General features: G+C 67.4%; 57 protein-coding genes (2 of these 57 only partly in view). 22 read left to right on the forward strand and 35 right to left on the reverse strand.

The features are described from left to right. The 4 genes from G011_RS0113425 to G011_RS31130 all read right to left on the reverse strand — a co-directional run. Positions 1-399, reverse strand: the start of a protein-coding gene (locus tag G011_RS0113425) for a hypothetical protein (protein WP_231391450.1). It extends 1869 nt beyond the left edge of the window; the window shows 399 of its 2268 coding nt (coding positions 1-399); it begins with the start codon at positions 397-399; its stop codon lies off the left edge, out of view. 412 nt (positions 400-811) lie between these two features. Continuing rightward, positions 812-1069: a hypothetical protein gene (locus G011_RS0113430; protein ID WP_019608916.1), complete on the reverse strand. Its 258-nt coding sequence runs from the start codon at positions 1067-1069 to the stop codon at positions 812-814. 93 nt (positions 1070-1162) lie between these two features. Continuing rightward, positions 1163-1753: a hypothetical protein gene (locus G011_RS0113435; RefSeq protein WP_231391451.1), complete on the reverse strand. Its 591-nt coding sequence runs from the start codon at positions 1751-1753 to the stop codon at positions 1163-1165. An 892-nt stretch (positions 1754-2645) separates the two neighbouring features. After that, positions 2646-3686, reverse strand: a complete 1041-nt coding sequence (locus G011_RS31130; protein WP_026338276.1) for a DNA cytosine methyltransferase — start codon at positions 3684-3686, stop codon at positions 2646-2648. A gap of 275 nt (positions 3687-3961) precedes the next feature. On the opposite strand from G011_RS31130, the gene G011_RS0113450 reads away from it, so the two are divergent. Next, positions 3962-4327 carry a hypothetical protein gene (locus tag G011_RS0113450; protein WP_019608920.1) on the forward strand — a complete coding sequence of 122 codons (366 nt, stop codon included), beginning with the start codon at positions 3962-3964 and terminating at the stop codon, positions 4325-4327. A 107-nt stretch (positions 4328-4434) separates the two neighbouring features. Here G011_RS0113450 and G011_RS29825 read toward each other — a convergent pair whose 3' ends face one another. The 15 genes from G011_RS29825 to G011_RS0113530 all read right to left on the reverse strand — a co-directional run bounded on the left by G011_RS29825 (position 4435) and on the right by G011_RS0113530 (position 19023). After that, complete coding sequence (locus G011_RS29825; RefSeq protein WP_019608921.1) at positions 4435-5532, reverse strand: C40 family peptidase; 1098 nt, start codon at positions 5530-5532, stop codon at positions 4435-4437. After that, positions 5532-7529, reverse strand: coding sequence for a type IV secretion system protein (locus G011_RS0113460; RefSeq protein WP_026338277.1), 1998 nt, complete (start codon positions 7527-7529; stop codon positions 5532-5534). Before G011_RS0113460 ends, G011_RS29825 begins: the two co-directional genes overlap by 1 nt. A 9-nt stretch (positions 7530-7538) precedes the next feature. Continuing rightward, positions 7539-10037 (reverse strand): ATP-binding protein, encoded by a 2499-nt coding sequence (locus G011_RS0113465; protein WP_019608922.1) that lies wholly within the window; start codon positions 10035-10037, stop codon positions 7539-7541. Then, positions 10037-10576, reverse strand: coding sequence for a TcpE family conjugal transfer membrane protein (locus G011_RS0113470; RefSeq protein ID WP_019608923.1), 540 nt, complete (start codon positions 10574-10576; stop codon positions 10037-10039). The genes G011_RS0113465 and G011_RS0113470 overlap by 1 nt, the downstream gene beginning before the upstream one ends. Beyond that, positions 10573-10848, reverse strand: a complete 276-nt coding sequence (locus G011_RS0113475) for a hypothetical protein (RefSeq protein ID WP_019608924.1) — start codon at positions 10846-10848, stop codon at positions 10573-10575. The genes G011_RS0113470 and G011_RS0113475 overlap by 4 nt, the downstream gene beginning before the upstream one ends. 52 nt (positions 10849-10900) lie before the next feature. Then, positions 10901-11809 (reverse strand): conjugal transfer protein, encoded by a 909-nt coding sequence (locus G011_RS0113480; RefSeq protein WP_231391452.1) that lies wholly within the window; start codon positions 11807-11809, stop codon positions 10901-10903. Then, positions 11806-12096 (reverse strand): hypothetical protein, encoded by a 291-nt coding sequence (locus tag G011_RS0113485; RefSeq protein ID WP_017562668.1) that lies wholly within the window; start codon positions 12094-12096, stop codon positions 11806-11808. The genes G011_RS0113480 and G011_RS0113485 overlap by 4 nt, the downstream gene beginning before the upstream one ends. A 71-nt stretch (positions 12097-12167) precedes the next feature. Next, the gene (locus tag G011_RS0113490; protein WP_019608926.1) at positions 12168-12962 is read right to left on the reverse strand and encodes a hypothetical protein; all 795 of its coding nucleotides are present in this window, start codon (positions 12960-12962) and stop codon (positions 12168-12170) included. A 681-nt stretch (positions 12963-13643) separates the two neighbouring features. Beyond that, positions 13644-14630, reverse strand: coding sequence for a zinc-binding dehydrogenase (locus tag G011_RS0113500; protein ID WP_026338278.1), 987 nt, complete (start codon positions 14628-14630; stop codon positions 13644-13646). A 107-nt stretch (positions 14631-14737) separates the two neighbouring features. Beyond that, positions 14738-15673 carry an alpha/beta hydrolase gene (locus G011_RS0113505; RefSeq protein WP_019608929.1) on the reverse strand — a complete coding sequence of 312 codons (936 nt, stop codon included), beginning with the start codon at positions 15671-15673 and terminating at the stop codon, positions 14738-14740. Positions 15674-15765: 92 nt separating this feature from the next. Next, on the reverse strand, positions 15766-16089 hold the full coding sequence (locus tag G011_RS0113510; RefSeq protein ID WP_019608930.1) for a carboxymuconolactone decarboxylase family protein: 324 nt from the start codon (positions 16087-16089) through the stop codon (positions 15766-15768). A 14-nt stretch (positions 16090-16103) separates the two neighbouring features. Further along, positions 16104-16961 carry an aldo/keto reductase gene (locus tag G011_RS0113515; protein ID WP_019608931.1) on the reverse strand — a complete coding sequence of 286 codons (858 nt, stop codon included), beginning with the start codon at positions 16959-16961 and terminating at the stop codon, positions 16104-16106. After that, a complete protein-coding gene (locus G011_RS0113520; RefSeq protein ID WP_019608932.1) occupies positions 16958-17395 on the reverse strand; it encodes a cupin domain-containing protein in 438 nt (145 codons plus the stop codon). The genes G011_RS0113515 and G011_RS0113520 overlap by 4 nt, the downstream gene beginning before the upstream one ends. 9 nt (positions 17396-17404) lie before the next feature. Next, complete coding sequence (locus G011_RS0113525) at positions 17405-18133, reverse strand: dihydrofolate reductase family protein (RefSeq protein ID WP_026338279.1); 729 nt, start codon at positions 18131-18133, stop codon at positions 17405-17407. A gap of 56 nt (positions 18134-18189) precedes the next feature. Next, the gene (locus G011_RS0113530; protein ID WP_019608934.1) at positions 18190-19023 is read right to left on the reverse strand and encodes an SDR family NAD(P)-dependent oxidoreductase; all 834 of its coding nucleotides are present in this window, start codon (positions 19021-19023) and stop codon (positions 18190-18192) included. Positions 19024-19170: 147 nt separating this feature from the next. Here G011_RS0113530 and G011_RS0113535 point away from each other — a divergent pair, with 147 nt between their 5' ends. Continuing rightward, entirely contained in the window at positions 19171-20052 is an 882-nt protein-coding gene (locus tag G011_RS0113535; RefSeq protein ID WP_019608935.1) for a helix-turn-helix domain-containing protein, read from the forward strand. Positions 20053-20714: 662 nt separating this feature from the next. Here the strand turns inward: G011_RS0113535 and G011_RS0113540 are convergent. The 6 genes from G011_RS0113540 to G011_RS0113560 all read right to left on the reverse strand — a co-directional run bounded on the left by G011_RS0113540 (position 20715) and on the right by G011_RS0113560 (position 25313). Then, positions 20715-21212, reverse strand: a complete 498-nt coding sequence (locus tag G011_RS0113540; protein WP_019608936.1) for a helix-turn-helix transcriptional regulator — start codon at positions 21210-21212, stop codon at positions 20715-20717. Between the two features lie 133 nt (positions 21213-21345). After that, positions 21346-21663 (reverse strand): hypothetical protein, encoded by a 318-nt coding sequence (locus G011_RS31740; protein ID WP_155979768.1) that lies wholly within the window; start codon positions 21661-21663, stop codon positions 21346-21348. Positions 21664-21931: 268 nt separating this feature from the next. Further along, the gene (locus tag G011_RS31745; RefSeq protein ID WP_155979769.1) at positions 21932-22702 is read right to left on the reverse strand and encodes a hypothetical protein; all 771 of its coding nucleotides are present in this window, start codon (positions 22700-22702) and stop codon (positions 21932-21934) included. A 519-nt stretch (positions 22703-23221) separates the two neighbouring features. After that, positions 23222-23998: an RNA ligase family protein gene (locus G011_RS0113550; protein ID WP_019608938.1), complete on the reverse strand. Its 777-nt coding sequence runs from the start codon at positions 23996-23998 to the stop codon at positions 23222-23224. A gap of 38 nt (positions 23999-24036) precedes the next feature. Then, positions 24037-24759 (reverse strand): hypothetical protein, encoded by a 723-nt coding sequence (locus tag G011_RS0113555; RefSeq protein ID WP_019608939.1) that lies wholly within the window; start codon positions 24757-24759, stop codon positions 24037-24039. Beyond that, the gene (locus G011_RS0113560) at positions 24756-25313 is read right to left on the reverse strand and encodes a hypothetical protein (protein WP_019608940.1); all 558 of its coding nucleotides are present in this window, start codon (positions 25311-25313) and stop codon (positions 24756-24758) included. The genes G011_RS0113555 and G011_RS0113560 overlap by 4 nt, the downstream gene beginning before the upstream one ends. Before the next feature lie 105 nt (positions 25314-25418). On the opposite strand from G011_RS0113560, the gene G011_RS0113565 reads away from it, so the two are divergent. The 17 genes from G011_RS0113565 to G011_RS31135 all read left to right on the forward strand — a co-directional run bounded on the left by G011_RS0113565 (position 25419) and on the right by G011_RS31135 (position 40772). After that, on the forward strand, positions 25419-26171 hold the full coding sequence (locus G011_RS0113565; RefSeq protein ID WP_019608941.1) for a hypothetical protein: 753 nt from the start codon (positions 25419-25421) through the stop codon (positions 26169-26171). Further along, on the forward strand, positions 26168-27013 hold the full coding sequence (locus tag G011_RS0113570) for a hypothetical protein (RefSeq protein WP_019608942.1): 846 nt from the start codon (positions 26168-26170) through the stop codon (positions 27011-27013). The genes G011_RS0113565 and G011_RS0113570 overlap by 4 nt, the downstream gene beginning before the upstream one ends. A gap of 383 nt (positions 27014-27396) precedes the next feature. Then, a complete protein-coding gene (locus G011_RS0113575) occupies positions 27397-27903 on the forward strand; it encodes a hypothetical protein (protein ID WP_019608943.1) in 507 nt (168 codons plus the stop codon). Between the two features lie 224 nt (positions 27904-28127). Further along, positions 28128-28613, forward strand: coding sequence for a hypothetical protein (locus G011_RS0113580; RefSeq protein WP_231391453.1), 486 nt, complete (start codon positions 28128-28130; stop codon positions 28611-28613). 174 nt (positions 28614-28787) lie between these two features. Further along, entirely contained in the window at positions 28788-29363 is a 576-nt protein-coding gene (locus tag G011_RS0113585) for an SAF domain-containing protein (RefSeq protein ID WP_019608945.1), read from the forward strand. Next, on the forward strand, positions 29363-30130 hold the full coding sequence (locus G011_RS29830; protein ID WP_019608946.1) for a hypothetical protein: 768 nt from the start codon (positions 29363-29365) through the stop codon (positions 30128-30130). Before G011_RS0113585 ends, G011_RS29830 begins: the two co-directional genes overlap by 1 nt. Then, positions 30123-31478: a CpaF family protein gene (locus G011_RS0113595; protein WP_019608947.1), complete on the forward strand. Its 1356-nt coding sequence runs from the start codon at positions 30123-30125 to the stop codon at positions 31476-31478. The genes G011_RS29830 and G011_RS0113595 overlap by 8 nt, the downstream gene beginning before the upstream one ends. Next, positions 31475-32323: a type II secretion system F family protein gene (locus G011_RS0113600; protein ID WP_231391454.1), complete on the forward strand. Its 849-nt coding sequence runs from the start codon at positions 31475-31477 to the stop codon at positions 32321-32323. The genes G011_RS0113595 and G011_RS0113600 overlap by 4 nt, the downstream gene beginning before the upstream one ends. Further along, complete coding sequence (locus G011_RS0113605; protein WP_231391455.1) at positions 32323-33201, forward strand: type II secretion system F family protein; 879 nt, start codon at positions 32323-32325, stop codon at positions 33199-33201. Before G011_RS0113600 ends, G011_RS0113605 begins: the two co-directional genes overlap by 1 nt. Positions 33202-33214: 13 nt before the next feature. Continuing rightward, positions 33215-33412: a hypothetical protein gene (locus tag G011_RS0113610; RefSeq protein ID WP_019608950.1), complete on the forward strand. Its 198-nt coding sequence runs from the start codon at positions 33215-33217 to the stop codon at positions 33410-33412. Positions 33413-33468: 56 nt separating this feature from the next. Continuing rightward, positions 33469-33816: a TadE family protein gene (locus tag G011_RS0113615; RefSeq protein WP_051104365.1), complete on the forward strand. Its 348-nt coding sequence runs from the start codon at positions 33469-33471 to the stop codon at positions 33814-33816. Then, complete coding sequence (locus tag G011_RS0113620; RefSeq protein WP_019608952.1) at positions 33813-34247, forward strand: TadE/TadG family type IV pilus assembly protein; 435 nt, start codon at positions 33813-33815, stop codon at positions 34245-34247. The genes G011_RS0113615 and G011_RS0113620 overlap by 4 nt, the downstream gene beginning before the upstream one ends. Before the next feature lie 8 nt (positions 34248-34255). Further along, a complete protein-coding gene (locus G011_RS0113625) occupies positions 34256-34660 on the forward strand; it encodes a pilus assembly protein TadG-related protein (RefSeq protein WP_019608953.1) in 405 nt (134 codons plus the stop codon). Next, positions 34657-37788: a LysM peptidoglycan-binding domain-containing protein gene (locus G011_RS0113630; RefSeq protein ID WP_019608954.1), complete on the forward strand. Its 3132-nt coding sequence runs from the start codon at positions 34657-34659 to the stop codon at positions 37786-37788. The genes G011_RS0113625 and G011_RS0113630 overlap by 4 nt, the downstream gene beginning before the upstream one ends. 136 nt (positions 37789-37924) lie before the next feature. After that, complete coding sequence (locus tag G011_RS0113635) at positions 37925-38263, forward strand: Lsr2 family protein (RefSeq protein ID WP_019608955.1); 339 nt, start codon at positions 37925-37927, stop codon at positions 38261-38263. A gap of 118 nt (positions 38264-38381) precedes the next feature. Further along, on the forward strand, positions 38382-39050 hold the full coding sequence (locus tag G011_RS0113640) for a hypothetical protein (RefSeq protein ID WP_231391456.1): 669 nt from the start codon (positions 38382-38384) through the stop codon (positions 39048-39050). Between the two features lie 222 nt (positions 39051-39272). Then, positions 39273-40772 carry an RNA-guided endonuclease TnpB family protein gene (locus G011_RS31135; protein WP_196808514.1) on the forward strand — a complete coding sequence of 500 codons (1500 nt, stop codon included), beginning with the start codon at positions 39273-39275 and terminating at the stop codon, positions 40770-40772. A gap of 603 nt (positions 40773-41375) precedes the next feature. Here G011_RS31135 and G011_RS0113645 read toward each other — a convergent pair. The 3 genes from G011_RS0113645 to G011_RS32465 all read right to left on the reverse strand — a co-directional run bounded on the left by G011_RS0113645 (position 41376) and on the right by G011_RS32465 (position 43803). Further along, positions 41376-42551 (reverse strand): ImmA/IrrE family metallo-endopeptidase, encoded by a 1176-nt coding sequence (locus G011_RS0113645; protein ID WP_026338281.1) that lies wholly within the window; start codon positions 42549-42551, stop codon positions 41376-41378. Next, positions 42538-43377: a hypothetical protein gene (locus tag G011_RS0113650; RefSeq protein ID WP_019608958.1), complete on the reverse strand. Its 840-nt coding sequence runs from the start codon at positions 43375-43377 to the stop codon at positions 42538-42540. The genes G011_RS0113645 and G011_RS0113650 overlap by 14 nt, the downstream gene beginning before the upstream one ends. Before the next feature lie 213 nt (positions 43378-43590). Next, the gene (locus G011_RS32465; protein WP_019608959.1) at positions 43591-43803 is read right to left on the reverse strand and encodes a hypothetical protein; all 213 of its coding nucleotides are present in this window, start codon (positions 43801-43803) and stop codon (positions 43591-43593) included. A gap of 126 nt (positions 43804-43929) precedes the next feature. On the opposite strand from G011_RS32465, the gene G011_RS0113660 reads away from it, so the two are divergent. Continuing rightward, the gene (locus G011_RS0113660; RefSeq protein WP_196808516.1) at positions 43930-46917 is read left to right on the forward strand and encodes a helix-turn-helix domain-containing protein; all 2988 of its coding nucleotides are present in this window, start codon (positions 43930-43932) and stop codon (positions 46915-46917) included. 292 nt (positions 46918-47209) lie between these two features. Here the strand turns inward: G011_RS0113660 and G011_RS0113665 are convergent, their stop codons facing one another. Both G011_RS0113665 and G011_RS0113670 read right to left on the reverse strand, forming a co-directional pair. Then, entirely contained in the window at positions 47210-47743 is a 534-nt protein-coding gene (locus G011_RS0113665) for a DUF2637 domain-containing protein (protein WP_019608961.1), read from the reverse strand. Positions 47744-48535: 792 nt separating this feature from the next. Further along, complete coding sequence (locus G011_RS0113670) at positions 48536-49237, reverse strand: GntR family transcriptional regulator (protein WP_019608962.1); 702 nt, start codon at positions 49235-49237, stop codon at positions 48536-48538. 115 nt (positions 49238-49352) lie between these two features. Between G011_RS0113670 and G011_RS0113675 the strand changes: the two genes are divergently transcribed. Together G011_RS0113675 and G011_RS0113680 are read left to right on the forward strand one after the other, a co-directional pair. After that, a complete protein-coding gene (locus G011_RS0113675) occupies positions 49353-50519 on the forward strand; it encodes an enolase C-terminal domain-like protein (protein WP_026338282.1) in 1167 nt (388 codons plus the stop codon). Positions 50520-50771: 252 nt separating this feature from the next. Then, positions 50772-52445 carry a DASS family sodium-coupled anion symporter gene (locus G011_RS0113680; protein ID WP_026338283.1) on the forward strand — a complete coding sequence of 558 codons (1674 nt, stop codon included), beginning with the start codon at positions 50772-50774 and terminating at the stop codon, positions 52443-52445. A 66-nt stretch (positions 52446-52511) separates the two neighbouring features. Here G011_RS0113680 and G011_RS0113685 read toward each other — a convergent pair whose 3' ends face one another. From G011_RS0113685 to G011_RS0113705, 5 genes are all read right to left on the reverse strand, one after another. Next, the gene (locus G011_RS0113685) at positions 52512-53558 is read right to left on the reverse strand and encodes a HEAT repeat domain-containing protein (RefSeq protein WP_019608966.1); all 1047 of its coding nucleotides are present in this window, start codon (positions 53556-53558) and stop codon (positions 52512-52514) included. Beyond that, on the reverse strand, positions 53552-54334 hold the full coding sequence (locus G011_RS0113690; protein ID WP_019608967.1) for a hypothetical protein: 783 nt from the start codon (positions 54332-54334) through the stop codon (positions 53552-53554). Before G011_RS0113690 ends, G011_RS0113685 begins: the two co-directional genes overlap by 7 nt. Before the next feature lie 209 nt (positions 54335-54543). After that, entirely contained in the window at positions 54544-55203 is a 660-nt protein-coding gene (locus G011_RS0113695) for a response regulator transcription factor (protein ID WP_013155645.1), read from the reverse strand. Further along, a complete protein-coding gene (locus tag G011_RS0113700; RefSeq protein WP_019608968.1) occupies positions 55200-56357 on the reverse strand; it encodes a sensor histidine kinase in 1158 nt (385 codons plus the stop codon). Before G011_RS0113700 ends, G011_RS0113695 begins: the two co-directional genes overlap by 4 nt. Further along, positions 56354-56883, reverse strand: partial view of a CPBP family intramembrane glutamic endopeptidase gene (locus tag G011_RS0113705; RefSeq protein ID WP_019608969.1) — the 3' portion only. Its footprint extends 307 nt past the window's final position; only the last 530 of its 837 coding nucleotides appear in the window; the start codon falls outside the window, past its right edge — the gene reads right to left on this strand; its stop codon occupies positions 56354-56356. The genes G011_RS0113700 and G011_RS0113705 overlap by 4 nt, the downstream gene beginning before the upstream one ends.

Genomic DNA, 56883 nt, shown 5'->3' on the forward strand with positions numbered 1-56883 from the left:
CTCACCGAAGGCGAACTTGGTGCTCCTGCCCGCAGGAACGGGCTGGTCCGCCCTCACGTGAGGAGCGGGGGCGTGGGGCGCGGTCGCACCGGGCACGACCTCATCGACCAACTCCGCCGTCAGGGAGGCCAGTGCGCGGCCTGCGGAGGACACAGCCCGCCCCAACCAGCCGCCTGCACCACCAGGGTGCGTGGCCTCGCCGATCAGGTGGGCCACCCGGGCAGGTGTCACCGGGGACAAGTCCAGGCAGATCTCGGCGTGCTCGCCCAGATCATGGCGCACCGCGGCCACAGCCGAAACGATGCTCTGCAACGGGTCGGGGCGCAACGGCACCTCCCGCAAGGGCAGATGCGCGTCACGGGCAAGCACGAGCTCGGCGCGCGCCACATGCGACTTCACCCCGGACATGCGGGACGTGGGAGGTGGGGTGTGTTGTTCCTCAAAGGGTGTCACGAAGGATGTCCTCGGCTCGAAAGAAACGTTCACCCCGAACAAGCCCTCCCGCGGCCAGCATGTGACAACCCCGCACGGCACATGACCCGGCGCCCTCTCCCGTGCGGCTCTCGCTCCGGTGGGGAGCACTCTCCCCTTTCCCGGGCGGATGTGCTCCCCTCGCAGAACCTCCGGCCGCATGTCTGGGCGGCCGATAGACTGGTGGTGTTGCCGCGATTCTCGGCCAACACCGCGGTGCGTGTCTCTCCCAAACGGCACGCACCGCTCTACAGCAAAAGCCCTTGGCCCGCTTTTGAGCAGGCCAAGGGCTTCTTTCGTGGGCGCGGGCCGCCGCAACGTCTCATCGGCCCGGGACTGGTCAGGTGCAGGGGACTTCTTCGAGGGCTGCCAGGATGCATTCCTCCACCTGATCGAGGGTGGGCGTGTCCTCCAGGTCGGGCGCCCCCACCACGGTGGCGTCAGCGGGAATCCAGAGGTAGGGCGTGATCTGGCTGTTGACGCGCCGGATGACGCGGACCGTCGTCGCGGGGCTGACGGCGCCCTGAAGATCGTGCAGGCTGGTCGCCAGCGCTTCACTGCTGAGACTGGTGGCGGTGAGATAAGGAATGCGGCTCATGCGTTTGTTCCCTTCGTTGACATCGCACCCGTGACGTGCCAGCGGCGGGGGCGGGTAGGCACCGGCGCCTACCCGCCCCCGCCGCTATGGCGCTCAGATGCCCAGAGACGACACCGAGAACGTCTTGCGTGTGATGACGGTCAGGTTCAGCGCGGACCAGTTCTCGATGACCTCATCGCCGTGGAAGTCCAATTCCATGAGGATGGTCTGTGCGAGCGACGCCCGGGCTTCCTCGAAGCTGTCCGCCGTCGTCTGGCAGGGGGGCGTCGCCGACGCGCCGAGCATCCCCATGAGTAGTTCCGCCTCACGCTCCTGCGGGGTGGCGCAGATGCGCCCGCCCAGCGTGCTCAGCACCCACCCCTCCGTGCCCCGGTCCGCCGCAGCCGCGATGGCGAACTCACCGCCCTTGTGCTCCCCGTCGCGCTCGTGGCGGGTGATGACGCGGGAGTACAGACGCACCTTCTCGATCTCGGACAGGGCCACACCAATGTCGTTCGCCTGTGCGTACTCCCACACCTTCGTCGCCAGGTGAGTGCGGATCTCACTCACCTTGTCGGTGGCGATTCCGGGCTGCAATCCCTTTCCGTCCAGCCTTCCCAGCCAGCCATCTTCCACCTGCCTGATGATGGCGTGTGCTTCCAGCACACCAGGAGCGACGATCTTCCAGGGGTTTTCCTGAGTCATGTTGCCTCCAAAATACGATTCTCAGCTTTGCCCGAATCTCCCTTTCGGACAAGACCAATACTACCGCATTTGCGCGAGGAAGACAAAGCATCCCACGGGAGAATTTGGCGCCACGGAGAATCCTCCCTTGCCATTTCGATAGGAGCTGTCGGGGAGACATCTCCTGGGCTCTCATTCCTCCCCTGGGGCGTTTTCCCTGTCCGTTTCGACGTGCGGGTAGGCCGGGCTGCTGAGGATCGACTCAGCGCTTCTGGGTCCGCTCCAGGAGTAGACCAGGCGCCCATCCTCGCCGGTGGCGAGCCTCACCCGGACGCTGCTACCTGCGCGAGGATGGAGCGACCAGGTGGCGGGGCGCGTGCGGGTGAGCTGGTGTGCCACCCGCCCCACCTCCTCGGCCGAAGGCTCGAAGAAAGGACTGGGAAGAAGACGAAAAGACACACGGGTACTCAGGTTCTTAGCGATGAGCTTTCGGCGAAGGACACAGATCGCGATCAGGAGGGACACGCACAGGAGGGTTGCTGTCAGCGCGGTCCACAGGACTTCAGGTGGCATAAAGGGGAGCGCCTTCGGCGCACTGTACTCACTGGGAACACCGTGGCTGATCGTGCGGTGCATAAATTACCTTTCAGACGGGCTGAGGTTGTTTAAAGAGTAAGATGTCGGCGCTTGCCGATCGACGACAAGCCCGTACCAGTAGGGCTTGTGGGCCTCTCCGGCGGATGCTTGTGTCAAGTCGCGTGTCTAGTGTCGGGTCTAGTGCGGGGTCTAGTGTCGGGTCTAGTGCGGGGTCTAGCGCGGGGTCTACCACGGGGCGCCTTTTTTGAGACGCCCCGTGGATGAAATCCAGGACTCAGGATGCGTGATTCAGGTTGCCTTTACTCCCCGCCCCACATCACATCACAGAATGACGGACATGGCGTTTCGCAAGTGTCCTGAATGCCGTTCCTGCCTGCAGCGGAACGACGCCGTTGCCCAGCATCTGGAGCTGTCTCGGCTGAGGAATTCCACACCCGGTCACCCACCCCTCGGGCAAGCCCATGAGCCATTCGACCCACGCCGGAGAGAGCCGCGACCCCCCGCGCTGGCCTCGCTGCGTGGGCCAAGGGGCAGCCCGACCGAGCACGTGTTCCCACCGCTGGATCGCTGGCGCATACACGCCCCAGGGCATGGTGTGGGCCGTGCAGGCACGACGTGCTGGGACCTTGGAGTGGTCTAGCTCTGTTCGGGCGGGGTGTGCGGTGTTCTGAGCGAGGCTGGTACGGCGCAGCAGCCGTCGGTGCCGCTCAGACAGGGTGTTGGCCACTGGGAGACGACGTCGGTGAGGTTGACCTGGCGTCCGGCGCGTCGTCGGCGGGCAGGGTCGGTGCCGCCGCGGTCGCTGTCCCTGGCCTGGGGCGTGGGCAGCAACGGCACCTGCTCGTGCTCGGGGATGGGCGAGCAGAAAGAGCCTCTCCCTGCTGTGGGGCGCTCCCACGTCTGCTGCTCGTAGGCACAGCCAGCGTGCGTCATACCCGATCGCGGCCAGGTCTGCGAGTACGCGGTCGAGTCCCCCTCCTCTCCATCGCAGAGCCGCCACGTTCTCCACGAACAGGAGTCGGGGTTCCAGCGTGCGAGTCGCTTCCACGACGTAGGACCAGATGCCACTGCGCGTTCCTTCGGTGATTCCTCGCCGCCGTCCTGCGGCGGAGATGTCCTGGCAGGGGAAGCCAGCCGTGATGATGTCGGGGCGCTCCAGCGCGACGAAGTCGGCTGTGGTGATGTCGCCGATGTTGGCCACCTCGGGAAGGCGGTGGTGCAGCACCGTGCTGACGTGGGGGTCGGGGTCAGCGCACCAGAGGGTGCGTGTGTGCCCCAAAGCCGCAGAGACCCCCAGATCGAGTCCGGCGTAGCCGGTACACAGTGACCCGAGAGTCCATTCCTGTCGGTTAGTCATCTTCCCCTTGCGGTATGTTTTCGCAGAATCCGTGCAATGAGAAGAAGCCCAAAGAGAGGCAACTTGTGACCCGGAATCAGGGCCAAATCACGCATCAACGGAAAAACAGCAGCACTCGACCGATAGAGATCCTGTTGGTGTCTGGACACGCACCTAAGATCTCTAGCGGGTTGCATGCCCTCGCAGAGCGCTGGCGGGTACCGGGAGTGAACCTCAGCGTCGAGGCACCGACGCCTGTGGCAGACCTTCCTGGACGGTTGAGGCAGGATGTGGATGTGCTGATCCTCGACGGCCACGGTTACGACGAGGACCTGCCCCGGGTCGGTCGTCTGCGGCTCACCCCTGAGGTCTTGCGGGATGAGACGGGAAGCGGCATCAGCGCGTCTGTGTTCGTCTTGGGAGCTTGCTTTGGCGCATCCCCTCACTTCCTCCAGAGCCTGGAGAAGTGTGTGGACGGGCCAACCGTTTTTCTCGGCTGCACGGGCATCGCCCGATACGAGGACGTGCACCTCTTCGACGGCGTCATCGATCTCGCCACCAGACTCGGCCCCAACCCTGTGACCAGCGCCCTGTATGCGGGCATGGCCGAGATGTTCCCGCAACAGGGCGCGTCGGGCTGGCGCCCCAAGCTCCTGCTGTAGAAGTCGACGTTGCTTCTTCAGCAGGAGGTGAGGGACTGAACGTCAGCTCGCTCCCCAGGCGCAGGAGCCGAACGCTCCTTCTCGTAAGGGCCCTGGCCAGGATGGTCTCAGCGAAGTCCCACCGCGCCGTAGTAGGTGGTCCGCTGCTGCCATCCCTCGGCGATGCGCACGTCCAGGCCGGTGCGGGGGGCTTCGAGCATGCGGTTCTGGTCGATGTACAGGCCCACGTGGGTGATGCCCCAGGGCGGGGCGGAGCCGAAGAAGAGCATGTCCCCGGGCCGCAGGTCTTCGACGCGGTCGATGCGCACAAAGTCCTCGGGACGGGTGTCGGGGAGTTGGACCTGGTCGTAGGTGGTGCGGGGGATGTCGATTCCGGCGCCGTGGTCGTAGGCGTAGCGGGTGAGGCTGGAGCAGTCACACCGATCCGTGGCCAGGTTGCGGCAGGCGCCGCCCCACAGGTAGGGGGTGCCCAGCCAGTCCTCGGCCGCGGTGATGATGGCCTCCTGACTGCCGCTGCGGGCCACGGTCTGGTCGGGTTCGCTCATCTGGGCGTAGGTATCGATCCACCCGGTGACATCGGCGGCATAGACCTCGGACTGGTTGTAGCGCCATAGAGCGCCGGTGAGAGCCTCTTCGTCGGACAGGTCGGTGGGCTGGTCCCCGCACAAGTAGACCGCAGCCGTCAGGGCGGCGTCGTAGGCGTTGTGCGGGTCGGGCTCCGCTCCCGCACGAGCGGTGATGCCGACCGACTCCCACGTGGCGGGGATGAACTGCATCGGTCCCACCGCGGCGTCGAACTCGGTGTCGCCGTCCCATTCACCACCGTCGGTGTCGGTGTGGGGTGTGGTGTTGCCGCCCGCGCCGGAGCCGTCCAGGGTGGGGCCGATGATGGGCGGGGTGATGGTCCCGTCCTCGGCGATGGTTGAGCCTGCGGCGTGGTGGGATTCGATCTTGCCCACGCCCGCCAGGACGGCCCAGGTCATCCCCTCACAATCGGGGGCGTGTTCGTCGAGGTCGTCCACCGCCTGTTGGTAGGCGTCGAGCATGACCGCGGGAATGCCCTCCACCTCTTCTGGAGCGGCCTGTCCGCTGTGGGTGGTGGCGGTCATGGCGATAAGCGCGATCATCGGCACCAGCCCTGCGCCGCCCAGGAGCAGGAAGAGCACGGCGGCGATGATCCAGACCTTCTTGCTGTCCACACTCATCACTCCCCGTCTCGTCCGTTGGGGCCGCGTCGGCGCATGTGGGCGCGGATCTGACCGCGCAGGCGGGCCGAGGGCCCGGGCAGGGGCACCAGGTCGCCTTCCGGAGAACCGGCAAACTCCTGCGGCGGGTCCGCGTCGGGGCTTGCCGGGGTTGCCGATTCGGGTTTGCCGACGTGCCGGGCGGTGTTGCCGACGTCGTACTTGAGTGCGTCGTTGTGGCGTCGCTGGATGTGGGCCCGGGTACGGGTGGCATCAGCGTCGGCGGCCAGGGAGGAGCGCACCGCGCGCACAGGCGGGGTCTGGTGCCAGGCGTCGGCAAGGGCCTTGCCGGTGCGGGCTGCCGAGGTGACTTTGCCGGCCAGTTTGGCCTTGGTGTAGGCCGAGCGGGCGGTGGCGGCGGCCTTGACCGCGCGGGTGGCCTTGGGCAGGGCGATGGGGGCGCCCACGGTGCTGCCCACGGCGACCTTGCCGACCAGGGCTGCGGCCTTGCCGGCTCGCCAGGCGATGCGCCCGCCCCGGGTCTGGTTCATGCGTTGTTGGAGCCTGCCCGCCCCGGGGGGTGCGGGCTTGCCGGGTCTGCTGCCCTTCCAGGCGCGGGTGGCGATGGCCGCGGTGCGCTGGACTGGGGCGGTGACTCGGCGTACTTCGGAGCGGGCATCGCGCGTCATGCTCGCCAGGGTGGGCGCGGAGCCGCCGGGGCCGAGCCAGCCGCGTCCGCGCGCGCCGCCCATGCGGGCGGTTTCCAGGCGGCGGGACAGGCGCTGACTGGCACGGTTGCCTGCCGACAACAGTTTGCGGTGGTAGATGAGCCCGCCCAGGGCGACGATGTCGAGCAGGGCGAAGCGTGCCACCAGCGGCATGTGTTCGCCCGCGCTCATCAGGCCGCTGATGAGCAGGGTGAAGATGGCGATGAACACGCACACCGCCAAGATGCTGAGCAGGCTTTTGACGACGCCGCCGATCCAGCGCCAGAGGAGTTGTCGGCCGCCGCCGGGCAGGAGTGCGGCGACCAGGGCGAGGGGGCACAGCACCACGTGCAGGCCCATGGCCAGGACCGCGATGAGCAGGGCGCACACCAGCAGCAGGATGAGCAGGCTGACGATGAAGGTCGCGCCCAGCAGAAGGAGTGCGCCGAAGAGGCGGTCGACGGTGGGGTCGGCGTTGTACTCGGCCAGGTCTTGGCATCCGGCGTCGTTCATCAGCTCGCGCGGGGTCTCCTCGTCCCCCCAGGGGCCGGTCTGAACGATCTCGCGGTAGGCCTCCCAGCATGTGTGGCCTTCGTCGAGGACCATCCCGTAGTTCAGGGCTTGGTGGGGTTGGACGATGAGCACGTCGACCAGCGCGGTGGTCAAAGGTTCGGCGGCCTGGGCGGGGTCGGTGGAGGTTGATGCGCCGTGGGTGAGGGTGACCGAGGTCAGGGCCATGGCGGTGTCGCGGGTGTGCATGAGCAGCCCGTCCTCGCCCAGCAGCAGGTCGGCGGGGCGGGCCAGCACCGTGGCGGCCAGCGCGCTGATGATGAGGGTGACGGCGAGTTCTCCGGCGCCCAGGGACACGCGTCCGCGCATCATCTGTACGCCGCACCAGGCCGCTCCCAGTAGCAGGAGCACACCGCCCAGGTCCAGGCGGTCGATGATGGCGCTCTGGTAGGTCTGGCCGATCTCGCGCATGGGCTCGGTGATCAGCTGAGCTAGCTGGAACTCGAAGGCCCAGTTGAGCAGCCAGCTACAGGCGCCGATGATGAGCCGGTTCATCGTCATCAGGCCGTTGGTCAGCCAGAGCTGGAGTTTGAGGTCCCAGTCGGACATGCCGCCGGTGTCGGCGGTGATGTCGTAGTGGTCCAGCGGGACGCCGTGCGGGTCGGTGAAGGTGAAGGGGGCGAGCAGGCCCTCGGGGGGTTCGGGGGTGGGTTCGGCTGCCGCGGCGCTGGGGGTGAGCACCACCAGCACGGCGGCCAGCACCAGGACGGCGGCCCGCCCCCAGCGGCGGAGCGTGAACATGGCCGGTTCCTAGGTGGGTGTGGTCAGGATCGAGGTCTGGATGCGCTCCACGGGCGGGATGAGGACCTGGATGCGGCCGATCCGCCTTCGGGTGTCGGCCAGCAGGGCTTCGCCCTTGCGAGTGGGATCTCCCGTGGGTGACAGGTCGGTGGTGACCAGGTCGACCATCGCTTGGTCGTCGGGGTCCAGGCCCAGGAAGGACAGGGCTTTGCGGGCCAGGGTCACGTCGCGGTGGCGCAGGACGACCTTGGTGGACAGCAGTCCTTGGACGATCTCGTCGCCGAAATCCGTGGGGTCGTGGGAGCCGAGCATCGCGCCCGCGGCGTGCTTGCGCCCATCACGCACCAACTCCAGGACCAAGTCGGTGCCCTCTGTGCTGCTGGTGAGCCAGTGGCATTCGTCCAGCGCGATGGCGGTGAAGCGCGAGTCGGTGAAAGCCATCTCCCGGGCCACGGCCGCCACCAGATAGAGCACCGCCCGCCCGATGAGCGTCTCCAACGGCTGGCGCTGCATGTGCCACTCGGAGGTGAAGACCTCGCGTGTGGGCAGAGTCAGACCGCTGGTGTGGAAAACGGTGAAGGCCGCGGAGTCGTCGTCGAGCCGTAGAGGCGGAAGGTCGCCAAAGACCAGTCGGCCGAGCCGGTCCTGGGCGACTGCAGCGAGGAGGCCAGCCAGTTCTCGCGCTTTCTCGGCGCGGTCGGTGTGTCCTTCTTCCTCATCGGCGATCCTTTCCAGTTCGGTGATCACGGCGCCCATGTGCGGGTGTGGGCTGGCGGCCACGGCGTCCACGGCCTGGGCCAGGGCCAGGCCGCCGGTGGACATGGCGGGCACGCCCAGCTGCAAGGTCAGGTAGCTCTTGGCGTAGCGGGCTCCAACGGCTCCGTCGAAGACCCGCAGCGGGTCCAGGCAGATGCTCGCCTCAGCGTCGGCCCGGATGATCTGGTGCCGGTCCGGGGCGGCTTCGGCAGCGAACTTCGCCCATTCGCCCAGGGGGGTGCGGTCGATGGCGATGACGCGGTCCCCGCGGTCGACCAGCCCGATCTGGAGGGCCTTGAGCAGAACGGACTTGCCGGCGCCGAGCTCACCGACCACGCCCAGGGAGGCGCTGGCGTCCTGGCGTGGGGCGCGGGCCAGGTCCACCAGAACCGGCCGTGCGGTGCCGCCGTCCAGGGAGATGCCCAGCAGGGAACCGGTGGGGTCGCCGACCTCGGTCGAGGCCCAGGGCATGGCCATGGCGTAGTCGCTGGCCAGCTGGAACTGGGTGCACTCGGCCAGCACGCTGGGGACGGGGGCGCCGGGGAGCATGCTGGCCCACAACGCGCGCTGGCCGCCCACGGGACGCATCAGCTGGTACTCGGCTGCCGACAGGGAGTGGTGCAGCAGCTCGGCGTAGCGGTCCACCTCCTCCGGGGTCTCACCCCATACGCACAACACCGTGGCGGACTGGATCTCCACCTCGGTGCGTGACCCTTGCAGGCGGGTGCGCTCATCGTCCAGGTCCGCGGCGGCGTCGAAGAGGGTCTGCGGTGGGCCGGAGGTGTCACCGTCGTACTCCTCCACCTGCGCGGACAGCTCACGGGCCTTGCGTTTGGTCTTGGCGTCGGCCTCGGCGTTGGACACGATCCGCAGCCGCGAGCACCAGTCCACCGGCATCGGGAAGCGGTCGATGGAGGCCAGCCACTCACTGCCGGGGAAGACAAAGGTCGTCGGCATCTCCACCAACCCGAGGAAGGCCTGGTAAGCGACGCCTTGAGCGGTTTCCACCTGCAGCCACCGGCGGCGCAGCGACACCCGTCGCGTGCCGTCGGGTTTACCGCCCTCGACCAGCCGTACTTCCCCCAGCCCGGCCAGAGAAGGTCCGCGCAACCGCCCGTTCCACAGGCGTGAGGCGCCCAGGTGGCGGTCGGCGTGGACGGTGTCGGCCAGCAGGGGTTCGGCGATCCCGCGCCGGACCGAGTGGGCCAGCACCCACATGATCTCCGCCGGGGTGGCGGGGCGGATGACGGGCTGACCGGTCATCTGCCTGTTGAGCCGCTCAGCTTTGGTCAGATAGGAGCGCACCTGCGCCGACGACGGCGCCTGGGGACGCACCCCCAGCAGGGCAGCCAGGGTGGAAGCGGCGGCGGTGGCCAGGGAGCGCAGTTCCAGCGCGGGACGATCCGCGGGCAGGGGCAGGGCCAACCAGTGGGTGCGCTCAGTCAGCGCGATGTCGTCGAGCCAGTCCAGGGTGGCTTCGGTGACCTCGGCCCACTCCGGGTGGGCGTCCAGGTCCACACCCTCCACCATCGCCTCGGCCACGTCAGCCGCGGCGGTCTGGGCGCACAGCGACAGCAGCATCGGCTCACCGCTCAAGCGCTTGAGCAAGTTGGTGGTCTGGGCGTGCAGCTCCGCACGGGCGCGCGGGCTGGCATGCAGGTAGGGACTCGGCGTCACCCGCCACAGCCCCCACACCTGGCCGCTGGTGGTCCAGGCGAGGTTGCCGATGATGTGCTGGATGGGGATCTGCATCAGCCCTCCTTCTCAGGTTCCTCGGTGGGTGTGGGAGCGGCGAGTAGGTCGCGCAGGGTGGTGGCGCGGGGGCGGGTCGCCCACCGCGGAGCCTCTTCGCTCTCCCGATCAGTGCCGGCGGTGTGGTGCTCGGGTGTGGGCGCGATGGTGATCACTCCGCTCAGTCGGATGAGGTCGGGTGTGGGGACGGGGCGGCCGTGCAGGGTGCCGCGCCGGGGGGCGGTGTACAGGGCCAGGTAGCCGCCCAGGGCACGCAGTGGGGTGCGGCCTTCGATCTGTGCGTGGCGCACCGCCCAGGTCGCGGCGAACGGCACAGCGATGGGCACCACTGCGAGGGGGCCGAGCCGGGTCCACAGGGGTGCGGTCTGGATGAGCAGCCACAGCGAGAGGACCAGGACGCCGAGCTGTGTGGCGCTGAAAGGTCCCAACGGCAGGGTCCAGCCCTGGATGCGGCCGATGACCCAGGGGTGGCGGCGGGCCCGGGTGTAGGAGCGCCCCACCAGCGTGTGCTGGTCGGGCGCCCCTTCCTGGTGGGTCACGCCAGCGTGTGCTCAACGGTGGCGGGCGCGGCGGCTTCGACTTCGCCCTCGAACAGGCCGGCGATGCCCTCGACGTTGTTGACCAGGGCGATGATGATCGCCATGCCCAGCGCGGCGATGGCGGCCCGTTTCCAGGACCGGTACATGACGTAGGCGGCCAGGACGACGAAGACGCCGATGATCCACAGGGTCGGGGTGACCAGGGCGGTGACCTCGGCGAGCTTGGTGTCGTACCAGTCCAGGACGCCTGCCTGGAGGGTGGTTTCGGGCATGGGTGACCTCCACGTGTCGGTGGTGGGCAAACCGTGATGAGTGGTGTGGTGTCTAGGTCAGGGGTGGGGTGGCTACGGCGCTGATCTCCCAGCGCTGGCTGCGCGAGGTCAGTTCCAGGGCGTAGCTCATCGGCCAGGTCTGTCCGCCTGTGGTGGTGACCGACAAGTCCACCAGGACGGAGACGGTGTCTCCATCGCCCGGGGGTGCACTCGCGGTGTCCTCGTCCTCCTGGGCCGGGTAGACGCCGTCGACCTCGACCGCGGTGTGCGCCATGGTGATCGGCGCAATGGTCGTCTGCGGTGCCAGGTAGCGGTCCAGCTCTCCATCTGCGACCAGGTAGGCCGCAGCCCAGCCCCGCACCGCCTCGGTGAGCGCTGAATCAGCCAGTCGGCGTGAGGCATAGGCCAGCTCAGGCAGGTCGCCAGGCCCCCAGGCGCCCACTTCCGTGGGCAGGGTCAGGGCCGCCCAAGCGGTGTCGGCGCCGTGGACCGTTAGCTGTAGGTGGCGTACTGCCGGAGCGGCGGGGTCTTCCCGGCGGGGGTAGACGGCCACTGTGACAGCCCACTCCTGTTCAGCGGTCTGCTCGACGGCCACGGTGCTGGCGCGGGTGGGCGCGGCGGCCGGGGCGGGCAGGGCTTCGAGCTGGCGGTCGCTGATGGTGGGAAAAGCCAGCCGTACGGTGTCGAGGTCTCCTTCCACGTAGGCGGTGATGACGCGCTCAGCCCACCCCGCCACCGCCAGGGCTGAGAAGTCCGTGTCCTGGGCGGACCGTTCTGGTCCGACCTCTGGTACAGCTGGTCCGCCCCGGGTGACCTGTACAAACAGGGCCGCCGGGCCGCTGAGGACGGCAAGCCAGACAACGATCTGGACCAGGATGGTCCGGGCGGTCCGGGACACGTGCGGGGTGAACCACGGCTCCCGTGTTGATGGTGTCGGCTCTGCGGGGGGCGTCTGCTTCACCCTTCCTCCTCTACCTCCGCGTGCAGTTCGGCAAGGCGGTTGGACAGGTGGACGGGGCCGAGATCGCACAGACGGGTGAAGGCGCCAAGGGCCTCATCAGCCTGAAAGTCCAGATACTCGCGTAGTTCCGCGATGGCGCGGGCGTTGAAGGGGTTGTCCTGGAGGGTCTGCAGGATCGGCATCAGGGTCAGATGTGCAAGCCCAACGATGCGCTCGTCGTCGGTCAGCAGGTTCAGACCGTCGGTGAACAGGAAGTCGGGCTCGGGGTCGGCTTCGAAGTCATGCATGCAGATCCTCGTCAGGTCGGTGGGATGGCGTCACAAGTACAAGCCGCTGAAAGCGAGGCCTGTGACAGAGTTCAGCGGATCTGTTGTGCGAGGTAGCGACCCGAGACACGAGCGATCTTGCGGGTGGCGCGGCTGCATCGCTGGCGCATGGCACCCAGGCTGATGCCCGCCTGGTCGGCAACGGTGTGGGAGTCAGCCAGGCTGGCCCAGGCCTCGCGGCCCGGAGACTCCTCGCCGTACCGGCGGGCAAGCAGCGCGGCATCACCCGCGCTGATGACGCCTTCGGCGACCGACCAGGCCAGGACCTGCACCAGCTCCTCGCTCGGGTGCAGTTGCTCCTCGGTGTGCAGCGGCACGGTCTCCACGCCAAACGCGCCGATCGGAATCTCCGTGACCCCGACCTGAGCCAGGGACAGTGCGCGCTTGTGCGCCGTCCACGCCAGGTGCGGAGGCAGGTAGCGCGCCTTGTCCCTGGGGCAGGTGCGGATGACTTCGTACAGAGCCACCGTGGCAAGCTGGGTGCGCTCTTCGATGTCACTGATGAGGTTGACCATGGCCCGTGATGTGTGGATGACGCGGCCGATCATCAGCTGCAGCAGGACACGTGCGGCCAGGTCTCCCTCGGGACCGGACTCCGAGGCGTAGTCGAGCAGCGCTCGGAAGAACAGATCGGTCTCAGGCGTGATGGGACCGGATGCACGGTCCTGAAGGTCGCGCAGACTGTTGGCCCCGCGCAGGCGCATGTCGCAGGCCGACCACGTCTGCACCTGGGCCTGTGCCTGTTCATCGGCGCACAGCTGATCCCACTCCTGCTGGAGGCCGTCGACGATGGTGATGGTGCGGTTCGCGTTGCTGGCAATACCCACGTGCTCTCCCTGGATAGGGCGGTTGCTGTGGGTGCCACTTCAGGGAAGAGGGTTTGCCGACTCGGGCTGCCGATTGTCACGCCGACATAACGATCAATGTGGGAGCTCGCCAAGCCCCGCATGTGTCCGGCGTCAGTGCGTTTGATCTGTCGGTAGGTAGTTGATCTGCCGCGTCAGTCGTTTTGGCCCCCTGACCACGCCTGCGCCGATAGGGTTGATCCACGCTGGCAGTGAGCACCTGAAAGCGGTACGGATGCAGCCTGGGCACGGGGTGCGGGAGGCCGAGGCACCGATGAGGTTCGAGGTCGTCTTCCTCGCCCCTGATGGCACCGAGGAACGTCTGCCTCTGGAGCAGGGCCCAATACCCCTTTGAGTGCGTGCCGCCGGTCCGTTTTCACGGCCCCTGATTCCGGGTCGAACACCGCGCAGAGCGAGACCGATGTCCGGGCACCGTTGACGACCGACCGCCGCCACAACGAGCGGGACCACAGGGACGGGGGCAGCGGCACGAGACCCCGAGCGGGCCGAGCACCGGTTTCCGTCGGTCAGGGGCCGCTCGCAGCGGACGCTCACCACCAGGGGCGTCCGGTGTACGTGGCTGTCATCGGACGCCCCTTCTCCTGCCCCTGCCGTATCCCCATCCTGCGAACGGCCCCGTCCGCTCGCCTGTACACGGGCTTCCTAGGTGAAGGACAGCACGATCTTGCCCACGGCCTCACCACTCCGGAGCCGCTGTGCGGCTCGGGCAAAGTCGGTGATATCCACCGTGCGGTCGATAATCGGGTGGATCTGCCCGCGTGCGACGGCGGGCAGCACCTCGGGCAGCAGCCCTTGGAGAATGGGGACCGTCTCCCAATCGCGGGAGAACCCGTAGGAGACACCGTGAACGGTGAGGTGGCGGTAGGACAGTGCGTCGAGGTCGATTCCGGACTCGGGGCCGGCCAGACGACCGATGTTGACGACATGGCCGTCCTCAGCCGTCGCGGGCAGGCAACGGGCGAAGGTTTGGCCCGCGACGTGGTCGAGCACCACATCCGCGCCGACGCCCTGTGTCGCGGCCAGCACGGCCTCGGTGAGTTCTTCGTTCTCACTCAGGAGGACCGTGTCCGCCCCCAGGGAGGTGAGCAGATCGCGCTTGTCGGCGCTGCGGGTGGTCGCGATGACCTGCGACGCACCGAGTACTCGCGCGATCTGGACCCCGATCAGGCCGATACCCGCCGAGGCACCGGTGATGAGCACGCTCTGCCCGGCCTGGAACCCCGCCACGGTGAGCGCGCCGAACTCGGTCAGCAGCGCCGTCGGCAGGGCGCACGCCACCTCCGGCTCGAGGCCTTCGGGCCGGGGCAGCACGAAGCGGTGGTCCGCGACGAGGTAGTCGGCGAACGAGGACGGGTAGGTGCCCATGACGGGGTCGCCCACCCTCCAGTCGCCGGCGTCAATGCCGAGGGCGGCGATCTCCCCGGCGTACTCGAAGCCGGCGACGAACTCCTCGCCGGTGCCGCCGCTGGTGGGATCAGCTCCGGCGAGCATGGACAGGTCGGCGTTGTTGGTCGCCGACGCCCGGTTGCGGACCAGCACCTGGCCTGGGCCGGGCTCCGGGATCGACACCTCGGCCAGGACCCAGTCGGGTCCGCGCCCTGAGACCAGGGCGCGCATCGTGTCAGTCATTCGCGGATCTCTCTGCTCGTCTCTCGTGTGCTATCGGTTCCCGCGCCCCCGACTGATTCCGAGGCCGCATCGCAGGGACGGCGCGGCCTCGGAGGGGACAGGACGGCTCAGAGGTTCTCGGTGAAGAACGTCGTGAGCTTGTCGAAGGGGATCAGGTCGGTCTTGTCGTACAGATCGACGTGGTTCGCGCCCGGCACGGTCAGCAGCTCCTTGGGCTGCGCCGCGGCGGCGTAGGCGTCCTCGCTGAAGTACAGCGAATGCGCCTGGTCGCCGGCGATGAACAGGATCGGACGGGGGGAGATCCACTCGATGTGCTCCAGCAGCGGGAAGTTCACGAACGACGGTGTGCTCGTGACGGTGAACTGGCTGAGCGCGTTGTGGTGGTAGCCGCGCGGGGTGGAGTAGAACTCGCCGAACTCGCGGGCGACCGGGTGGGTGTTCTCGTCGAAGCCGATCGCGGCACCCCGGCCGGTGAGCACCGGAGCAGCCGCTTCGAAGTCGGCGTAGCGCTGCTCGGCGATCGCCGCGAGGGCCTGCGTGCGGGCCTCGTCGGAGCCGGTGATGCTCTCCAGCTGCATGCGGGAGATGTCATACATCGACACCGTCGCGATCGCCTTGATCCGCGGGTCGACCTGGGCGGCGCTGAGCGCGAAGCCTCCCGATCCGCAGAGGCCGATCGTGCCGATCCTCTCCCGGTCGATGAAGGCCCGGGTACCGAGGTAGTCGACGCCGGCGTGGAAGTCCTCGACGAAGATCTCCGGGGAGGACACGTGCCGGGGCTCGCCGCCGCTGTACCCGTTGAAGGACGGGTCGAACGTGAGGGCGACGAAGCCGCGCTGGGCGAGGATCTGTGCGTACAGGCCCGCGCTCTGCTCCTTCACGCCGCCGTAGGGTGCGCCGATGATCAGCGCCGGGTGCTCGATGTTCTCGTCGAACTCCTTGGGCGTGTACAGGTCTGCGGCGATCCGGATGCCGTACCGGTTGTGGTAGGTCACCGGGGTGCGGGTGACGTTCTCGTCGAGATCGAAGATGTAGTTGTCCATCGGTGTACGTCTTCCTTGGTCCTCGTGGATGATCGGTTCGGCCGGTCCGCGGGCCCGCGCCGTGCCCAAGAGTCGGGGCTTCGCGGCCGGTGTCAGTCGGTGTAGACGCCCTGGGCCATGCTCATCGCGGTCCAGGCCTTGGGCCAGCCGGCGTAGAACGCCGCGTGGGTGAGGATCTCGGCCATCTCCTCGGCCGTGACCCCGTTGGCCTTGGCGCGTTCGATGTGGCCCTGCAGGGCAGGGGTGAGCACGCCGCCGGCCATGATCGCGGTCACGGTGACGATGCTGCGATCCCGTGCTGAGAGCTGCTCCTGGCGAGACCAGACCTGTCCGAACAGGACGTCGTCGTTGAGCTCGGCGAACGTCGGTGCGAAATCCCCGAAGGTGTCGCGGCCCGCCGTCACGTTCTCAGCCATGGTCGTTTCTCCTCTCATTTGCCCGAGTAGACGGGGAAGGCGCTGTGCTCGCCGTAGTCGCGCGCGTCCATCCCACGGAGCGCGGACATGTCCGCCTCGGAGATGACGAAGTCGACCTGCGCGTTGGAGCGCATGTGGTCGGGGTTGGCGGTCTTCGGCAGCGACACCGTGCCCAGCTGCAGGGTGTAGCGGATGCACAGCTGCGGGACGGTCACGCCGTACTTCTCCGCCATCGCCGCGACCTCGGCGTTCTTCAGCATCTCGCCGTGCGCGATCGGCGAGTAGGCCTCGACGAGGATGCCCTGGGCCCGGCAGTAGGCGATCAGCTCGGCGGGCGTGTTGCCGACATGGGCGAGCAGCTGGTTCACGTGCGGTGCCACGGTGGCGGAGTCGAGGATGTTCTCCAGGTCTTCCTGCAGGAAGTTGGAGACGCCGATCGACCGCAGCTTGCCCGCCTTGTGCGCGTCCTCCAGGGCCCGCCAGGCCTCGCGGTTGCCCTGGGCGTAGTCGCCTCCGCGGAAGTCGTCCCACGGCTGCGGGGCGTGGATGAGCATCAGGTCGATGTGGTCCAGGCCCATGAGCTCGAGCGACTGGTCGATCGCGGCGACCGCGCCGTCGTAGTCCTTGATCTCGGCGGCGAGCTTGGTGGACACGAACAGCTCCGAGCGGGCCACGCCCGCGGTGCGGACGCCCTCGCCGACCCCTTGCTCGTTACCGTAGGCCTGGGCGGTGTCGATGTTGCGGTAGCCGATGGCGACCGCGTCGCGGACCGCCTGGGCCGCCTTGTCGTCGTCGATGAACCAGGTGCCGAGCCCCAGCTTGGGGATCTCGACGCCGCCTGCCAGGGTGTAGGTCTCGTTCAGGATGGTCATGCTTCACTTCCGTTCTTCGTGGGCAGCTGTCCGTACACCTCATCGGCGACCGGCTCCAGCCATTCGTTGCTGACGTCCCCGCCGGGGGTGACGAAAGCGAGGTGGGAGAACCACGAGTCCGCCTTCGCCCCGTGCCAGTGCTTCGTGCCGGCCGGGACCCGGACCACCGTTCCGGGCTCCATGCTGACCGGCTCCTCGCCGTCGGCCTGGTACCAGCCCGAGCCGGCCGTGCACAACAGGATCTGGTCACCGCCGCCCGCGGTTCCGTGGTGGATGTGCCAGTTGTTGCGACAACCCGGCTCGAAGGACACGTTGCTCACCGGCACGCTCCCTGAGGTGAGCGGGGCCAGGTAGGACTGCCCGGTGAAGTACTGGGCGTAGGCGTCGTTGGGCTCCCCGAGCGGGAAGATCTGCTCGAATGCGTTCTCGTTCATGGCCTCTCCTCAGCTCTGATCGCTGTTGACCGTGTACCGCAGCCACACGCTGCCGCCGTCCCGGGTCTGGACCGACTGCAGCTCGAAACCCCGCGGCTCATCCGAGGCGCGGCCGGCCGTCTCGAACAGGGCCGGGCTGTCGGAGTCGCCGTCGGCGACCGGCGCGATGACGACGCTGATCTCGTCGCACAGGCCCGCCTGGATGAACGACCAGTTCAGGACCCCTCCGCCACCGAGCATGAGCGTCTCGATCCCGAACAGGGCGGCGAGCTTGTCGAGCAGGAGGTCGAAGTCCACCTCCGCGTCTCCGACGATGACGTAGGAGATGCCCAGCTCGCGCAGGAACGCCTTATACGCGTTCGACGCCTTACCGGTGAGGACCTCGAGCACGTGCGCCGTGGTGGTCTGATAGGTCAGGTCAGGGCTGTCCCAGCCGAGCCTGCCGGACGGGTCGATGGAGACGTAGTACTTCTCCGCGTCGGCCACGGCGACGAAGTCGCCCTCGGGCACCTGCGGCACACCCTCGTCCAGAACCGGCTCGCGGTAGTGGGTGAAGTTGTCATCGGTCGTGATGCGCCCCGACAGCCACCCCTGGTGCCGGTAGTGCGGGTCCTCGCCGAACGCGAGCTCGTAGAACACCTTCCCCGCGTCGGCGGCCTGCGGTGTGCGCATGTAGTTGCCGATGATCTTCCCGTCGAGAGAGGTCATCATGTGGCAGAACACGTAAGGTTTCGTCAAGTCTGCTCCTTGCCGTTCGCTGTGGTCGTTGCTGTGCGGCCGCTCGGCCAGCCGGATCACTCCTGGATGTCGAGGCCGAAACCGAGTTCCCGGGATGCTTCGGCCTGCGCGGTGATCTGCCGGCCCTTGTCGGCCACGGCGGGGATCGCGTCGTTGCCGGCCACGAACCGCAGCGGCGGCTCCGCCAGCTCGGCGACGGCGATGAGGGCCTTGGCGAGCTTGACCGGGTCGCCGGCCTGCTGGCCGTTCATCGACTGCCAGCCCGCCTTCGTCTCAGCGGTGCGCTGCGCATAGTCCTCGATGGACAGGTCGGCCCACTGCGTCGAGGCCTCCTCGAGCAGCTCGGTGCGGAAGAAGCCCGGCTCCACGATCGTCGTCCTGATACCAAAGGGCTCCAGGTCGAAGCGCAGCGACTCCATCCAGCCCTCGAGCCCGAACTTCGTGGTCGCGTAGGCGACGCAGAACTCCTGACCGATGATCCCGGCCAGCGACGTGATGGTCATGATGTGCCCGGAGCGCTGCCTGCGCATCACCGGAAGCACGGCGCGGGTGACGTTCATCGGGCCGAACAGGTTCGTCTCCACCTGAGCGCGCATCGCGGCATCTGAGATCTCCTCGAAATACCCCGCCTGGAAGGCGGCGGCGTTGTTCAGCAGCACGTCGATGCGGCCGAACCGCTCCACCGCCGCGTGGAAGACCGCCTCGGCGTCGTCGGGCTCGGTGATGTCCAGTGACGCGGCCAGCAGGTTCTCGTGCTCGCCGAGCAGCTGGGTGACCTTGTCGGCGTTACGGGCGGTGGCGACGACCCGGTGGCCAGCAGCGAGAGCTTCGCGGGCGATCTGGGTGCCGAGGCCGCGGCCCGCACCGGTCAGCACAATGACCTTGCTCATCGTGTTTCGTCTCCTTCTCTACGGCGCTCAACGCGATGTCCTTGGTTCCATGCTGGGACGCCGCCTCGCCCGTGTGCAGAGGAAGGAATCATCCCGGGAGGAATTCCTCCCCCTCACGGAAGGGTGCTGTGCGGGGAGAATGGATGCATGACACGCCATGCGAACCAGAACGAGCTCGGCATTTTCCTCAAGGCCCGCCGCGCCGAGCTGACCCCGCGCGAGGCTGGCCTGCCCGACAGCGCCGGCCCCCGTCGCGTCGCCGGACTCCGCCGCGAAGAGGTCGCGCAGCTGGCGTCGATCAGCACCGACTACTACACCCGCATCGAGCAGGGACGCATCCAGGTCTCGGCACCGGTCCTGGGCACCCTCGCTGAGGTGCTCAAGCTGGACGAGGACCAGCGCCAGTACATGTTCAGCCTGGCCGGGAAGCTCTCGACCCGTGCCCCGCGGCAGACGGTGCAGAAGGTCAAGCCTCAGCTCCAGCGGCTCCTGGACGACCTCGCCGCGACGCCGGCGATCGTGCTCGGACGACGCATGGACATCCTGGCCTGGAACCGACTCGCCGCGGCGATGATCACCGACTTCGGCCAGGTGTCGCCCAAACACCGCAACTACGTGCGGATCCTGTTCACCGATCCCGCCATGCGCACCCTCTACAGGGACTGGGAGCCGGTCGCGAGGACCGCCGTCGCCCAGCTGCGGATGGAAGCGGCCAAGTACCCCGACGACCCCCGACTCACGGCGCTGGTCGGAGAGCTGTCGGTGACCGACGCCCAGTTCGCCCAGTGGTGGGCCGCCCGCAACGTTGCCAGCCTGACCACCGGCACCAAAACTCTCCACCACAGGGTGGCCGGAGAACTCGTTCTTGACTGGGACACCCTCGTCGAAGCCCATGATTCCGAACAGCAGCTCGTGATCTGGACGGCGCCGCCAGGCAGCCCCACCCACGAAGCTCTCCGCATCCTCTCCTCATGGGCGCAGAACACCGAGACCGCAGAAGGGGGCCGCGGTGAGTCGACCCACACCTGAGCACCGCCCCCAGGTGGCGTGCAGGACTCCCGGTCCTTTCAACAGGCAACGGGGTGCCGGGAACGACCCTGGCGCGCGGGCGCAGGCAGCTCCGGCCGTCGAGGGCAATGGAACGGTCTGCGGGTAGGCGAGGGCACAGCAGGCACACCAAGACGGGCCGGAGCGCTGTGCCCGTGGCTCGGGCTCGGCTCCTGGGCTCGGTCGGCGCTCAGGAACCACCGACCGAGCAGAGCGGAACGACGAAGAGGTTGCCACCCGCTCACCGGGGTGGCCGTCAGGGTCCAAGGCCGCGGAACCTCTCCTCTTGCTGTGGCCAGGTCGAGCAGAGCTTTCAACGAATCAGCGTTCTCCGAGCCCTGTGGCGGACCGAGGTCGGAGACGGCCTGGGGCCTTCAGAATCCCGGGTATGGGCCCACAGCCGATGAGAAGGCCCGATCAGGGCCCGGGTGACGAAAAAGAGCAGATCGATTGGCGGACCCCTGCGCATGACCAAGCTGGGATAGATGATCCGCTGCTGGCCAAGGAATCCTGTCGGATCAAGTCCACTGACGCCGGACAGCATGGGACTCAGGGTGGTTTGCGCAGGTCAAAGCCCGAATGCGCGCGACTACAGCCATGGCGATCTCAACTGCACATGTCAGTCGAACACTGCCGGTGTGAACTCAGATCTGGGTAGCAGCGGTATCCCTGGCGAGGCTTTGCGGAGCCGTAGCGTTCTGGCGTATACGGGCCAGATCGTGCTCGTGGGCGGCCCGAACGACCTCTGCTGTGACGCCGAAGACCTCGGCCAGGGCCTGGGCATCGATGGACCGCAGACGAGCGACACGCCCGGATTCGACCCCGCGGTAAGCCTGCAAGGGCAGCTCGGTGCTTAGCTGCTCGGCCACCTGCTGTTGAGAAAGCCCTACACGAGCACGTAGGACAGCCATGCCCTGCGCTTGGGGGTCGATGAAAGCGGAGGGCGCAGTGCCCAGTTCCTTGGCGAGCGGACGCAGTTTCTCCGCTGCAGGCGCTGCGCCGCCCTCAGTCTCGTAGCGCACGATCATCTGGCGGCTGATCTTCAGCCGCTTGGCCAGGTCAGTCTGGGAGATCCCTGCAGCCTTGCGAGCTTGAGTGAGGGCGCGGGGAAGCCATCCTTGTGCCCCGTTCCTGCTGCCCACGCTCGCTCCGCTCGTCTGCACCCATCCCGATTACCAGGCATCTGCGCAAGACGCATTCTATCGAGGGCACAGGAGGACCACGCAGCCACAGGATCTCAGGGCCTCATACAAGCTGGTCGGTGAGGCCGCCGCCTCAGCCCAGTGCGGGGTGCGGCTCTGCTAGGCCGCAGGCGAGTTCAGCTCCCCTCCAGGTGAGCTTGTCCGCGTAGTCGATGTGTCCCAGCGCAGTTGACTCCAGGTCACGCACCGCTGCGGGAGTGATCTCGCTCAGCCCGCGATGGCCACGTTCGGTGTTGATGGCTTGGGCCAGCAGGGCGCGCTCGTCGAACACCCATGCCGGGTGTGTTTCCCCATCTCGGCTGAGCAGACTGGAGCGTCGTTGGCGTTGAGGATGCGCTTGGACGAGCACGTCCCGAAGATGCTTTTGGACCAGCTTCAACTCGGTGTGCATGCCATCCCTTATCTTCTTGGCCTCTGGAGTGGAGCTCGCTCGCATCGGCCAAGATACCCTACAAGGCACATCGACAGGCGTCTCGCTTTGATTTTCCTGAGCCTTGCCCACAGCCCACCAGAAGACCTTTCCTCGACCCCGGCTACCATGAGCAGAAGCGCACCGCTTTAATTACTGGGGAGCATAGAATTCAAGGCTCTCTACTTCCGCGCATCAAAAGCAATTTCCTTGCGTTGAGATTTTTGACAGCCACATCCCTCACGAATAATCAAGACTGGCTGCGCAACTTCTCAGACAGATGAACGATGGCAGGCTTCAGTGCGGCCGAGGTGACCAACTGCCGCTCCACGAATTCAGCAAAAGCCGAAGATGGATCATTCGAAGTCATACGCACTACCCAGGGCGCGTAGCAACTGTGAGATCCCGCTGGAATAAACCTCACTTTTCCCACCAAAGGCACGGCCCCGCCCATGGTGAACCAGACATCACTGGGCCAGGCGCTCGCTTGCGGCATTAGCTTGGCGTCAGGAATTTGTTGAAGCAGAAGTTGCACGTGCGCGAACGTGATCTGGGCGCACTGCTGCCGCAATCCCCTCCCTGGATGGGGCTCTGACACCAAGTCTTGGGCGGCCCGGTGGTAGTACTCGAACACCTCATCCTGCAGAGTGGTTGAGCTCGAAACTTGGGGTGCCTGCGACAGGCGCCTTTGGAGTTCAGAAAAAAGCACCGGAGCCTCTCGAAAACGTTGATAGAAATTCCCGAAGCACAAGTATTCATTGAGGATACAGGCAGCCCTCCATTGAGCCACTCCCAGATCCCTCCCCACACAGCCCATGCGACAACTCGCACGGAACTCATCGGGCAGCAGCAACGAGGGAGCGCGGTACAGGAACCACAGGTCCTCTTTTTCCCGAGCCAGGTGAAAGGTCTCCCCCCACCAGGAACACTGCCACGCCTGGCCGACTCTGATCCACTCGGGAGCATAGAGAGGCTTGTTAGACTCATCCTTGTTCGAGCTCTTTGCTTCGATCGAGTTCATATGAAATCACCCCACTGTTAGCGATACATTTCCGTCATTCAACCAAGGGTGGTGGATGAGCCATTCCACCACGACGTTATTATAGAGTCGGATCATTCTGCGTACATCGCGAAGACTGACCCCCTTCGCTTCCGTCGTGAGCGAATCTCTCAGAATGGACCCATAACACGCACCGTCAACACTTACGGCCTGCAGGAACACTTAACTCGTCGCAGTGTTTTTGGGCGAAACCCTGACCATACATCACCGGAATGGCTAGTCCGCTTCCGGGCGCTTGTTCAATCGCCCCTTCGAGAGTGAGCTGTTGCGCAAAAATCGCGCTCAGATCTAGACGGCCGCGTTCGGCGTTAAGTTCCTGGTGGGTAGAACGTGCTCGTCGATCACCCATCCCTGAGGTGCTCTCCCACCTCAGCTGAGCAGGCTAGAGCGTTGTGAGCGTCGGGGATGGGCTTGGGCCCGTAGGGGCCGTAGCCTGAACGGGGCGGCGGCCCAAAAGCCGCCGCCCCGTTCAGAAGCGGTTCATCCGCCCTTCTTGGCCCGGTGCTTCAAGGTGCGCGTGTAGTCCTGAAAGCGCGCCTTGGCGATCACAGACCGGTCCGCCGAGCGGAGCACGACGCCTTCGGGGCTTGCACCACCACCCTCGTCCAAGGCCGCAAGAGTTGTGGGCAGGCACCCGGCCAAGAAGGCGTTCATCCCTTCGACACTGGTCGGCAGCTCGGCGGAGTCGACAGTGGCAAGCCGGGGGGTGAGGTCCACTCCCTCGCGGTCAGCAACATGGGAGAGTTCCTGCTCGCTGAGGAAGTGCTGGCCACCGGTGTCCCGCCACTGCGAGATACGCGGCAGGGACCAGAAAAGCACCTCGACGGGGATGATGGCGACATCGAACATCCGGTATCCGACCGCACCCGCGCCCGTGTACTGGGGCGAGGCCCGAGTGGCCTTGTGGCCACCATAGACCTCTCCGAAGAAGACCAAGACGTCGCGTCTGTGGCGGGGGATTTGTCCGGCGAATGCGCGTAGCGCGTCGACGATGCCGTGAGCCGGATTAGCGAGCACGTCGCCTGAGGCGTACAGAAGATCTTCGCGGCTTCCGATCACGTAGCCACCGCTCGGGAGCACCGCGATACGGGAGTTGACTCCGTCGATTTTTTCTGAGACGTGCACATCCCCACTGAAACTGAGAGCTTCCTCCAGGAGAGCACCATTCTTGGGGTCACGAGCATGATAGGTAGGGATACTGGGGTACTTCGTAGCCGAGTTGAGTGTATCCATATCCAGAAGGCTCATCATATCCATTTTTCCTCCACTGGGAACTGAATGACAAATTCACTATTTTAACTGGAGGCAGAGAATCGGATCCGAAAATCCTTGAGCGATAAGGTCCTAGTCTTCCCTCCGCGCCGATCTTTGAGGATCGAAACGTCTCCGTGGGCTGCGCGGAAGCGGTCCTCTTCCCGTTCCGCCTGGGCGAACCGTTCGGGGTGGACCTGCAGTACACGCCGCCAGTGCTTGTGGCCTGCGCGTACGCATAACCCGCCACAGTTGTTGTGGGCGAAGCCCTGGTCGTACATCACCGGAGTCGTTAAACCGAGAGCGCGTGCCTGTTCAAGCAGCACCTCAGGGATGAGCTTGGGGCGCCCGAGAAGTGGGAACCGCGTTTCCCACGGCTTCCACCCAGCGGCAATGGCAGGAGCACGTTGTTTTTCAGACTCTCCTATGCCGACGTAGACGATGGTGTCCTCTGGATCAGCATTCTCTTTCAGCCATCGTCGGCACGGGAGCTGTTTGAGTATGTAGGAGCAGGGGGCGATCCTGCTGTTGCCGAGGAATTTCTGATCCCAGAACACTTGGAAGGGCGTGCGGCCGTCGGCCACTCGGGTAAGTGGGACACCGGCCAGGGCAGTGCTGTCGATGAGAAACCGGTAGAGGTCAGGGTCTTCGACGAGTGTGTCGGCGAACAGCAGGACCACGTGCTGCGGCCCGTACTGGTCGATGACCTCCCGGGCGACGGCCCAGGAGCTGATGCCCCCGGAGTACTGGACGACGTGCAAGGTCACGACTGCTCAGCCTGGAGCGCGTGCATCTGCTCTGCGGCGTCCTGGTGGGTGGGGGCGCACAGGGCCCGGATGTAGGGCAGCATGTCAGGCCCCTTGCCCAGGAGTTCGACGATGCGCTGGGCGGTGGCGTCCACGTCGTCCAGAGCCAACTGGCGGGGCGTGGCACCGAGGGTCTCTTCCCGGCCGATCATGGGACCGTTGAGTAGTTCCAGCGGTGCGTCGATACCCAGGGACTGAAGCCAGACCTCGCCCAGTGCGGTACGCACGGGCACTGTGTCCAGCGGCAGGCCGGAGAGCTTGCGCGCCTGGTTCCACAGGGCGGTGGCGATCCCTTTGCGCCGCCAGCAGGGCTGTACGCCGACCAGCGTGAGCACTCCCTCGTCGGTCCACAGCAGTACTCCGTAGGAGCCTTCTCCGGCATCAGGGTTGTCGGAGTGGATGAGTTGCCCGTGCGTGGGTGTGGACGGGTCGCAGGGATGGGCCGAGAGCGCGTGGACGAGTTCGCCCAGGGAGTTCTGGACGTGAGTGTGGACGAAGTAGAGATCGAGCGACATGGGTGTCCTTTCGTAGAGGGGGCAACGCCCCAGGGTTGACAACTTTAGATTAGCTACTAATCTGAAGTTGTCAATCAGGGGGATCGCCAACCTGCAGGAGGACTCATGGACAGCGCACATCCCACCTACGACGACGGCTATGTCGACGTAGACACACGCCTCGCCGCATTCCTGACCGCACATCCCGAAGGTGCGCTCCGGCCACTGGACCCGAGCCGCCCCTACCGGGTCGAGCGCATCGAAGGCACCGACGAGCGCGGCAAGGTCGTCACCACGACCTTCCTGGTCTACACCGCCGCCGCCTACCGCTCCCCCGACGACCGACTTCCCGGAGTGGGGGTTGCGTGGACGCCCTTTCCCGGCCGCACCGAGTACACCCTGGACGCGGAGCTGCAGAACGCTGAGACGGCCGCCTGGGGACGGGCCATCCGGGCGGTCATGCCCACCGAACGCCCTGCCCCGGCCCGCCGCTCCCCTGTTCCGCCCAGGCCTTTGACGCCACGCCAGATCCAGGGGCTGCGCACGCGCGCTACCAAGAGCGCTACCCCGGAACTTCTCGCGGTCCTTTCCGCTGAGATCGACGAGTTCCTGGCACACGGACGCTTGACCCAGGACGTGGCCGATGAGCTGCGAGAACTCACACAAGCACGCAAGGAGCACCTCGCCGCCCCCGCAGGCACGAGCGAAGGCAAGAGAACCCAGCTGAGCGTGGTCGGGACTCCGTCCGAAAAGCCGTACCCCACCGCGTCTGCGAGCCCCAGCACCAAGGACCAGCGGACTCGGGCTGAACGGATCGCCGCCAAGCACGGCACGGCGCCCAGCAGCACGAAGAAGAGCAAGCAGCAGGAGGACCAGTGAGTGAAGCCCTGTCTCCGGAGCAGATGAGTACGGCGGTGTTGGACGTGGCCACGGCGCGCAGTGTGCTGGATGAGGCCACCGCACGCTCTGAGGCCGCGCGCAGGCACGCACGCACGTGCCTGCTCCCCTACGTCCGGGCCGGGGTCAAGAGCCTGACAGCGACCCTTCCGGATGGGACGACGCTGGGGACGTTGTCCTTCGTTCGTCCAGCACCGCGGATCCGATGGGATAAGGCCGCCATCACAGAGTTCGTGGATCAGACCGCTCCCACCGAGATCGATGAGGACATCGACCCTGGGGTCCTCGCCAACCCGGACGTGGTGCAGTGGCTGATCGAACACCACCCCGAAGCGGTGATCCGGACAGTGCGCCCGAAGTACCTGACCGTGCTGGAACAGGACCTGGACGAGAAGGGACGCCTGAGGAACCCTGACACGGGCGAGCTCGTACCCGTGGCCACCGTGACCATTCCGAAGTCCACGGGTCAGTTCCAGTGGACTCCTGACCAGACCCAGCAACCCCGACTGCTCGCTGCGGTGCGTGCCGGAGAGCTCGGCGATGACGCCGACCTGTTGAAGCTGCTCCCTGAACCACATGTCGACGAAGCAGGCACCGACGGTGTATCGGCAGACGAGCCCGAGGAAGACCCCATGGTCGAGCCCTGGCACCTGGCCCAGCTCCACACCCGGATGCGTGAGGCGGGCCTGTCGGACCGTGATGAGGCGTTGGCCTACATCTCCCAGGTACTGGGCATCACTGTGAACTCTCGTAAGAACCTTCGTCTGTCCCAGTGGGAGCACATCTTGGGGGCTCTGGAGCAAGTCCACGCCTCTGCAATCTAATAGCCGTAACAGACACGAGGCAGGGGACGGCGTGGACGCCGTCCCCTGCCTCGTGTTCCTGCACATACGCCCACACCAACCCGAGACATCCACCCCAGCGTGACGACTTCGTCACATAAATGTGATTCTGGAGAAGCGGCGCCCTGGAGGGAGGAACATAGGCCCACATCGCCGCATATAAGGGCTTTCTGGAACCCAACCGGGACTAAAGTCATTTATTTTCCATTGCTTGCGCTTTACCGTCTGTTTCCTACACTCGTGCGACATCCCCCGAGCCCTGTGCGGGCAGCCTTCAGCTGCCCTGACGCTGCTGTCAGTACGGAGGTGTCGTGCGCGTCCCCCTGTCCCCCAAAAGCTGTATCCGACCCTGGAGCGTTGCGGCCTTGTCCGTAGCAGCGCTCTGTCTGACCGCCTGCTCGACGGCATCGGATACCGAAGACGCTCCAGTCGAGTCCGAGCCCACGATCGATGACGAACAGGCGACGACCGTACTGGAGACCTACCGGTCCGCTCGCGAGGTCTACATCGACCTGTTGCAGGGCGAATTGGACATGGGCACCGCAGGCGAACGTCTGGAGCAGTACGCCACTGGTCAGGCCTATGACTCGATGTTGGAGGACGGCACCACCTTCGGTGAGGCCGACATCACCTTCCAGGGTGAGCCCGGTATGGATCCGGAAGTCACTGGTCTGGACATGGATTCCGATCCGCCCAGCGCGGTGCTGACGGACTGTTGGGACGACAGCACCTGGCAGCCCGTGCAGAACGGGCAGGCGTTGGAGGCCGCTCCCGATCAGGATCCGCGTCGTGTGCTCAACGTCCGGGCGCAGCAGCAGGACGGTGTCTGGGTCCTGGTGGAGCTGAATCCGGAGGAGGGACGCACATGCTGAAGCGTTCCCCCTTCATCGCGGCGCTGGTGGTCGTGGGGCTCACCGTGTTACTGCCTGTTCCTGTCTCAGCGGACGGAACTGTCGTGTGCTCAAACGAAGGGCACTGCTGGGTTATCGCCGAGGATGGCGGCTCCCCAAGCACTCCGAGTGCACCTGAGGGCGGTGCGACTGCCGACCAGGGGCAGGCTGACGCTGAGCCCCAGTGCGACACCGAGAGTGAGACAGTGACCTGCTCGACCACGGGTGCGACGAACACGGTCTCTCCGGCCCAGGTCGCGGCCCAGGCCATCGAGCTCCTACCGCTGCCACTGCCTGAGATCGGTCTGGCACCGTCCCCTGACAGCACCGCGCTCGTCGGGCTGCCCGTATGGCTGTGGGTGGAAGGCCAGACCTGGAGCGAGGTCAGCCGTACCGCCACCGCGGGCTCGGTCAGCGTGACCGCCACCGCCACACCCGATCGGGTGGAGTGGGACATGGGCGACGGCTCGACCGTCACCTGCTACAACGCGGGCCGCCCCTACACCACCGGGGGCTCCTCCTCGTGCACCCACACCTATGAGCGCGTCAGCGGGTCAGGCCCCTACCCCATCACGGCCACCGTCTACTGGGACATCTCCTGGTCAGGCGGGGGCGCCTCGGGCGGGCAGACGCTGACCCGAGCCTCGGAGTCGACGCTGGCGGTCGGTGAGTCACAGGCCATCGTCCAGTAGGCCCTTCCCCTGTTCACATCCCCCGTTGTCCCCTCTCCCCAGACCTTGTGAGGTTTCGCGATGACGGCTGCTCCGCCGCGCCCACAACGCGCCCCAGCCGACCCTGATACGCCTGGTGCGCACATCGCTTCGGCGCCGACGATCTCTCCGCCCACACGTCGCCGACCGTGGCTGATGGTGCTGGGCGTGCTGCTCATCACCACCTGTGGCCTGGCCGGGACCGCGCTGGTGCAGTCGGTGGGTGAGCGCACGTCGGTGCTGGTCGTGGCGCGCGATGTGCCCGTGGGCCAGGCCTTGGTCGCAGAAGATCTGACCTCGGCCCAGGTGTCGGCGGAAGCTCCGGTGGCGACCATCTCCGCTGACCAGGTCGAGGAGGTGATCGGTCAGACGGTGACCGAGCCGCTAGCACCTGGGGACTTGGTGACGGAGTCAGCGCTGGATGCCGCTCCCCTGCCCGAGGCCGGGCACCAGCTGGTGGCGATCGCGCTGCGCCCCTCCCAGCTTCCCGCGCAGGGCCTGCGTGCGGGGGACGTGGTGCAGGTGGTGAGCACCCCCGGCGAGGGCGGTGAGGTTCCTACCGAGTTGCCCGCGTCGGTGCGGGCCACGGTGCTGCGGGTGGGTGAGGTGGACATGGACGGCATCACGGTGGTGGACGTGCAGACCCCGGCCACCGACGGTGCGGTGCTGGCCGCGCGGGTGGCCACGGGCCGTATCGCGCTGGTCGTGGAGTCCCCGGGTGGTGGTCGCTGATGTTGGTGTGCGTCACCTCCGTCAAAGGCTCCCCCGGCGCCTCCACCCTCGCGTTGGCGATGACGCTGGCCTGGCAGAAAACGGTGCTGCTGGCCGAGCTGGACCCGTCCGGCGGAGACCTGCGCCCAAGGCTCATGCCGTCGCTGACCGGCAGCCACCAGGTACTCAATCTCGCCTCGCTGGACGTCCTAACGTCCCATGATGTGGCCTCTCAGCTGGTCTCGCTCGACCCGCCCCAGCACACCAAGGTGATCCTGCCCGGCCTGACGGACCCGACCACGGCCGCCGCGCTGGGCCAGACCTGGGCTGAACTCGCCGAGGTGTTCACGGGTTTCCATCTACGGGAAGGCCAGCCTCCCTTGGATGTGATCGCGGACTGCGGACGCCTGGGTGTGGACGGGCCCGACGCGGTGCTTTCTCGTGCTGATGTGGTGCTCGTGGTGCTGCGCGCCCAACTGGACTCCGTGGCCTTGGCCGCGCCGGTCATCCGTCGGTGGAAAGCCACCTCTGACGTGCCGATCTTGCCGGTGGTGGTGCAGCGCGGCCCCTACAGCCCTCGGGACGTCGACCAGAGTCTGGGGGCCCGCGCTATGCGGATTTCCTTCGATGCCAAGGGCGCTCGGGCGTTGGAGTCGGGACGGTGGGGGCGCAAGCTCGACTACTCGGCACTGATGCGCAGCACGGGTGGGCTGGTCAGCCACGTGGTCACCAAGGATCCCCGCCGTGACGTGCACACCTTCTTGTCCGCGGGGAGTGGCCGTGGGTGAGTACGAGGTGCTGCCCGCTTCCGGCCCGGAACTGGACTGGGCGGTGGTGCGCCAGTTGCGTGATGTGGTGGTGGATCGGCTCAGCTCCAGCCGTGTGTCCCAGGCGCACCAGCAGGAGCGCGGCCGGGAGATCATCGGCCGCACCGTCGCTTCCTGGGTGAAGGAGCAGATCACCGCCGGGCAGCGCCCGGCCAGCTCCTACACCACATGGCTTCGGGAGGCTCTCTTCGATTCGGTCTTCCGGCTGGGACGGTTGCAGCCCCTGCTGCGCCCGGATACCGAGAACATCGAGATTCACGGCTGTGACACCACCTGGTTGCGTCTGCAGTCCGGGCAGCTGGTGCGCGGTCCGGCGGTGGCTGACTCCGACGAGGAGCTCGTCGCCGAGTTGCAGTTCCTGGCCTCCCGGGCCGGGCGGAGCCTGTCGGCCTCCCACCCGCGGCTGCACATGGAGCTGCCTGACGGTTCCCGTCTGGCCGCGGTGATCGCCACCACCAAGCGCCCGCAGGTGGTGATCCGTCGCCATCTGCTGCAGACCGCCACGGTGCAGGACCTGGTCGTGAAGAAGGCCCTCACCCCAGCGCTGGCCCAGTTCCTGGGCGCCGCGGTCAGGGCCAAGCGCAACATCATCGTGTGCGGAGGACAGAACTCCGGTAAGACCACCCTCATCCGCTCCCTGGCCGGGCTGATCCCGGCGCATGAGCGGTGGGCCACGGCCGAGCAGGAGTACGAGCTGCACCTGGACAAGGTCGACCAGCACCAGCACCCGCACCTGGTGGCCTTCCAAGCCCGCGAGGGCGGCTCGGAGATCGGTGCGGATGGGCGTGCGGCCGGTGAGGTGAGTCTGCAGGAGATCGTGCGTGACAGCCTGCGGATGAACCTCTCAAGGATTGTGGTGGGTGAGGTGCGCGGGTCCGAGGTCATCCCGATGTTGGACGCGATGTCCACCGGCGACGGCGGGAGCATGTGCACCCTGCACGCCCGCTCGGCCCCCGACGCCATCGAGCGGCTGGTGGTGTTGTGCGGCCGGTACGGGGTCACCCCGGAGGTGGCCTACCGGTGGATCGCCGGCGCGGTGGATGTGATCGTGCACCTGCAGATGTGGGACGAGACCGCCCTGGGCGGTGGCCGGACCCGGTTCGTTGACCAGGTCAGCGAGGTCGTCGGTATGGGTGAAGGGGGCCGCCCTGCCCTGAACACCCTCTTCCACGCTGCCGGAAACACTGCTGAGGCGGTGCCCACCGGGATCGCTCCCCAGTGTGCGCCCGAGCTGCGGCGCGTCGGCTTCGACATGGGCTGGCTTCAGCGTGGCCGCAGCCCGGTCCCGCAGATGGGAGGTGTGTGGTGACGTCTGTGGGTGTTCTCGCCGCCGTGTGTGGCGCCGGACTGGCCGCGGGCGCGTTGCTCGTGGTCGTGGGCCTGCGCCGCACCCCCACGAGCCCGTCCCGCACGCGACGTGTGAGTGTGCCCTGGACCAGGCGTCAGCTCGTGCTCGCCGCGACCGGTGTGGTGTTGGGGGCGGCCGGGTGGGCGGTGACCGGGTGGGTGCTGGCCATCGTGATCGCCCCCCTGGCCGTGGTGGGCCTGCCCTACCTGCTCGGTGGCGGCAAGCAGGCCCAGCGCTCCATCGCCCGTTTGGAGGGGGTGGAGGAGTGGGTGCGGTTGTTGGCCACCCGGCTGTCCGCTGGGATCTGGGTGGAGCAGGCCTTGGTCTCCAGCGCTTTGTCGGCTCCCGAGGCGATCACGCCTGAGGTTGAACGGTTGGCCGCGCGGATCCGGTCCGGGCGTACCACCGAGGACGCGCTGCGTTCCTTCGCCACCGAGCTGGCCTCCCCGGTCGGGGATCTGGTGTGCGCCGAGCTGGTCCAGGCCAGCCGTAGCCGCAGCCACGGAGTGGCGCACGCCCTGACGCAGCTGGCCGACCTGGTCTCGACCGAGGTGGCGATGCACCGCCAGATCGAAGCCGAACGCTCCAAGCCCCGCACGACCGCCCGGCTGGTCATCATGCTCACCCTCGGCGCCGGTGTGCTGCTGGCGGTGTTCGGAGACTTCATGGACCCCTACGCGGCTGCCACCGGCCAGCTCGCTCTGGCCGCGGTCGTGGCCTGTTTCGTGCTGTCCATGGTGTGGATGCGCCGCCTGACCACACCGGCACCCGCACCACGGTTCCTGGTCGAAGAAGGGCAGGGATGATGGAGCTGCTTCCTCTCGCCCTCGGTGCCCTGCTCGGGCTGGGAGCCACGCTGGTGGTGACCGGGCTGGTGCCGGCTCACCCGGACCTGCGCGCCGTGATCGCCGGATCCGCCTCCACCGCACACCGCCCCGGCACCGGTGCGGGGTGGCGGCCCCGCCTGCGAGTGCACCTGGAGCGCCTGGCCGCCTCTTCCCTGGTGCGCGCACCCCACCAGCGCCTGGCGCTGGCGCGCATCAGCCCAGCGCGCTATGTGGCCTACAAGATCGGCGGCCTGGTCGCCGGAGCCGCAGCGCCCATGGTGATGAGCGCCGCCCTCTGGCTGGTGGGAACCCCCGTGCCCCTCGTCGTACCCGCCGGGTTCGCCCTGGCGTGCGCGATCGTGGGTTTCCTGATCCCGGATGCCCTCATCCGCCAGCGCGCGGACCGCGCCAAGGCCCAGGTCCGTGAGGCCGTCACCGCCTACCTGACCTTGACAGCCTTGTCCCTGCGCTCGGGGTTGGGGTTGGACGCGGCGCTGATGGAGGCCGCGCGTGTGGCCGACACCTGGATCTGGCGCACCATCCACCAAGCGTTGGACCACGCGGTGCTGGCCCGCCAACCCGCCTGGGAAGGGCTGCGGACCTTGAGCCGGGAGTTGGACGTGCCCGAACTGGTCGACATCGCCGACATCGCCACCACCGGGTCGGAAGGCACTGCGGTCGCCGACGCGCTCATGGCCCGCGCCCGGTCCCTGCGCCACCAGATCCTCGCCGAGCAGCGCACCCAGGCCAACGAAACCAACGAACGGCTCGTGGTGCCCATCGCGCTGATGGGCCTGACGTTCCTGGCGATGCTGTTCTACCCCGTCCTCAGCCGTCTCCTCGACACCACCATCTGAACTGGGAGTACCCATGATTCCTGTGCTCTTTGCCGCCCTGCGCCAGCGCATGTGCGACCTGCACCGCGCTGTGACGACGAAGGACACCGACGACTCCGGGCTGGGCACCCTGGAGACCGCGATCATCGCGCTCGGCGTGATGGGACTGGCCATCGCCCTGGTCGCGGCCATCACCTCCGCCGTCAATTCGCGCATCGAGGGCATTCAGTAGTGGCCCCGCCTCGTCCCCGCACCAGAGAAAGGCGCCAGGACCGGGGCTCGGTCACGTTGGAGACGGCCATCCTCTTCCCCGCGGTGCTGCTCCTGGTGATGGTGGCCATCCAAACCGGGCTGTGGTACTACGGCCGCTCCGTGGCCCTGGCCGCCGCCCAAGAAGGCGTCTCCGCGGGACGAGCGGAGGGGGCCACGGTGTTCCAGGCGGCCGATGCCGCCCAAGACTTCGCCGCCGCCCAGGGGCGGGGCATGCTCGGCCAGGCCACCGTGTCCACGACCGGGTCCAGTGCCACCCGCATCCAGGTGAGCGTCTCGGGCCAGATCGTCTCCCTCATCCCGGGCGTGCCCATCGCGGTGTCCCAAGAGGCCTCCGGGCCGGTGGAGCGCTGGACCAGACCATGACCCCACGCCGCACACGCGACCAGGGAAGTTCCACGCTGGAGCTGGCGGTGCTCTCCGTCGGGCTGCTGCTGGTGGTCTCCGCGGTCATCGCCATCGGCCGTATCCAGATCGCCTCGCACGGGGTGGAGGAAGCCGCCCGGGCCGCAGCCCGCGAGGCCAGCATCGCCCGCACCGCCACCCAGGCCCGCTCCAGCGCCGTCACCGCGGGGACCGCGACCCTGGCCGACCAGGGGCTGACCTGCCAGGGCATGAGCGTGGAAGTCGACCTGTCCGACTTCGGTAAAGCCGCCGGCACCCGCGGCACCGTCACCGCGCACGTGTCCTGCAACGTGCTGCTCTCCGACCTACTGGTGCCCGTTCTGCCCGGGCGCATGGAGATCGACGCCCAGATCGACAGCCCCATCGACACCTACCGGGAGACCAGCCAATGAAACCCCGCATGCGCGAGGACCAAGGGCAGTTGACGCTGTTCTTCGCCATCGGCGTGGTGGGACTGCTGCTCGTGGCCGGTTTGGTGCTCGACGGCGGCGCGCAGATCCGCGCGGCCCAACGCGCCCAGGCCGTGGCCGAGGAAGCCGCCCGCGCCGGCGCCCAGGCCGTGGACGTGGACGCGCTCATGCGCGGCCAAGCCACCCGTCTGGATCCCCACCAGGCCCGCACCGCCGCCCAGGCCTACCTGACCACGTCTGGTGCCACCGGCACAGTGACCGCGGGGATGGAAACCGTCAGCGTCGAGGTGACCCTGACCGAGCCCACCTTGTTCCTGTCCCTGATCGGCATCAGCGACCTGTCCGCGTCCGGATCGGCCACCGCCCGCCTGGCTGGCGAGGAGGGCACACCATGAAGCACACCCATCATCCTGTTCGCTCCACCCTGACCGGCCTGGCCGCGCTCGCCGGCATCCTGCTGGTCGTTGTTGGAGCTCCCGTCCTGCTGCTGGCCGTGGGGCACCTGCCCAACCCCGGCAGCTGGTCGGTGCAGGCGCTCGTCGACGCCCTCACCCGCCCCGACGACGGCACGTTGTTCCTGACCGCGCTGACCACCCTCGCCTGGGCCAGCTGGGTCCTCTTCACCGCCCTCATCGCCCTGGAAGTCATCGCCCAGGCACAGCGCCGACCGGTACTGCGCCTTCCCGGTCTGGGGTGGGCCCAGGGCCTGGCCGCCGGACTGGTCTCCACCGTCGTGGTGGGCCTGTCCAGCCAAACCGCGATGGCCGCCACCCCCGTCGTGCCAGTGGAGATGACACAGACACCGGTCAACACCACCTCTTCCTCTCCTGGCGTCGAGGAGAGTGCCACCGAGGCCGAGCAGGAAGCTGCCGACAGCAGTTACGTGGTCCGCGACGGTGACACCTACTGGCGCATCGCCGAAACCCAACTCGGGGCCGGGGAGCGCTACACCGAGATCGTCGACCTGAACAGGGATCGGGTCATGGGTGACGGCGTAATCCTCACCGGGGATGAGTTCCCCCACCCCGGCTGGGAGCTGGTCCTGCCCACAGGGGCAACAGACTCTCAGAACCCTCCCGCTCAAGGAGAAGAAGCGGCTGAGGAGGCCGTGCACACGGTCCAGGACGGCGAGACCCTCTCCCAGATCGCCCTGGACCATCTGGGCGAGGCTGACGCCTACCCGCAGGTGTTCGAGGTCAACGAAGGGCAGCCCCAGGACGGGGGCGGTGCGCTGACCGATCCCGACCTCATCCACCCGGGCTGGGACCTGACCATCCCCACCAGCGACACCCCTGACGAGGGCGCGCCCCAGGAGCCTAGGGAACCGACTGCAGAAGGCGGGACGGAAGAAGGCGCAGACGGCGAGGAGTCCGCGGACGCCACCGACGACACCACCCCTTCCGGCGAGCAGAGCAGCGCCCCGGACGGCGCAGGAGAGGAACAAGCCCAGGACGATCCACAGCCTGTGGACAAAGAATCCGAGCCCGCACCCCCTCCCCCGGCACCGCCGGTCGCAGCACCGGAAAACCCGCAGGCCGAGGCTGAAGACGAAGAGGTCTTCCTCGACGCGACACTGGCCGCGGACGACTCCGACCTCGCCCAGACCGCAGCCCCCTGGGCGGGCTACAGCGCGCTGGCCGCCGCCGGGCTGAGCGCCATCCTGCTCATGCGCAGGCGCGTCCAACAACGCGAACGCCGCCCCGGGCACCGGATTGCCCAAAGCGAAGATCCGCAAGTCGAGCAGGCCGAAGCCGACCTGCACACCTCTTCGGACCCGGCTTCGGTCGAGCTGCTGGACCGGGCACTGCGCAGCCTGTCGGCCAAGTGCGCCTCCACCCAGACCCCGCTGCCCCACATCCAGGGCGCCCGCTTGGGACAGGACTGCGAGCTGCTGGTCAGCGAAAACCAGGGGATCCCGGTGACGCCGTTTCGCCAGCTCGGCGAACGCGCCTGGCGTGTGGACACGACCTCACCGGCGCTGCTGAGCGAGGAGGCCGCCCGCCAGGTCCCCGCCCCCTATCCCGGCCTAGCCACACTCGGACACGACCGTGAGGGGGCACAGGTCCTGGTGGACCTGCCCCAGGTCGGCGCCATCGGCCTCTCCGGCCAAGACACCGCAGTCACCGAAGTACTCACCTCTCTGGCCGTGGAACTGAGCACCTCACCGGCAGCCGACCACGTCAACGTCACCTGCATCGGCGACGTCGCCCCCGGTCTGGCCCAACTGGTCAAGACCGGCCGGGTGAGAGCCTTCGCTGATGTGGATGCCTGCCTCAAGGAGTTGGAGCTGCAGACCCTGGAGTATGCCTCCGCTGGCCCCAGTGAGGACATCGCGCCCGAGGTGGTGCTGTCCGCCCGGCCCTTGAGCGCCCAGCACCTGGACCGGTTGAGCCGCATCTTGGGTTCGGCCGCCGCCCCGCCCATCGCCCTGGTCGCCCGAGAAACCGAGGACCACCAACTCCCCGGTGGATGGCACCTGCAAGCAGAAGGCGAGCAGACCTTGCCGGGGCTCGACGGCCTCGCCATCGCCCTGCAACGTGTTTCCCAGGACTCCTACGCCCAGATCCGCACCCTGCTGAAGACGGCAGAGGTCGCGGTGAGCGTTCCCGCGCCCGGGTGGGAGCAGGTGCCCCAGGAACCCCAGCGCGTCTCCACCCACAGCACCGCCTCACCTGCGACGCCGTCGGCGTCCATGTCGGTGCTGATGGACCTGTCCGAACCCGCATCCGTACAGCCCCAGCCTCTGGGCGCCCTACGGCCCAAGCCCTTGACCGACTACGACGTGCAACTGCGGGTGCTGGGCAAGGTGGAGATCCTGGGCCCGGACACCTCCACCCTGGAACCCGGACGTCGGCGCTCACTGACCGAACTCGCCTGCTATCTGAAACTGCGCCCCAGGCGCACCCCGGACCAGATTTCCCGCAGCATGGGCGGCCCCCGCGGCCCCTGGACCGCCTCCACACGCAGCGCCCACCTGTCCAAGCTGCGCGTATGGCTGGGCCGCGACGCCACCGGAGCCCCGCACCTGCCCACCCAGACGAACGGCACCTACGTGCTCGCCCCCAGCGTGGGCTGTGACTGGGAGGTGTTCCAGGAACTGGCCAAGCTCGGCCTGGCCGAGGACACCCAACGAGCCACCACCCTTCTCGAAGAAGCGCTGGAAATGGTCCGCGATGAGCCCTTCAGCGGGGTGGGTCTGGACCGCTACGGATGGGCCGAACCCCTCAAGCCGGAGATGCACGCGGCGATGGTCGATGTCGCCCACACCATCGCCACCCGCCACCTGCGCGACGGCTTCCTGGAAGCCGCACGCACCGCGCTGACCAAGGTTCTCGAACTGGATCCCGCGTGTGAGCTGCTCTATCGCGACCTGTTCCGCGTCGAACACAAAGCACACAACCCTGAGGCGATCACTCGGGCTGTACAGCGTCTACACATCGCCCTGGACCAGCTGGACCTGGAGATGTCGGAGGAGACAGAGAAACTCCTGGAAGACCTCAGAAAGCACGGGCACGCCAGCTAATAACGGCAAGCATTCCTCCTACCAAAGCCCCTCAAGCAAGAACATGACAGGGGAACACACAACGATTTGATTTGACCTTGCACTGTCCTTGTGTGCTACTTTCTTCCACGTATCCACAAAGACACGGGGGAACACTATGGCACAGAAAGTTCAGGTATTCCTGGTCGACGACCTCGATGGCGGCGAGGCAGAGGAGACCGTAGAGTTCGGGCTGGACGGGTCCGTCTACGAGATCGACCTCAGCGGCACCAACGCGACCAAACTTCGGGAGGCCATCACGCCCTTCGTCCAGGCAGGGCGCAAGGCACCCGCCAAGCAGGCCAAGGGCGGCAAGCGGGGAACGCGCACCACCACATCGCGCGAGCGCAGCGGCGAGATTCGGGCATGGGCCAAGGCCAACGGCAAGCCGGTCAACGAGCGCGGACGGATCCCGCAGTCCATCGTGGAAGAGTATGAAGCGGCCCGGAGCTCCTAGTTCCGCTCAGTAGCGAGGGAAGGCCGACCAGGTGTCTTCCCTCGCTACCGGAAGTGCAGGTACCACTACCAGCAACGTAGCGGCCCACCGCTACTAACACACCCCCACGGAGACCATCATGCCTCAGAGTGTTTTCGACAACGAAGTCCCCACTCAAGAGCCTGTGATGCGCGCGATGGCCCCACGCTTCAAGGCCTTCACCAGCGAAGACTTCGGCCACCACAGCGAGGAGTCCGGGGAGGAGCCTTTGGTCAGCGCCGAAGACGCCGAGCTCGCAGCAGGTTCCCTCGTCTATGCCAGCGAAATCTTCATCGACGAGTTGTTCATGGACGTCGCAGCGCTCACTACCAGCGACTCCACAGCCGCGGACGAAGACGTCGTGACGATGAGCCTGTACGCACTGCCTCAGGCCTACGCTCACTTCTACGACGCCCGGTTCGCCCGCCACTTCCTCGTCACCACAGTGGCCATGACCAGCCGTTTTGTCAGCGGCGGTTCGCGCATGCTGAGTTCCACAGCCGAAGAACTCGCTCTCAAGATACTCCTGGAGCAAGCGGAGTCCTCCCTGGAGCTGCACGAGCTCAACTCGCCAGGCGTCACACGCGCCCTCGAATTTTTCAAAGAAACCGTCTACGAAGACCTCGATCACGAAGAGCTCTACTATGTTCGAACTGCGCGACGGGACGAAGAAGCACGCTCTGAGGTGAAGGCCTGGTTCGATCCGTTCAGCCCCGATCGGCCCGTCCACCCCTTCGCCCTCTACGAGGATGCAAGCACCGCCTCTTAACACCATGGAGACCTCCCCCACTGGGGTCGCGGCACACAGCGTCGTGGCCCCAGCAGGCAGACATCGACTCACGCCCTCAAAAATCCGCAAAGCCAGCATCTGGGATCTTTTAACGCGTCTTATCTCACAGGTGATTCCAACACGCGCAGGCATTTACTGACAACCACCTAGGCTCGCGATGAATGGCGCTCTGAGCCGACATGGTGGCGGGAGGTGGAAGTCGTGGCTGAAGTACTGCGCACGTTCAAGTACACGCTCGACCCCACCTCGACCCAACTGCAGACTCTGAGTCGCTACTCAGGCAACGCCCGACTGGCGTTCAACTTCGCGCTCGCGATGAAGAAGGAAGCCCACCAGCAGTGGCGTGATCGGGTGGACGCACTCGTCGCCACCGGTGTGGGCGAAAAGGCGGCCCGTGACCGGCTCAAGGGCACTGTCAAGGTCCCTAAAAAGCCGCAGGTGTACAAGGCCTTCCAGATGCTACGCGGCGACGCTGCCAAGGGCATCGACGGCACCGCCCCCTGGCACGCCGAGATCCCCACGCACGTCTTCCAGTCCGCCTGGATCAACGCTGACCGTGCCTGGCAGAACTGGATCGACTCCTACCGCGGTACGCGAGCCGGGCGCCGGGTGGGCTACCCCAGGTTCAAGAAGAAGTTCCGCAGCCGCGACTCCTTCCGTCTCCATCAAAGTTCTGGACGCCCCGTCCTGCGTCTGGAGGGCTACAGGCGCCTGCAGCTGTCCGGCCAGCTCGGGACGGTACGCCTGCATGGTTCAGCCAAACGCTTGCACCGCCTGGTCTCCTCTAGCCAGGCCAAGGTGCAGTCGGTGACCATCTCCCGTAGCGGATCCCGCTGGTACGCCAGCGTGCTGTGCAAGGTCGAGTCCGACCTTCCCGGCCCCACCCGACGCCAGCGCGCTAACAACAGAGTTGGGCTCGACTGGGGTGTGCACCACCTGGCCGCCTTGTCCACACCGATCGAGGGCACCACTCTCGTGGACAACCCCAAACACCTGGCCAAGGCCACCACCCGGTTACGCAGGGCACAGCGTGCCCTGGCACGGACGCAGAAGGGATCGAAGCGACGGCGCAAGGCGGCTTCCAGAGTGGGCAAGCTCCACCACCAGGTGGCTGAGCAGCGCGCCACGTTCCTGCACGCCCTGACCAAGCGTCTGTGCACCACATTCGCCTTCGTGGCGGTCGAGGACTTGAACGTGGCGGGCATGACCCACTCGGCTCGCGGCACCAAGGACAAGCCGGGAACGAACGTACGAGCCAAGGCCGGGCTGAACCGGTCCGTCTTGGACACAGCTCCCGGAGAGCTACGCCGTCAGTTGGAATACAAGACTTCCTGGTACGGGTCCCAACTCGCGCTCTGCGATCGTTGGTTCCCCTCCAGTAAGACCTGCTCGGCATGTGGGTGGCAAAACCCAAGCCTCTCTCTGTCCGAGCGGGTGTTCGTCTGTGCCGAGTGCGGGTTGCGGGTCGACCGTGATCTGAACGCGGCGCGCAATATCGCCGCCCATGCGGAAGTGCCGTCTGGCACCGGTGCCCCTGGTAGAGGGGAGTCCGTGAACGCCCGTGGAGGTCGTGTCAGTCCCCAGCTCTCTTGGGAGCGTGGGCAGCGTCCATCGAAGCGGGAAGACGCTGGTCTCAAAGGGCTAGCGCCACCTCGGCGGAGTAATCCGCCGACATCCCTAACGCGTGTCTCAAGAACATAACGCCCTCGCTGCGGCGCAGGTCAGCGGCTGTGAAGCCCACGCACGCACGGGGTGACCGTACGCGCCCACGGCCACGGCTGCGGCCAGGACGTGAAGCCCACGCACGCACGGGGTGACCGCCCTACGACCTGACGATCATCACCGAGCTGCTGTGAAGCCCACGCGCGCACGGGGTGACCGGTGCGCGGCCCGCGACGGGAGAGTCCGGGCCGGTGAAGCCCACGCGCGCACAGGGTGACCGATCTGGCTACGGTGTCCGAGGGCGCCGCGGCTGCGAAGCTCACGCGCGCACGGGATGACCGTGGACATGCAGGACAGGGGGACGGGAAACCCCGTGAGGCCCACGCGCGCACGGGGTGACCGGCCGGACCCGTGTCCCCATTGCCCCGGTCGGTGAGGTGAAGGAGATTGCCGCAGCAGGAGCATCGCTGGGAAGCACCTGAGGAGCAGGGCCTAGAAAAACCGGGTGTTCATCTGCTGACCACGATCCATCGGGGAGAATACGAGCATCCAGGAAGACTAAAAAAATACCACAGCGGGGAAGGCGCACATGCACCTTCCCCACCCAAGCCGTGATGCTAAAAATTTGTCGTTATTTTCTCCTCAGCTCCTTACTATCTGGAGCTTCGGCCTCCTTTCATCCTCTCCAAGAAGCAACCGCAAACGCGATATATTCCACCGAAGCTCATTCGCGAGACCACGATGCGTGACTCCTTGCTCTTGAGCCAAGCCGAAGGCCATACGCAAAAGGCAAGGAACCTCACCCGGGTAATTACTGATCGGCTCCGGAGCCAGAAGGTTCAACTTTTCCATCTTGGCGACAGCCTGATATGCCCTTCGCGCGGTAGCACCAGAGAAGAGACCCAACTCCCTTGATCTGTAGATCAAAGACTTCAAGTCCACCCCCCACGTCCTGCTGAGCTCGGTCAGCTTGTTCAGGTCGAGCCTGGCAGGGAGCACCTTCTTCATCGACGCAGCGGGAGTCAAGAACTCCGCTGCGAAGGCATCTGCTTCACTCTCCTGAGTCTTGTCTCCTGAGGGCACGTCTCCGTGCAAGAGCAGGTGGCCCAGTTCGTGGGCAGCGGTGAACCGGTGTCGGTAGACGTTGTTGGCCCTGTCCGGTGTGAGCACGACCATAGGCCTGGGCAAACGGGGCACGGAGAACGCGTCGATCCTGGCCGTGTCATTACCAGCGAAAGGAATCAGCGTGACGATGATTCCACGGTTCTCCATCTCACGAACGACATGCGGAACCGGCCCCTCGGGGATCCCCCAGTATTCACGTAGGTAACGTGCAGCCTCCTGGGGGCTCTGCGGTATTTCTTCGTGGCATATTTCCCCACCACGGAAACCAGGCAGGTCCACATGAGGGTACTCGACTCTTTTTTCTAGAGCGTAGGCGAGCTCCCATGTTTGCTGCACGAAAGCAATGGCTTTCTGGCGTTGTGATACGCGCGTGGATCGAAGGCTCCGGAAATACGCTCCAGCGGAGTCCACAGCAACGTATGGTCTGCCCAAGGCGAAAAAATCCACAGGCACATCAAGGGCTTCCGCAGCTTTTTGTAGGTGGTCAGCACGCGGGGGTGTCGTGCTTGACTCCCATTGGCCGACTGCAGCGGCGCTGATGCCGATCTGCTGTGCCAGTGCCGTCTTGGTGATACCGGCCAGGTGACGGGCCTGCGTCATCCTGGCCGGATCGAAAACTTCCGCGATCTGCGCTGCTGAAGGCTCGTTGCCGCCTTCGTTGATCACCAGGCGGAGTTGTTCATGGCCTTTCATCGGTTCCGGTCTCTGTGGTCGTTTCGGGTTTTTCGCTGTCCACATGGGTCAGCGGTCGGCGAGGCGCGAGCGAAGGAGTCGTCATCGGCGCGTCGTCGAACCTACGAGCAGCGGTGCCACCGCCGCCCCCCGAGGGCGAGAGGGGTCGCACGGGCGAAGGACGTCCTCCGCCTTCCAGACCACTCTCTCCCCAGCCGATCCCGCTCGTGGGGGCCAGAGGCAAGGGTTCCTGGTGGTTCCACACCACTTCGCGTCCGTCCGCGGTCAAGGCCGCGTCGCCCCAGACCGCGTGCGTGATGCCTGAGCGCGGGTTGCTCGCATAAGCGATGAACACCACGCTCGCAGCCTCGGCCAGGTGGCGGATCTCCTCCTGGGTCTGTTCCCACTCGGCTTCGGACTGTTCCGACAACAGGTCCTCGTCCAACGTGAGCTGTCCGTACTCGGGGGCTGGGGCCAGCGAGAGCAGGGTGCGCCGAATTTCCGTGAGCTTCTTCATCATCGCCTGCTCTGGGCTGGCCTCCCTGACGTCGGAGTACCGCCAAGGGTAGAGCACGACGTTGCCGATCCTCACCAACTGGTACTGAGCCCCATGAGGCTTGAACACCTGGACCCCGTCCAGGTCCTTCAGCTCTCGGACCAGTTCCTCGTGCTGGATTAGCCAGAGCAGACCGTAGGCGTGGTTGCTGCCCAGCTCCATCTCGATGTGTCCGTTCAGGCTCCGCTGGTGGGCGTTCCCCAGAGCCTGGATGACCTTGCGCTGGACCTCAGGGGCGAGCTGGCCGAACTTCCCCACTGCCCAGGGGGACACTTCCTCAGCGCCGGACATGCAGGCTCCTCATCTCACTGTGCTTGAGAATCAAGCAGTGGACTACAGGTATCACTTTAGTTTTGCCCGAGTCTAGCTCAATCTTGGTGTGTCCTTCGCCTCTCCTGTGCCTCAGCACCTCACAGCGGTGCGGCTGCTAGACCGGGGTGACCTCCTGAGCCTTCGTTGTCCTCAGCCAGGCCGTCACCGATCTCCACCTCGGAATTGCGGTGATCAGCTGGACAGAGCAACCAGAGCTGCCAGTGCCGTGGCCCCGGCAGCGATGACGGTGAGGGTCGCGGCGGCGGTGGCCGCAGCGCGGCCGATCGCGCTCGGGTAACTGGCCCCGTCACGGCGGGCCAGGTAGGCGGCCCCCACCCCGGCCAGTACCGCCACAAGCCCGCTCAGGACGCAGGCCATCGCCAACAGCACCATCAGCTCAACCATGGGTCTCTTCTCCAGTCCGGTTCGGCGTTGTCGGCGTCGAATCTGGTCGAAGGGGTGGCCGACGATGACCAGCTGGACAAAGATGAATAACGACGTACAGACATGGCGGGCACGGTGGGAGTGGGTGTGGGGCAAGCAGATACATGCGAGCAGCCCGCACCACAGGACGCGCGCGCTCAGCTGGGCGATCGTTTGGACACCGCCCGGCTGAAAGCGCGGCTGAGCAAGAGCCAGTTGGCCGCACGCGCGGCCCTGAGCCGCACCACAGTCACCGCGGCCCTCAACAACACCGGGGCGATCCCGTCCAAGGAGACGGTCACTGCCTTGGCCGGAGCGCTCGGTCTGGACAACGGCCCGCTCCTGGCGCTACGCGAGAGCGCTGTCGGGGCGAAGCCGGTGTCCGGCCGTCGAGCTGGACAGGGTCCAGCGCCGGGCCCGAGCGTCGTCCACACGGTCCAGGGCGATGTTTCCGGCACCGTGATCATGGCCGGCGGCGACGTCACCCTCACCTCCCACCCGCACGCCGGACACACCCTCATCGCCGACCATGCCTCCGGGGCGGATCGCCTCTCCCCGGCTCAGTTGCAGGTGCACGCCGCGGTACTGCCCGCCCCCGACCCGGGCGGCTACCCCTTCCTCACCCCCTACCTGCCCCGTCCCCACGACGTCCGGCTGTGTGAGGCCCTGGAGCCTGCTCTGGGCGGGGAAACGTCGGTGCTGGTGATGCTGACCGGCGGTTCCTCCACCGGCAAGACCCGCGCCCTGTACGAAGCCCTGCACGCACTGGCCCCCCGCCGTCGCCTGCTGCGCCCGTCCACTGCGAACGACCTCCTGCGTCTTCTGGCCGACGGGCAGGTGGACGACCAGGTGGTGCTGTGGCTCAACGAGGCCCAACGCTTCTTCTACGGCACCAGCGCTGCCGAGGCCGCCGCCGCCCTGCACCACCTGTTGCACCAGCGCACGGGCATCGTGGCCGTGGGCACCTTGTGGACCTCCCCCTACTGGGAAGAGCTCACCCAGTTCGGGACTTCCGCCGATCCGCACGCCCAGGTCCGCGAACTGCTCACCGACCCAGCCACCATCCACATCCCCGTCCCCGGCCGCCTCTCCCCTGGCGAGCAAGACGAGTGGAAGACGTGGGCCACGTCACGCGGCGACCGGCGTATGCGCGATGCCCTCCAGGCCGGGGCCGCTGACCGCGGCCGGGTGGTCCAGCACCTCAGCGGCGGCCCTGCCCTGTTGGCCGCCTACGACCAAGGCCCCGGCCACACCTTCACCGCCGTCGAACACGCCCTGCTCACCGCCGCCATCGACGCCCGCCGCCTAGGCCACCGGGCTCCTCTGCCCGCAGCCCTGCTCGCCCAGGCCGCCGACGCGGACCTGGACCCCCGCGAACGCCCCACCCATCCCGACTGGGCCCGGGCCGCACTGGCCGCGTTGTGCAGCGGTCGACGCCCGGGAGGCGGGCGCACCGACATCCGCCACACCCTGACCGCACTGCACCCCCACGTGTCCCGCGCCGGCGCCGAGGCTGTCTACGAACCGGCCGACTACCTCGACCAACACCTAGGCCGCCGCCGCGCCGGCCAACTCGGCAGCCCGGCCCTGTGGCAGGCCCTGCTCGACCACACCCACGACCCCGACACCCTGCACTCCCTGGCCGAGGCCGCCGAACGCCGTGGACTGTTCCAGCACGCTGTCCGGCTCTGGCTTCGGGCGTCTTCGGCCCATTCCGGCACCTTCAGCCAGCATCTGGTGCCTTTGTTGACCCGGAACGTCTACCCGCACAGGTACAGCACTTACTGGACGACTACCGACTTTTCTGACCCAGGAGCTGTCGCCCGTGTATTGCAACTGCTGGATGAAGCGGGACAAGAGCAAGCCATGGCTGCTCTCCTAGAACACGTCCGCACCGCTCACATCGACCTCACCAACCCCGAAGGCGTCGCCCGTCTACTAAAGAAACTGCGTGAGCTGGGGCAGGAGCAGGCCGTGGCCGCGCTGCTGGAACGCGACCCCGCCAACCACATCGACCTCACCAACCCCGAAGGTGTCGCCTTTCTGCTACAGCTACTGCGTGAGCTGGGGCAGGAGCAGGCCGTGGCCGCGCTGCTGGAACGCGACCCCGCCAACCACATCGACCTCACCAACCCCGAAGGTGTCGCCTTTCTGCTACAGCTACTGCGTGAGCTGGGGCAGGAGCAGGCCGTGGCCGCGCTGCTGGAACGCGACCCCACCAACCACATCGACCTCACCAACCCCGAAGGTGTCGCCTTTCTGCTGCGGCTGCTGCGTGAAGAGGGGTTGGACAAAGCGATGGCGCAGCTGGTGACTCGCATCGCTGGCCACGTCGATCTCTCCGACCCTCACCAGGCCCTCCATTTAGTGAGACAGCTTCGTGAGATGCCTCAAACAGGAAGCGGACTGACGGCAAGGGACCTGGCGTCTCGCATTGTCGCTCACGCCGACCTCACCAACCGAGGCACAGTCGCCCAACTGCTGGAGGCACTGAGTGAGGCGGGGCAGGAGCAGGCTGTGGCGGCTCTGCTGGAACGCGCCTCTGTCGCCCACCCTGACCTCACCGACCCAGCAGACATCACCGACCCAGCAGACATCACCCTTTTGCTGGACACGTTGTACTACCAGGCGCAGAAACTGATGTTGGCGGCTCTGGATACTCACGCTGTTGCCCACACCCCCCTCACCAACCCAGGCGCAGTCGCCCAACTGCTGGAGGAACTGCATGAGGCGGGGCAGGAGCAAGCCATGTCGGTTCTGTTGGAACGCGACCCTGCCAACCACGTCGACCTCACCGACCCAGCAGGCGTCGCCCTTCTACTGAAGACGATGCGTGAACTGGGGCAGAAACAGGCGGTGGCCGCTCTGCTAGAACGCGACCCCGCCAACCACGCTGACCCCAGCATCCAACTGGGACCTGACCCGCTCTCGGAAGAGCTTCACCGGATGGGGCAGAAGGAAGCAGCGGCAGTGTGGAAACACCGGATCATGAATGCTGGCCAACTCCGTACGCTGCCTTCATCCCTGCTCCCCTACGGCCGTGAACTCGACGGCTCCCCCGCACAGCCGTGGTCCTGGGACGAACTAGATCTGTGACCCGCCTGCGGCTCGTACTGCGCTGAACGGATCCCCTCATGGCCGGTGGTTCGTCACGTAAGCACACGCTGAGTGGTGACGGCCAAGGGGTGGCACGCCCGGACCAGCCCGTACCACAGGCGTACCAAACTGGTCCACGAGGTGCACAACTCGTCCGACGGTCCGTACAGCTATCAACAGCGAACACTCGCAAAGAAGGGTGCGTGTACCAGAACGGGCCACACCGGTACACGCACCAAAAACTCATAGCAGCCTGAATACAAAAAGAGACGGCAACCTCATTGCCACCTTCTTATTTCCAGGTTTCTCCTTGTTCTGCTGACCTTTCTATGATCGCTCTCGCCCAGCGCCGAGACCTACCGTACTTCTCAGCGATCCTGCGCTCAGAGAGTGGACTCCCAATACGCACACTCTCCCTGTACGCCTTGATGGCCCGCTGATCGACATCTAATGCTTCTGTGGGCTTTTCCATGTCAGCTTTGCCGTTGGTGCGCACAAGCCACATGAGCATTTCATAGCACCCCACCAAAGCAACAGCTGGCCACGCGGCCACAATGGACCCGACGAGCCCGTTCTGCCACCCGTGAGCGACATTCGCCGCCAAGGTTGCCGTGATCCCGAGCCACAGCAGCATCCATGCCAAGGGAGGAGCTTTCACCCCAACTCTGGCCGAGTGCAGGATGACCATCGACGCCGCGTAGACCAGGCCGTCGATCGTCAGGGGGATCATGATCGCTGTGGCCCCGCTCTCTCCGTACTCGGTGACCACGGCGTATGCGTGCCGGTAGGAGACGATAGCGGCGATGACGGCGACTCCACAGACCACCAGCTTGGTGGTTCCGCGGATGAACAGATCGGTTCTCGGCTCTTCCTTGGTCTTGTCTTCCTCGGCCAGGGCCCACCTCGCTTCACTCTGTCTTCGACAGAGGAAGGGTCCTCAGCACCAAGAATGTGACAGGCCTCTGGGAAAAAATCGATCCCGTTTCTCTAGAGGCCTTGGGCGCCTACCGGTTCGCCTCAGGCACGAAGACGAACGACCTGCAATACAGCACCGTTCGGTCCACGCTCAGGCTTCACCAACCAGCACAGTGAGCGACGAAACTTCGTTGCTTCTGTACCAGTGCTCCAGCGGACGCATCGGTGGCGTTGGTACCGCATTGGTGGTAGGTTGGATACCGCATTGCCAAAGGGTTGCTACAGACGTATGCACTGCCATCTGTTAAGGTGGTTGGTGAAGAGTCGGCAAGAACCATCCGGTACGAGCTGGGATGGGGCAACATGCCCTGACAGTCCGAACCCCTCTTGACCATACGAAATGGCATCAGAGGGCATGCACCGACACTAGTCAAACCTTGAACTACGGCACTGCTAATGCGGTTTGGGTTTACGCCCATCCGGGGTTCAAATCCCCGATCCTCCGCGCTCCGACCTGGGGCTTCTCACATCGCGAGAGCGAGAGAAGCCCCAGGTCTTTTTCGTGTCCGGGGACGGTCGGCGCAGGGTCCGCGCCGACCGCGCACGCCGACCGCCGCCCCGGCCGCTGGCGCGCGGGCGGCACGGGCGTCGGCGGGGCGCTGCGTCCCGTTGCGCGGTCGTGGGGCCGGTACGCCAGACGGCCTCAGGCCGAACGCCCGGCGATGGGGTGGTAGGCGCGCTCCCTGCCTTCGAGGGTGTCCGTGACCACGGCTCCGAGGCTGTTGCGGATGTGGGAGCGCACCAGTCCGGCCGCGGCGGCGCCGTCGCCGACGGCGACGAGCTCCAGGATCTCGTGGTGCTGGTTGAGGTCGAGGGTGCGCGGCTCGGCGCCCGCGGGCAGTTCCAGGCCGATCCGCCGGTACCGGTCGGCCTTGTCCCACAGGTCGTCCAGGAGCCTGGTCATCACGCTGTTGTGCGAGGCGGCGTAGATCGCCCGGTGGAAGGCCCGGTGCGCCGCGATGGCCTCCTCCCCCCAGGTACGGGTGACCGGCAGGAGTTCGTCGGCGGCCGCCCTCATCGTGGCGATGTCGCGTTCGGTGCGGCGCAGCGCGGCCAGTTCGGTGGCGGAGGGCTCCAGCGAGAAACGGGCCTCCAGCAGCTCGCGGGCCTCGGTGGCGCTCATGGGCGCCACCCGTACGTCCCGGTGGGTGTCCATGACGACCCAGTCCTCGCTGGCCAGCCGCCTGATCGCCTCGCGCAGGGGCGTGATGCTCATCCCCATCTCCTCCGCCAGTTCGTACTGCGGCAGGCGTGAGCCCGGGGCGAGTTCACCGGAGGTGATGCGGCGGCGCAGCTCGGTGTAGGCCAGCCCGCCCTTGCTGGAGAAGACGTTCGCGCCGGTCATCGTGACCTCTCTCACCAAATTCCCGCTCACGGCCTTGTGACCCCCGTCTCGGCCAGTATAGGCTCCGCATAACTTATAAGGGTCTTATAAGACCAAGTTCGGCAGGAAGAGACCCATGCGAATCGTTTCCGCCCACGTCGGCACCATCCCGATCAGCTCGTCGATGCGCAACGCGTACATCGACTTCAGCAGGATGGACTGCACGATCCTGGCGCTGGTCAGTGACGTGGTGGTCGACGGCAGGCCCCTGGTGGGTTACGGCTTCAACTCCAACGGCCGCTACAACGCCACGGCCATCCTGAACGAGCGGATGCTGCCGCGGCTGCGCGAAGCCGCCCCGGAGGATCTGCTGGACGGGAACGGCGAACTCTCGCCCGCCCGGGCGTGGGACGTCATGATGCGCAACGAGAAGCCGGGCGGACACGGTGAACGCTCCGTCGCCGTCGGCGTGGTGGACATGGCGCTGCACGACCTCGCCGCCAAGGCCGCGGGAGTGCCGCTGTACCGGTGGATCTCCGACCACTACGGCGACGGCGACCCGGACAAGGACGTCTTCGTCTACGCCGCCGGCGGCTACTACGCGCCCGGCAAGACCCTGGAGGACCTCCAGGACGAGATGCGGGGCTTCCTCGACGCCGGGTACGAGGTCGTCAAGATGAAGATCGGCGGCGCCGACCTGGCCGAGGACCTCCGGCGCATCGAGGCGGTCATCGACGTCCTGGGCGGCGACGGGTCCCGGCTGATGGTGGACGTCAACGGCAAGTTCGACCTGCGGACCGCGCTGGAGTACGGCCGGGCCATCGACCGGTACGGCCTCTTCTGGTACGAGGAGGTCGGCGACCCGCTGGACTACGCCCTGAACGCGACGCTGTCGGAGGACTACCGCAACCCCATCGCGACCGGCGAGAACCTGTTCTCCCTCCAGGACGCCCGGAACCTGATCCGCTACGGCGGGATGCGCCCGGACCGCGACTTCGTCCAGGTCGACCCGGCGCTGAGCTACGGGCTGACGGAGTACCGCCGGGTCCTGGACATGCTCGCCCGGCACGGCTGGTCCTCCCGCCGGTGCATCCCGCACGGCGGGCACCAGTTCTCGCTGCACATCGCCGCGGCCCTCAAGCTCGGCGGCAACGAGTCCTACCCCGGGGAGTTCCAGCCCACGGGCGGCTTCGCCGACGACGCGGTGGTCACCCGCGGTCGTGTGGCGCCGGGTGACCTCCCGGGCATCGGGCTCGAAGGCAAGGCGAAGTTCTACGAGGTCCTGCGGGGCCTGCACGGCTGACCGCCCGGGACGGGCGGCTCCCGCGACGGTCGCGGACACGGGAGCCGCCCGCCCCCGGCCCCGCACACGAGCGCTCCGAGGCGGCGTGAACGGCCACCCGGCACACGGCGACCGGCGACGGTCCCCCCTGTTCCCCTCGCGGAGTCCCCGCGGCCGCGTTCCCCTCGCGGCCGATGTCGATCCGCGTACCCCCCGAACCGGTCCTTCGCCCCGCTCCGCGCCGGGCGGGAGGCCAGAAGAAGGTGCAGCACAATGGCAACCTCTTACCCGTACCCCCTGTGGGAGAGCCTGTGGGCGTCGCACAGGGAGGTGAAAGGACTCCTGACGTTCTCCAAGCGCGGGAGGCCGTCACGGGCCGAGCCGGTGGCCTCCGGCGGCGGCCCCTCCGCCGCCCATGACGGCCCCGAGGCCGCGGGACCGGTCGCGGAGTCCGGTGGCCCCGGCCCCGGCTACACGCCCGCGCGCGTCACCGGGCTGGTGCTCGGTCCGCTGCTGTTCGTGCTGACGCTCGTGTTCTTCGAACCCGAGGGGCTCTCGTCGGCGGGGCGGGCGGTCCTGGCCACCACCCTGTGGGTCGCGACCTGGTGGATCACCGAGGCGATCCCCATCCCGGTCACGTCCCTGCTCCCGGTCGCGCTCCTGCCGCTGACCGGCGCGCTGGAGGGCGACGCCGTGGTCGCGGCGTACGGCAACGACATCATCTTCCTGTTCCTGGGAGGGTTCTCGCTCGCGATCGCGATGGAGAAGTGGAACCTCCACCAGCGCATCGCCCTCGCGATCGTCGCGGCGATCGGTACGAGTCCGCGCCGCATCGTCCTCGGCTTCATGGTCGCGACGGGCTTCCTGTCGATGTGGGTCTCCAACACGGCCGCCACGATGATGATGATCCCCGTCGGACTGGCGGTCGTGTACCAGGCCTCCCGTTCGCTGCGGGGCGGGGAGTTCGCCGACGACCTGCCCAGGTTCGAGAAGTCCGTCGTCTTCGGCATCGGCTACGCGGCCACCATCGGCGGTCTCGGCACGCTCATCGGGACACCTCCGCTCGCCGTTCTCGCGGCGACCTCCGGGGAGCTCTTCGGCGAGAGCGTCTCGTTCGGCGGGTGGATGGTGTTCGGGGTTCCGATCGCCGTCGTCCTCCTCGCCCTCGCGTGGTTCTACCTGACGGGCGTCAAGCTCAGGGTCCGGTTCAGGCAGCTTCCCGGCGGCAGGGAGATCATCCGGGAGGAGAGGAGGTCCCTCGGCCGGATGTCCACCGAGGAGAAGCTCGTGCTCGGCGTCTTCCTCGGCACGGCCTTCATGTGGGTGACCCGGTCGTTCCTGTGGGAGGACCTCCTTCCGGGGATCAGCGACGGGGTGATCGCGATCGTCGCGACGGTGGTCCTGTTCACGCTGCCGACCCGCGGTGCCCGGGAGAGGAGGATCCTCCGGTGGGAGGACTCCAAGAAGATCCCGTGGGGGATCCTCCTGCTGTTCGGCGGCGGGCTGGCCATCGCCGCGGGGTTCGTCGACACCGGCCTCTCCGCGTGGATCGGCGAGCAGCTGCGCGTGCTCGACGGGGTCGACGTGATCCTGACCATCGTCATCGCCACCGCGCTCGTGCTGTTCCTGACGGAGATCACCTCGAACGCCGCGACGGCGACGATGATCCTCCCGGTCATGGCGGCCCTCGCGGTCTCCCTGGATATCCACCCGTACGCGCTGATGGTCCCCTGCGCGATGGCCGCGAACTGCGCGTTCATGCTCCCCGTGGGCACCCCTCCGAACGCGATCATGTTCGGCACCGGCAGGGTGACGATCATGGAGATGGTCAGGAGCGGGTTCTGGCTGAACGTCATCGCCCTCGCCCTCGTGGTCGCGGGGACGCTGTTCCTGCTGCCGCCGTTGTGGGGGATCGACCTGATGACCCTTCCCGCCGGATTCCGGTGAGCGGTGCGTCCGGTTCCGGCGGAGCGCCTCCGGAACCGGACGCACCGGCGTCCCGGCGGCGCGTTCTCAGGGGTCCCCGTCGGCCCGGTCCTCCCCTTCCCCCGAGGACCGGTCCCGGAGAGTCCCGGCGAGGGCCGAGGCGACGAGGGCGACGGCGCGGTCCTCGTCCCGGGTCAGTCGGTCCAGGATCCCGCGCACGGCGGCTCCCCCGATCTCGACCAGCGCCTGGACGAGACGGATCCGTGTCGCGGAGTCCGCGTCGGGTGCGGAGAGTTCGTCGGCCAGGGCGGCCGTGATCCGGCCCGCGCACCCGGGGTCCCGGGACAGTCCTCCCAGCGCCTCCGCCGCCTCCACGTCCCTGGAGCCGTCGACCACCATGCCGACCAGCGCGGGTACGGCCTCGGCCGCGCCGTACCCGCCCAGGGCCAGGGCGGCGTGTCCGCGCACCACGGGGTCCGGATCCCCGAGGGCGTCCGCGAGCACCGCGGTGACGCCCGGGGCCTCGGGCATCCCGGCGAGCGCCAGCACCGCGCGCCGCCGGACGTCGGGGTCCTGCGACCGCGCACCGGCCGCCAGAGTCGCCACGCCGTCGCCGCCCGACCGGGCGAGCGCCCAGCGCAGGGCGCCCGCGACGTGGGGGTCGGACTCGGTCAGGACCGCCCCGGCCAGCAGTTCGGCGGAAGCCGACGCCTCTCCCGGCCTGGACAGGAGGGCCTGCTGTCTGCGCGCGGCGCTGGTCGCGTCGAGTCCCCGCATGAGCTCGACGACGCTCAGGACGTCCTGCCAGTCGGCGGGCTCCGACGCGTCGATCGCGCGGAGCCGGTCGAGCAGTTCCCGTTCCCGGGCCAGGCGCTCCTCCGTCCACCGGATGAGGTCGTCCACCAGGGCGGACGGTGTGAAGGCCGGGTCCTCCAGCGCCCGCCCGATCTGCCTGAGCGAGAGCCCGAGGGTTCGCAGGCTCTCCACCTGGAAGATCCTGCGGAGGTCCTCGTCGGAGTACTCGCGGTAGCCTCCGGCGGTACGGCCCGTCGGCCTCACCAGCCCCAGGGCGTCGTAGTGGCGGAGCATCCGGGTGCTCACCCCGGAGCGGCGGGCCACGTCACCGATCAGCAATCCGCGTCCTCCGTGTCCTCGGCGGCCCCTGCCTTCTCGGAGGCCTCCGGTGCCCCGGTGTCCGCCGACGCGACCGCGGCGGCGGCAGCGGCGGCTCGTTCCGGGCCGAGTACGACCACGCGTCCGGCCTCCTCGACGGCGGCGTCGAAACCGCTCTCCGGATCCTGCCGGAGCAGCTCGGTGGCACGGGCGTGCGCCGCCACCGCCGGGTCGGGGTCCTCCGCGGCCCTCTCCAGGGCGGGCACGATCACGTCGCCGAGGTCGACGAGGGCCCGGCTCAGGCTCAGCCGCACATCGCGGTCGCCGCGACCGAGTTGGAGGACCAGTTCGCCGGCCAGGCCCCTCCTCTGCTCATCGTCGTCGGGCGCGAGGGCGACCGCGACGCGCCACGCGGTCCGCGCGACCTGGTCGTTGGCGTCGCGCAGCATGTCGCGGGTGATCCAGGCCCACGTGCTCCTGTCGCCGACCTTGGAGAGCAGGTGCAGGGCCTGGCTGCGGGCCTGGACGCGCTCGGAGACGAGCTCCCGGCGGATCCGTGGCAGGGTGCTCTCCGCCGGGAGACGGGTCAGCGCCCAGGACAGCATGTCCCGTACGAAGAAGTCGGGCTCGACCGCGCACCGCTCGACGAGCGGCTCCAGGAGCGAGGGGTCGGGGTTCGACCCGGCCGCCAGGGCCGCCTGGAGCCGGACCGACGTGTCCCTGGCGGACAGGGCGTCGGCGACGCGGGTGTTCTTCGGGGTCGTGTTGGCAGCGTTGATCGGGACCACCTCCTGCACCCGAGTGAAGACCCTGTCACCGTGTCAAGGTCAAGCCCGCGACCGGCGCGCGGGGAAGTCCGACGGCCGCGGCACCGGTCCGGTCTCCCCGTACGGGCCGGGACGTCCGCCGCGCGTGTGCCCCCGCCCCGCCGCGGAGCACGGGTCCGGGGTGTGCGGCCGTTCGCGGAGCCCGGCGCCCGCCCGCCGGTCGGGGTGTGCGCCGGAGGTCAGGTCACCAGCCCCTGCCGGTAGGCGTAGACCACGGCCTGGACGCGGTCGCGCAGGTCGAGTTTGGTCAGGATGCGCGAGACGAACGTCTTCACGGTCTCCTGGCTGATGAACAGGCTCGCGGCGATCTCGCCGTTGGACAGGCCGTTGGCGATCAGGCGCAGGACCTCCAGCTCGCGGGGGGTCAGCCGGGCGTCGGCCGCGGCGGCGTCGGGGGGCCGGATCCGGGCGGCGTACCTGCCCACCAGCTGTCGCGTGACCTCGGGGTCCAGCAGGGCCGCGCCGGTGGACACGGTGCGGATGCCGTGCAGCAGCTGGGCCGGGGGCGCGTCCTTGAGCAGGAACCCGCTGGCGCCCGCGCGCAGCGCCTCGTAGACGTACTCGTCGAGGTTGAACGTCGTGACCACCAGGACCTTGACGGGACGGTCCACCCCGGCCCCGGCCAGGCGCCGGGTGGCCTCGATGCCGTCGAGCACGGGCATGCGCACGTCCATCACCACGACGTCGGGGCGCAGCCGCTCGGCGAGTTCGACGGCGGCCGCGCCGTCCCCGCACTCGCCGGCGACCTCCAGGTCGGGTTGGGCGTCGATGATGGTGACGAGGCCGGTGCGGATCAGCACCTGGTCGTCGCAGACCAGGACCCGGATCGGCGCGCTCATGCCCGGTCGCCCACCGGGGCGTGCGCGGGGATGCGGGCGTGGACGGCGAATCCCCCGCCCTCGCGCGGGCCAGCGGTGAAGTCACCGCCCAGGACCTCGACGCGTTCGCGCAGGCCGACCAGGCCCCGCCCGCTTCCGCCGGGGGAGACGCCCGGGGGCCCGGCGTGGTCGGTGCTGACGTTCACGGTGATCTCCTCGGGGCGGTGGCGCACCCGCACGGTGGTGGGGCTTCCGTGCGCGTACTTGAGGGCGTTGGTCAGGGCCTCCTGCACGACGCGGTGCGCGACGAGGTCGGCGCTGCCGCGCGAGGAGGCCGGGGTGCCCTCCTCGCTGAACTCCACCGGCTGCCCGGCCCGGCGCGTCTGCTCCACCACGGTGAGCAGTCCCTCGTCGGAGGCGGGGGTGGAGTGGTCGGGGTTGAGCAGGTCGAGCAGGTGGCGCAGGTCGGTGATGGCCCGCCTGCCGGTGTCGGTGACCGCGGTCAGGGTCTGGTCGAGCCGGTCGGGCGCGGAGGTCAGGTAGCGCGCCGACTCGGCCTGCACGACCATCGCGGTCACGTGGTGGGTCACGACGTCGTGGAGTTCGCGGGCGATGCGGGTGCGTTCGGCGGTGCGGGTGGCCTCGGCGACGAGGCGGCGGCGTTCGGCCTCGGCGAGGCGCGTGGAGCGCAGCCACGCCCCGATCCCCCAGGCCAGGGCCAGCGCCCCGTAGAACGTCACGTACCCGGCCGGGGTCTCGCCCGTTCCGAGCCGGTCCACCCCGACCGAGAGCACCACGTAGGCGGCCGAGGCCACGAGCACGGTGGCCCACCGGTACCGGTGGACGTGGGCGCCGGCGCTCACCAGCGCGATGGGCAGCGCGGTGCCTGCGAACAGGTGGTAACCGTTGAGCTGGTCGAGGGCGAAGCCGCTCGCCACCAGGGCCAGGGTCAGGATCGGCCACCGCCGCCGCCCGGCCAGGGGCAGCGACTGGAGGGCGATCGCGACCAGGCCCAGGGCGTCCAGGGGGCGGTCGGCCACCCCGCCGAACTCGGTCCCCTGCCCGTGCAGTGACGGGATGAGCGAGGCGGTCAGGAGCAGCAGCCCCAGGGGCAGGTCCCGGAGGGTGACGTCGAGTCGCTGCCACAGTTCGGGGAGCCGCCGGAGACTGGTCACTGGGGAAGTGTAGTGGTGGCGGCGGTCCGCTCGCCGCGCCGGCGGACGGGGACGATCCGGTCGCGGCGGCGGGCGATCCACATGAGGACCACGGTGACGATGACGCAGAACACCACGGAGTACATGCTGCCTTCGGGGCCGAAGTCGCCGCCGGTGATGATCGTGGGGCCCGAGATGGTGACGTCCAGCAGCCCCTGGGGGGTGTTGCTGCCCGAGACCGCGGTGCTGAAGATGGCGGATCCGGCGATGTTCCAGCCGAAGTGCAGGCCGATGGGCAGCCACAGGCTGCGGGTGGCGATGTAGGCGGCGGTGAGCATGCCGCCGGCCTCGATGGCGATGGCGAGGGCGCCCCACAGGGTGGCGTGCGGGTTGATCAGGTGCACCAGGCCGAAGGCCAGGCCGGTCAGCGCGAGGGCGATCCAGCTGCCGGTGCGCTCCTCGATGATGCGGAACAGCACGCCGCGCCACATCAGCTCCTCGGTCACCGCGACGGCGGCCATGAAGCCGACCAGTCCCAGGGCGCTCA

The organism is Nocardiopsis sp. CNS-639 (genome assembly GCF_000381685.1).
In the GTDB taxonomy this organism is placed as follows: domain Bacteria; phylum Actinomycetota; class Actinomycetes; order Streptosporangiales; family Streptosporangiaceae; genus Nocardiopsis; species Nocardiopsis dassonvillei.

Excerpts from the sequence above, each read along its gene's own strand:
- G011_RS31745 (WP_155979769.1), bottom strand. The coding sequence starts at position 22,702 with ATGAACTCGATCGAAGCAAAGAGCTCGAACAAGGATGAGTCTAACAAG.
- G011_RS0113625 (WP_019608953.1), top strand. The coding sequence starts at position 34,256 with ATGCGCGAGGACCAAGGGCAGTTGACGCTGTTCTTCGCCATCGGCGTG.
- G011_RS29825 (WP_019608921.1), bottom strand. The coding sequence starts at position 5,532 with ATGAGTGTGGACAGCAAGAAGGTCTGGATCATCGCCGCCGTGCTCTTC.
- G011_RS0113520 (WP_019608932.1), bottom strand. The coding sequence starts at position 17,395 with ATGAACGAGAACGCATTCGAGCAGATCTTCCCGCTCGGGGAGCCCAAC.
- G011_RS0113500 (WP_026338278.1), bottom strand. The coding sequence starts at position 14,630 with ATGACTGACACGATGCGCGCCCTGGTCTCAGGGCGCGGACCCGACTGG.
- G011_RS32465 (WP_019608959.1), bottom strand. The coding sequence starts at position 43,803 with ATGGTTGAGCTGATGGTGCTGTTGGCGATGGCCTGCGTCCTGAGCGGG.
- G011_RS0113610 (WP_019608950.1), top strand. The coding sequence starts at position 33,215 with ATGATTCCTGTGCTCTTTGCCGCCCTGCGCCAGCGCATGTGCGACCTG.
- G011_RS31130 (WP_026338276.1), bottom strand. The coding sequence starts at position 3,686 with ATGACTAACCGACAGGAATGGACTCTCGGGTCACTGTGTACCGGCTAC.
- G011_RS0113550 (WP_019608938.1), bottom strand. The coding sequence starts at position 23,998 with ATGGATATGATGAGCCTTCTGGATATGGATACACTCAACTCGGCTACG.
- G011_RS0113485 (WP_017562668.1), bottom strand. The coding sequence starts at position 12,096 with ATGCATGACTTCGAAGCCGACCCCGAGCCCGACTTCCTGTTCACCGAC.
- G011_RS0113620 (WP_019608952.1), top strand. The coding sequence starts at position 33,813 with ATGACCCCACGCCGCACACGCGACCAGGGAAGTTCCACGCTGGAGCTG.
- G011_RS0113505 (WP_019608929.1), bottom strand. The coding sequence starts at position 15,673 with ATGGACAACTACATCTTCGATCTCGACGAGAACGTCACCCGCACCCCG.
- G011_RS0113560 (WP_019608940.1), bottom strand. The coding sequence starts at position 25,313 with ATGTCGCTCGATCTCTACTTCGTCCACACTCACGTCCAGAACTCCCTG.
- G011_RS0113565 (WP_019608941.1), top strand. The coding sequence starts at position 25,419 with ATGGACAGCGCACATCCCACCTACGACGACGGCTATGTCGACGTAGAC.
- G011_RS0113435 (WP_231391451.1), bottom strand. The coding sequence starts at position 1,753 with ATGACTCAGGAAAACCCCTGGAAGATCGTCGCTCCTGGTGTGCTGGAA.
- G011_RS29830 (WP_019608946.1), top strand. The coding sequence starts at position 29,363 with ATGTTGGTGTGCGTCACCTCCGTCAAAGGCTCCCCCGGCGCCTCCACC.
- G011_RS0113475 (WP_019608924.1), bottom strand. The coding sequence starts at position 10,848 with ATGCCCGAAACCACCCTCCAGGCAGGCGTCCTGGACTGGTACGACACC.
- G011_RS31740 (WP_155979768.1), bottom strand. The coding sequence starts at position 21,663 with ATGCACACCGAGTTGAAGCTGGTCCAAAAGCATCTTCGGGACGTGCTC.
- G011_RS0113605 (WP_231391455.1), top strand. The coding sequence starts at position 32,323 with ATGGAGCTGCTTCCTCTCGCCCTCGGTGCCCTGCTCGGGCTGGGAGCC.
- G011_RS0113535 (WP_019608935.1), top strand. The coding sequence starts at position 19,171 with ATGACACGCCATGCGAACCAGAACGAGCTCGGCATTTTCCTCAAGGCC.
- G011_RS0113465 (WP_019608922.1), bottom strand. The coding sequence starts at position 10,037 with ATGCAGATCCCCATCCAGCACATCATCGGCAACCTCGCCTGGACCACC.
- G011_RS0113630 (WP_019608954.1), top strand. The coding sequence starts at position 34,657 with ATGAAGCACACCCATCATCCTGTTCGCTCCACCCTGACCGGCCTGGCC.
- G011_RS0113515 (WP_019608931.1), bottom strand. The coding sequence starts at position 16,961 with ATGACCATCCTGAACGAGACCTACACCCTGGCAGGCGGCGTCGAGATC.
- G011_RS0113680 (WP_026338283.1), top strand. The coding sequence starts at position 50,772 with ATGGCAACCTCTTACCCGTACCCCCTGTGGGAGAGCCTGTGGGCGTCG.
- G011_RS0113670 (WP_019608962.1), bottom strand. The coding sequence starts at position 49,237 with ATGACCGGCGCGAACGTCTTCTCCAGCAAGGGCGGGCTGGCCTACACC.
- G011_RS0113460 (WP_026338277.1), bottom strand. The coding sequence starts at position 7,529 with ATGTTCACGCTCCGCCGCTGGGGGCGGGCCGCCGTCCTGGTGCTGGCC.
- G011_RS0113430 (WP_019608916.1), bottom strand. The coding sequence starts at position 1,069 with ATGAGCCGCATTCCTTATCTCACCGCCACCAGTCTCAGCAGTGAAGCG.
- G011_RS0113650 (WP_019608958.1), bottom strand. The coding sequence starts at position 43,377 with ATGTCCGGCGCTGAGGAAGTGTCCCCCTGGGCAGTGGGGAAGTTCGGC.
- G011_RS0113530 (WP_019608934.1), bottom strand. The coding sequence starts at position 19,023 with ATGAGCAAGGTCATTGTGCTGACCGGTGCGGGCCGCGGCCTCGGCACC.
- G011_RS0113585 (WP_019608945.1), top strand. The coding sequence starts at position 28,788 with ATGGTGCTGGGCGTGCTGCTCATCACCACCTGTGGCCTGGCCGGGACC.
- G011_RS0113675 (WP_026338282.1), top strand. The coding sequence starts at position 49,353 with ATGCGAATCGTTTCCGCCCACGTCGGCACCATCCCGATCAGCTCGTCG.
- G011_RS0113645 (WP_026338281.1), bottom strand. The coding sequence starts at position 42,551 with ATGAAAGGCCATGAACAACTCCGCCTGGTGATCAACGAAGGCGGCAAC.
- G011_RS0113695 (WP_013155645.1), bottom strand. The coding sequence starts at position 55,203 with ATGAGCGCGCCGATCCGGGTCCTGGTCTGCGACGACCAGGTGCTGATC.
- G011_RS0113510 (WP_019608930.1), bottom strand. The coding sequence starts at position 16,089 with ATGGCTGAGAACGTGACGGCGGGCCGCGACACCTTCGGGGATTTCGCA.
- G011_RS0113635 (WP_019608955.1), top strand. The coding sequence starts at position 37,925 with ATGGCACAGAAAGTTCAGGTATTCCTGGTCGACGACCTCGATGGCGGC.
- G011_RS0113640 (WP_231391456.1), top strand. The coding sequence starts at position 38,382 with ATGCCTCAGAGTGTTTTCGACAACGAAGTCCCCACTCAAGAGCCTGTG.